The organism is Sulfitobacter sediminis, assembly GCF_040811725.1.
GTDB lineage: Bacteria > Pseudomonadota > Alphaproteobacteria > Rhodobacterales > Rhodobacteraceae > Sulfitobacter > Sulfitobacter sediminis.
Window position 1 is genome coordinate 1 of record NZ_JBFNXX010000016.1, and the last position, 54,710, is coordinate 54,710.

The window sequence follows — 54,710 nt, forward strand, 5'->3', positions numbered from 1 at the left end:
TCGCCAGATCTCCCTTGCCTCAGGGCAAGTGAATCAGCCGATCACGCTTCGCTCAAGCAGAGTTTTTCAACAACATCAGCTCAAAGCGGACCTCAGGACGGAACGTACTAAGGGCTAAGCTAAGCGTTTTTCTAGCAAATCAAGTAGGTTCAATAGTGTGTGGTGCGCTTCAAGAATCTGATGTTCTAAATATATCTCTTCGCCGTCATCAAACCTAACAATGACCTGGTCGACGCCGCCAAATCGGCCTTCTCCAAAGCGTCCAAGACCATAACCTTTTGATTGTGATACGATCTGATCTGTTCGTTCGACCATCGGCTTTCCCCGCGTCAAAACGGCGTGCTTATTAGCCTTTGCTACGTCTAGAATGATCCGGAAACCAGTGCAATTCTCGGCAATGCGATGCCTGAATATACTGTCATTTGGGTCCGACGGATCACCACATTTGTGCCATCCTAGCAAGTCGAATGGGTTGATGTTGTTCTCTACGGCCTGTGCATAGATTTGCGCCGAAAGGGCATCAACGACAGCCACAGCCAAGAAAGCACGCCGTAGACAGGAAAAATCTGTATCAAACTCAGCAAGTGTCGGTTCGACAATATTGTCGTTAAATTGTCTGGCGTCGATCATGGCTCCGGAAATATACTCTTCCCTCCGGAACCTCCAGAATAGTTTAGGTTTCTAGCTCCTTGCCGATTACGGTGAATGTAGGGAGGCAGCCCGAAGCGGACCAACGTGCCTTGCGGCAAGTGGCTTATGCTGCTGATACGAACGATATGTCTCGAATACCCCGGTACTGTCATTCGTCCACAGCGCAACATCGGGCAAACTGGGCTCAGAAAAGACATTAGCCTCCCCCGTCGCCGGTTCAAACAGTGAACCCACCTCGCCCATCTTGAGCCCCAAACCACTGCAACGGGGCCTGCATGACCGAGCAACGAGAGCCGTCCCCCGGACGTAGCCGCAACCGGCATCGCGGAAGGGTTTTTTCAGACCGCTGATCGAAGGGGCTTTGGGCACGGCGCTTCTGACGCTCGCGGATCGTCACGACCGACCGGCCACCGCCCCAATCCGAGCCCGGGCCCTCAACCGGGCACCAACGCCTCCAGTTCCGGCATCAGGACAACGCTTTCCTGTTCATTCGGATCGGTGCGCGCGATGACCGCGACCGCAGGGGTGTCACCGTCATTGAACGGGAGATGGGGGGTGTTGGGCGGGATGTAGATCAGGTCGCCCGCGTTGGTCTCCATGACGTTCTCCAGCCTGTCGCCCCAGTACATCTTGGCCGAGCCGGAGATCACGTAGATCGCGGTTTCGTGGGATTCGTGCTTGTGCGCCTTGGCACGACCACCGGGCGGCACCGTCAGAAGGTGCATGCAGACGCCCTGACTGCCGACGGTCTCTTTCGCGATCCCCTGGAAATAGTCGAAACCCTGTTTGCCCGAATAGGTGCCGCCGGGTCGCAGTTTCACGCAGTCCGCCATCGCGATGACCTTTCTTTTCCGTTGGAGACACCTCCCAGCGTACCCCTGAAGTAGCATTGACCGAAGCGGAAACGACGCGTCCCCGGCAAGACGGCAAGGGCCCTTCGCGTTTCTCGAAGGGGACGCTGGCAGCAGTAGGGGGTGTCTTCAACATTGACCCCGCCGCCCCCCTGCCCCATCTTGCGGCCCAAGCGACTGCCACGGGGACTGCATGACCGAGCAACGAGAGCTGATCCGCCCGGACGTACCGGAAACCGGCGTCGCGGACCTTGGGCTGTTTGGCAAGCCGCTGTTTCAGGACCCCTCGGCGCGGGCGCTGGCGCGGGTGGGCGTGGTGGACGTGGGCTCGAACTCCGTCCGGCTGGTGGTTTTTGACGGGGCGGCGCGGTCGCCTGCCTATTTCTACAACGAGAAGATCATGTGCGCGCTGGGCTCTGGCCTGTCGGAGACGGGGCATCTGTCGCCCGAAGGCCGCGTGCGGGCGCTTTCGGCGATGCGGCGGTTCAAGAAGCTCGCGGATGGCATGGGGCTGACGGAGCTGTCGGTGGTGGCCACGGCGGCGGTGCGCGATGCCAGCGACGGGCGCGAATTCTGCGACGAGGTCATGCGCGAGACGGGGCTGCGCATCTGGGTGATCGACGGCGAGGAAGAGGCGCGGCTGTCGGCACAGGGCGTGCTCTTGGGCTGGCCGGGGGCTTACGGCCTTGTCTGTGACATCGGTGGGTCTTCGATGGAGCTGGCCGAGATTTCGGGGGGTCGCGTCGGGCGGCGCGTGTCCTCGCAACTGGGGCCGCTGAAACTGCGCGACATGAAGGGCGGCGCCAAGGCGCGGCAGGCGCATATCAAAGAGGTCATGGGAGGCCTGCAGGAAAAGATGGGCGCACAGCGCGACCGGCTTTTCCTTGTGGGGGGATCATGGCGCGCGATTGCGCGGATCGACATGCTGCGCCGGGGCTATCCTCTGCACGTGCTGCACGAATACCGCATGACACCGCGCGCGGTGAGCGCCACGGTGAAATTCATCAAGAAGACCGACCCCGAGGAACTGCGCGCCCTGTCGGGCGTGTCATCCACCCGGATGGCGCTGGTGCCCTACGCGGCGGAGGTCCTGAGCCGGCTGGTCAAGACCTTCAAACCCAAGGATATCGCCATTTCCAGCTACGGCATCCGCGAAGGCATGCTCTACGAGCAGATGCCCCAGCGCCTGCGCGACCGCGATCCGCTGATTGAGGCCTGTCGCTTTGCCGAGGCCAAGGACGCGCGGATGCCCGGGTTCGGCAAGACGCTTTACAATTTCATCCTGCCGCTTTTCAAATCCGCCCCCGCCACGCGCAAGCGGCTGGTCAAGGCGGCGTGTCTCTTGCATGACGTCAGCTGGCGCGCGCATCCTGACTACCGCGCCGAGGTCTGTTTCGACAACGCCACGCGCGCGAACCTTGGCGGGCTGAAGCATTCGGAGCGTATCTTCCTGGGGCTGGCGCTGATGCACCGCTATTCGAACAAGCGCGAGAATTCGCGGTTCTCGGACCTGTTCGAGATGGTCGACGAAAAGACCCGTGCCGAGGCGGAGGTGTTGGGCAAGGCCATGCGCTTTGGCGCGATGCTGTGGATGAACCCCGAAGAGGACCGGGGCGAGCTGCGCTGGTATGCGAAGAAGAAGAAGCTTGAGCTGCGTTTGACGCAGGACATGCTGCCGCTTTTCGGTGAGGTTGCCGAGGCGCGGCTCAGTTCGCTGGCGGCCTCGCTGGGGGCCGAGGTGGAGATCAAGACCATCAGGGCGCGCAAGGGCGACTGACGGTGATGTCCCTTTGGGGAAAGGTGGGTTTTCCGCGTTTTTCGGAGGGGTTAAGGACTCTCTTCGCCTTTCGATGGCCTTTGACGAATTGGCCGGTCACCACACAGGCCGGAAAAGGGCGGTCGGACCAAAGGTCTACCAGATTGGCAAGCACGAAGCCCTCTTCCTTGAGCTTAAGGGAGGCCTTTCTCGGGCCGTTGAAGCAAGAGGTCAGGCACGGAGGCTGCGAGGTCGCAACTCATCGGCATCTGGGGCGATCACGTGTAGCTGAAACACCATGGCAATCAGCACCCAGAGCGAGCGGTTAGGCCCCGCTCAAACTACCGGCCAAAGCGCCTTTCCAATAGAAGGGACCGGCCAATGCATTTCCGCTTGCTTCGGAAACGCTACACGCCCGACTTGATAGGGGGCCTTACGGCATTCACGTCCGCGTCCTGGCACAAGGCGATCTTAGGACAAACGAAACGGACTAACCGAATGAAGAGCCGCATGTATCCGTGAACGTGGCAGTCACAAGCTTCCATGTCTTTCCTGTCGAGAGCTTTTTGTTCGAACTGATGCCCGGGAGTGCCCATTTTTCTGAGCGGAGCACTTGGGACGTCTCACAGAAGCACGCCTTCACTAAAGGGCTCCTCGCAAGCCAGTTGACCTAAGGTCAATGAATTTGATTGCCAAAATTTCTACCTTTGATAGAATTATTAGTGCGTATCGCTGATTTCTTCCACCAGAAGGGGAATTTTAGCACCTCGGCGGGGGGATCCAAAGCTCATAATTCAATGGGGGATCTAACCGATGAAACTGACCAAACCATGCGTCCTAGCAGTGTCTCTGGTTGCTTCGTTCTGCGGGGCATCGGCCATGGCGGGAACCCTGTCGCCATTTACCGGCTACACGGTATTCTCCGAGGATTGCTCGACCTGTGATTCAACAACGAACTTCTCCGTTTGGCACAACACTGACGGAGATTGGAGTGACGACCTCTTCTTTGGCAGTGCCTTCAGCAGCGCGGTCGGCTTCAACGGCAATGCGGTCGGTTCAATCGATACATCCGCTAATTTCGTCTACATGTACCAGGTGGTCAATTCAAATCCCCGCACCGAATCCGGCATCGACAACGCGCTCGCCAGTCTCGGGGTGACGGTCGAGTCCGACCTCATTACAAGTGGCGGTTACTTTGCCGGTCACGTGTTCCAGACCAATGAAGCGGTGCCTCAGCCGATCGACGGCACGCCGGAGAACATGGACGGCACAAGCACCGCCGTCGGCAGCTTGAATGCGCCAACGCCTCCTCTGGATGTGCCGGATGACGGCGCACCGGCTGTGAACGGCCTGACCACGGGTCTTGTCAGAGATGCCGGCGCCGTGCCTGCCAACAGTTTCTTCCTCAACCAGAACCTGGAAAACGACAACTTCTTCGCCGACATGCGAGACGTCGAAGGTGTGCTGTGGGGCTTCACCGGAATTCCCACAGGCGGATACACATCGGTACTGTTCATGACGTCGAATCACGGACCGCGCTACACTTGGGGCGAGACCGATACGGGGGGTATCGGAGCCCTTGGCGATGTCCCGACGCCTGTCCCACTACCCATGCCCGCCATGCTTCTGATCAGCGGCCTCGGCGGCTTCGCCTTCCTGCGCCGCCGCGGTCGCCGTAGGGCCTGACGCCAAATCAGGCCCGGTCTCTCGCCCGCGCCTCCTCTCACGGCGGTCGCATAGTGGTTCCGGATCGAGATCGACGCGGAGGCGGCCCCCTCAGATCTCCGCGTAGATCTCCAGAAGATTGCCGTCCGGGTCCCGGAAGAACAGCGTGCGGTGGCCAAACGGCCTGTCCGTCGGGGGCGAGACGATGGCGATACCCCGCTCGACCAGTTCCGCCGCGCAGGCATCCACCGCTGCGACCGGCACGCGGAAAGCCAGTTGCAGCGCCGCCGTCCCATCGGGAACGGGGGCGTCGTCCCTTGTCATGCCGGGCGCGGACAGGGCCAGGATCGTGCCGCCGACGCGATACTCCAGCCAGTTCTCCGACAATGCCCGTTCCAGCGCGAAGCCCAGCACATCCTCGTAGAAGGCGCGCATCGCGGCAAGGTCGCGGGTGATGATCACGGTGTAATCCACCGCCCGGATGGCATCGAAGGCGGACACGGGGCTCAAAGCTCGATCTGCGGGGCCGGTTCGGTGGGCGTTTCGGGCGGGGTCATCGGGTGGTTGGGCTTGCGGCGGATGATGATGTCGCCGTTGGGCAGCATCTCGGGTGCCTCGTAGGCGCTCCAGTCCTCGACCTCGTCCAGCAATTCGCCAAGCTTCGGCCCCATCTCCTGCGCGAACTGGCGCAGCGCCGGGCCGATGTCGTCGGCAAAGCCCTGAAATTCCTCGATGGCGGGCTCCATTTCTCTCAGGATGCCTTCCATGAAAAGCTGCGCGCCCCGCTCCATCAGGGACAGGCCGCGCTCGTCCTCTTCCTGCGCCCGTGCGACGGGCGCGGCGAGGGACAGGGCAAGGGCAAGGGCGGCGATACGTTTCATATGCCCAATATAAGCCTGCACCGCCCGAATTACGAGAGATCGTCGAAGTCGAGCGTCACCGGAAAGTGGTCGGAAGCGGTAACCAGCGCATCGCGCAATTCGGGGTTCTGCCAGCATTCCGGATCATCCAGCGGATGCCAGATGCGCCAGCGGGCGTTGCGCGCGTGAATGTCGTTGGTGACCATGATGTAATCGAGCAGCGCCTGCAGGAACCGCTTTTCGGGCCTGATCCAGAAGCGTGCCGTGGTCGGCTGCGCCCCCAGCTTGCGGCTGAGCGCCTGCCGCGCGTGCGGATCGAAGAGCCCCGCGCCATCGTCCATGCCCATCACGATCTCGACCGAGGACCGCCCGAAGAGGCTTTCGAATTCATCGAGCCCGGGGCCGTCGTTCAGATCACCCAGCACGATCAGCGGCGTGCCCTCGGCCAGATGCTCGTCGATGCGGGCGCGCAACCAGACCGCCTGCGCCAGTTGCTTGCGCCGGTTGGCGATGTTGATCGAGGCCATCTCGGCAGCACTGCCCGCCCCATGGGGGGCTTTGGATTTCAGATGCGCACCGATCATGCGGAAATCGAGCCCGCCTGCCGTCTGCACGGCAACCTCCAGCGGGGGTTTCGAGAAGACAACAAGGTCTTCGGTCGCGTCGATGTCGAGGTCAATGAGTAGCGCCCCGTCGAAACGCGGCGCACCGGCGGCCCCTTCGGTGCCCGAGTATTCGCCCTGCGGATCATGGGCCGCGATCATCACGTCCGGATCGTAGAGAAGCGCGATCTCCTGCTCGGTATCGTTCGGGAATCCCATGATAATCTCGCGGGTGCGCAGTTGGAAATGATCGACGAAATTGGTCAGCGCCCGGATGGTGGAGTTGGTCTTGCTCTGATCCGGTGCCTCGATCAGCATGACGGCATCGGCATCAATGGCGCGAAAGACCGTGCCAAGTGCGGCCGTCTGCTGGGCGCGGGTGACGTTGTAGCGCGCCGACCAGCCGCCGTCGTTCAAAAGCTCGTCCTTGCGGTTGAAGAGCGACGAGAACCACTCGACGTTATAGGTTGCGATCCGCATTGGTCCGTTTCCCCGAAAAGGTCTCCCAGGCGCGGTTGATATCGATCATGCGTTTCTCGGCCATGCGGATCGCCTCTTGCGGCAGGCCCCGCGCGGTCAGCGCGTCGGGATGATTGTCGCGCACAAGCTTGCGCCAGGCGGCGCGCGCCTCTTCCAGCGAGGCACTGGCGGGAATGCCCAGCACCGTATGCGGCAGCGGCGAGGTATCGGGGACAAAGCGCGCCTTCAGCGAAGCGAAATCATCCTCGGATATGCCGAAGATGCGCGCCACCTCCTCGAGAAAGGCATCCTCGTTGGGATGATAGCGCCCGTCGGCCATGGCGATGTGAAAAAGCCCCTCGATCAGGTCCTGCAGCGCGTCGGGCTGGTCGCGGAACATGGCCGCGATGCGCCGGGCGTAATCGTCGTAGCCCGCCACGTCCTGCCGCGCGAGGTTGAAGACCCGCGCCGCGCCCTCGGTATCGTCCTCGGCGATCTGGAAAACCTCGCGGAAGGCCGTCACCTCGTCACGCGTCACGAGCCCGTCGGCCTTGGCCATCTTGGCGCCCAGCGCGATCACCGCGATGGTGAAGGCGACCGAACGCTCCGGCGGGCTGCGCAGCCGGTCAAAGACCGCCGCGAGCCCCTCGCCCGAGGTGAGCGCCGAGAGCGCCTCTGTAATGCGGGTCCAGATCGACATGGGGCGACCTTAGCGAAGGCTGTGAGGGAAGTCAGGACGAAGGAAGGGTTTTCTGCATGAAAATCAGATCAAGCCACTGCCCCGACTTGCGCCCCACCTGGGGCAGTTTGCCGGTCTGCTCGAACCCGAGTGCCGCGTGAAAGGCCACCGCGCCGGGATTGGCCGCGCTGATGCCCGCGACCATCACGTGGATACCGTGGGCGGCAGCATGTTCCATCGCCTTGTGCATCAGCGCGCGCCCCAGCCCCCTGCCCCGCCCTTCGGGCGCAAGGATCAAGGTATGCTCGGCAGTCGTGGCGTATCCCGGGCCGGTCCGGAACGGCCCGTAGGTGACAAAGCCCAGTACCTTGCCCGCCTCTTCCGCCACCCAGAACGCACCCTGACGCTCCGAGATATGGGCGGCAAGCGTGGCCTCGGTCCTTTCCTTGGTGGTGAAGGTGATCAGCGTGTCACGGATGATCACGTTCCAGATGGCGGCGATGGCGGCGGCATCGGCCGGCCGCGCGGTGCGGATGTTCATGGCAAATGGCACTCCTGCCCGTTCACGGTAAAGGCGGCGGAAAGCCCCGCGGCGCCGGTTTCAAAGATCACGCGGTCGTCCGACAGATGCGGCGCGAGCAGCGCCTGCAGGTCGGCAGCCTCGGGATGGCGAACGCGCAACCGGTCAAGCCTGACGCCCCGCTGCGCAAGCCGGGATGCGGGGTGCGCCGCCCCTTCCCATTCGATCAGCGCGGGCGCGCAATTGTCGAAGGGCAGCACACCGCTTTCTGGCACCGCCATGCGCCAGCGCAGGTCGCCGCGCATGAGCGAGACCGGCGCGCCGAACCCCTCCGGCAGCGCCGCCAGCGTCGCGTCGAGATCGTCGCAGCGGCAAATCCAGTTGGTCAGGCGCGGCTGGCCTGTGAAACGGTCGAGATCGAACCAGCGCGGCCGGTCCGGCACTGGCGCATCGGGATTGATCGCGATGGCCTCAAGATAGAGCCCGTTCTCGAGCCCCAGCAGGCGGTTGTGCGTGTGAAAGACCGCGTGTTCCCCGCCCGGCTGCAACGGCACGCCCAGCGCCCCCTCGCACCAGTCCGAGGCCGCCTTCAACGTCTTACCCGCTACCGCAATATGATCCAGTTCCAACACACCCCCGCTCCTCTTTCTGGCCACATAAAGTCCTCGGAGGGGTCTGGGGAGGCAGAAAGCCTCCCCAGCGCTCTCACCCCCGCGCCTCGCGGATGAGCTTGAGAATATCCGCCGCCGCCGCCGGAATGTTCGTTCCGGGCCCAAAGATCGCCTTGACGCCGGCGTCATAGAGGAACTGGTAGTCCTGCTGGGGGATCACCCCGCCACAGATCACGAGGATATCCTCTGCGCCTGCCTCTTTCAGCGCCTTAACAAGCTGCGGGGCGAGCGTCTTGTGGCCCGCCGCCTGGGACGAGATGCCGATCACGTGCACGTCGTTGTCCACGGCGTCCTGCGCGGCTTCGGCGGGCGTCTGGAAGAGCGGGCCGACGTCGACATCGAAACCGATGTCGGCAAAAGCGGTCGCGATCACCTTGGCCCCCCGGTCGTGGCCGTCCTGGCCCATCTTGACGACCAGCATCCGGGGGCGGCGGCCTTCTTCCTCGGCGAAAGCTTCCACGTCCTTCTGGATCGCGGCGAACCCTTCGTCGCCCTCGTAGGCCGCCCCGTAGACACCCGCGAGCGTTTTCACCTCGGCGCGGTGGCGGCCGAATTCTTCTTCCATTGCCATGCTGATTTCTCCCACGGTGGCGCGTGCGCGTGCTGCTTCCACGGCCGCTTCCAACAGGTTGCCTCCCTCTTTTGCCCGGCGCGTCAGTTCGCTGAGCGCCGCTTTGCAAGCGGTCTCATCGCGGCTGGCGCGGATGCGTTCGAGACGCGCGATCTGCGCCTCGCGCACCGCGACGTTGTCCACATCAAGGATGTCGATCGGGTCTTCCTTGTCGCGGCGGTACTTGTTCACACCGACGATCACCTCGGTGCCCCGGTCGATATTGGCCTGACGCCGCGCGGCGGCCTCTTCGATGCGCAGCTTGGGCATGCCCGAGGCCACGGCCTTGGTCATGCCGCCCATCTCCTCGACCTCCTCGATCAGCTTCCACGCGGCTTCGGCGAGGTCCGCCGTCAGCTTCTCGACGTAGTAGGAGCCCGCCAGCGGGTCGACCACGTTGGTGACGCCGGTTTCTTCCTGCAAGATCAACTGGGTGTTCCGCGCGATGCGCGCCGAGAAGTCGGTGGGCAGTGCGATGGCCTCGTCGAGCGCGTTGGTGTGGAGCGACTGGGTGCCGCCGAGGACTGCCGCCATTGCCTCGTAGGCAGTGCGCACGACGTTGTTGTAAGGGTCCTGTTCCTGCAGGCTCACACCCGAGGTCTGGCAGTGGGTGCGCAGCATGGAGGACTTGGGGTTCTTGGGATTGAACTCGGACATGATGCGGTGCCAGAGCAGGCGCGCGGCGCGCAGCTTGGCGGCTTCCATGAAGAAATTCATGCCGATGGCGAAGAAGAAGCTGAGGCGGCCCGCGAATTTGTCCACGTCCATGCCACGCGCGATGGCGGCGCGCACGTATTCGCGCCCGTCGGCAAGGGTGAAAGCCAGCTCCTGCACCAGGTTCGCGCCTGCCTCCTGCATATGGTAGCCGGAGATCGAGATGGAGTTGAATTTCGGCATCTCGTTCGAGGTGTATTCGATGATATCCGCGATGATCCGCATCGAGGGTTCGGGAGGGTAGATGTAGGTGTTGCGGACCATGAACTCCTTGAGGATGTCGTTCTGGATGGTACCCGAGAGCACCGAACGCGCGTGCCCCTGCTCTTCGCCTGCGACGATGAAACTGGCGAGGATCGGGATCACCGCGCCGTTCATGGTCATGGAGACCGACACCTTGTCGAGCGGGATGCCGTCGAAGAGGATTTTCATGTCCTCCACCGAATCAATGGCCACGCCCGCCTTGCCTACATCCCCTTCCACGCGGGGGTGATCGCTGTCATAGCCCCGGTGCGTGGCCAGATCGAAGGCGACCGAGACGCCCTGCTGACCGGCGGCGAGGTTGCGGCGGTAGAAGGCGTTGGATTCCTCCGCCGTGGAAAAGCCCGCGTATTGCCGGATGGTCCAGGGGCGGCCCGCGTACATCGTGGCCTTTACCCCGCGCGTGAAAGGCGCCTGCCCCGGCATGGAGCCAAGGTGGTCGAGCCCCGCGATATCCGAGGCGTCATAGACCGGCTGGACGTCGATGCCTTCCAGCGTGTGCCAGGTCAGGTCGTCGGGGGTGCGGTTTCTGAGTTCGGCCTCAGCGGTTTTGCGCCAGATGTCCTTGGGACTGTCCTGTGTCATATCCTTGTCCTTTTGTCATGGCACCCGATGGCAGGATTATTCCCGCTCTTTCCAGGCGCGCGTCCTCTGTCAGTTTCGCCAGCCCGTCCGCCCCAGCAAAAAGCCAGTGCAGATCGTCGGCGTAGTCCTCGCGCAGCTTTGCTGCTTGTTCTTGTGAAAATGGCTGCCAGCGGCCCACATCATCGGGCAGCAAGTCGGGATCGCCCCCCTGTTCGGTGAGTGTCGCGCGCAGGGCGCGCAGGTCCTGCGACCGGTTGAGCCAGCGCAGCTTGCTGTCCCTCGGAACCTCACGCCCCAGCGCGGCGCGCAGGATTGTGTCGGGGCGGCCTGCGCTGGTCTCGAAGGGGATAACCTCGATCTCGGCCCCCGGTGCCGCGCATGCGATATCGGTGATCACGTCGCGCCATGTCCGGCGGCTTGTCGCAATGGCGTCGAGCCGCGCCTGCGAGGGTAACGGATGGCCGCGCGAGACGGTGAGTGCGCAGGCGGAGGCCCACCAGATTTCCTGGCTGCGGATCGACAGGACGATGCGGCGGACCTGACCGCCGAAGGCCGCCGAAACCCGCGCTGTCCGTTCCCCGGCGCCGGGATAGAGCCGCTTTGCGTGCAGGTTTTGAACGCAGGTGCCCAGAAGGTTTTCGTCGCTCACCAGAAGCTCCGAGACACCGGCCTTTTGCGCCTGACGCGCGAACATCCGCGCCCGCCCCTCGGCCCTGCGCGCGACATTGCGCCCCTTCTGCGCTGCGGTCGCGCGGAAGAGGCCGGGAAAGACCGACTTTCGCGTGCGCTGCGGTCCCCAGAAGCCCACGCCCTGCGCCGCGAGGTCGTCCACGTGGTCGCGCATGTAATGCTGAAACGTGGTCGTCGCGGTACGGTGCGCACCGAGATGCAGAATGACGTCCATGAGCCTTTGGACAAACCTCTTCCAAGGGGCCGCCCCGTTCGGCCATGATGCGAGGATGGCCCCCGTCATGGCGCAAAACCCCTTGCGGTGCGCTTAATGCCCACCTGAGACGATTTATCCATCGCATTTGGCCAAATCGGGCTTATATCTGAGGCAACAGGAGAAGACATGAAACGCCTCATCCCTATTGTAATCGCTGGATTAATTGCCACCGGCGCGCTGGCGCAGGAGACCGGTGCCATGGAACGCGAGACCCTCTTTGCGCCTGCCGATATGCCTGATTTGAGCGAATTCCGCTGGAAAAAGCGGCCCGTTCTGGTCTTTGCCGACAGCGACAACGACCCGGCGTATATCGAACAGCTCGAGCTTCTGGGCGAGCGGCCCGAGGAATTACTGGAGCGCGATGTGATCGTGCTGACCGATACGGACCCCGAGGCGCGGTCTGCCCTGCGGCTCAAGATGCGCCCGCGCGGGTTCATGCTGGTGCTGGTAGGCAAGGACGGCGGCGTGAAGCTGCGCAAGCCCTTCCCCTGGGACGTGCGCGAGATCACCCGCAGCATCGACAAGATGCCGATCCGCCAGCAGGAAATCCGCGACGCGAAGGAGGCCGCGCGCGAGCGGTGATCCTTGCGGGAAACGCCGTCTTCACCTATATTTAGCACGTGACAGCCTAAGAGGCAGGATATGGAAAAAGACCCTGACATTCCGTTCACGCCGATCCCCGTGACTTGGCGGACGGGTCCGCGTCCCGGTTATTGATGACGCGTTGGGCGGCAGCGACGCCGCCGTCCGAATAGGCCTTGATCAGGCGCAGGGCATATTTTCCGAACAGAAACGACTGTTTGCGCATTCCCACGTAATCCGAATACATCGCCACCCGCCGGTCCGTGGCAAGCGTCTTGAACGTGTCGCCGCGCATGTCCTCGGCCAATGCCGAGACTGACTTGATCAGGCTGTAATAGGCGACGATGGCGTCGATGGTCTGGCGCGGCAGCACGTCGATCTCGCGGATGACCGCATCATAGACGTGGTCGTGATGTTCGCGCGGGATGAAGGGGACATAGGTTTCGTCTTCTTCCATCCTGGCGATGATCTGGTTGACGTAAGTATCCGTTTCCCCCGATTCCCAGAGCGATTCCAGGGTGTTGCCGATCTCGGCGTAGATCGCCTTGTGATAATCCCTGAGCCGTTCGGCGCGCGACCGCGCCTTGGCCAGTTCCGCGAAAATCGCCGTCGTGAGCCAGCCCACGGCAATCACAAGCCCCGCGATCATCGCCTGCTGAATGCCGGTATCGAGGCCCCGGAGGAACGGCAAGGAAATCCAGGTGAGCCCGCCCAGCACCACGACGACCGGAAGGCCGATGGTCAGAAAGAACTGGGCGATGATCAGCCCCGCCGTCCGCGCCTCTTTCCAAAGCGCCAGCACGGCGGCGCAGACGAGCGCGCCGGCCAGCAGGAACCAGGGAAAGAGGGAAGCGGACTGGGTCACGGCCCTATTCGAACTCCATGATCACGTCGTCCACGGCAAGGCTGTCGCCCGCCTCGGCGTTCACCTTGGACACCACGCCCTTGCGTTCGGCGCGCAGGATGTTCTCCATCTTCATCGCTTCGATGGTGCAGAGCGCCTGGCCTTCCTGAACCTCGTCACCCACGGCGACGTTCATCTTCACGACAAGCCCCGGCATCGGGCAAAGCAGCATCTTGGAGGTGTCGGGCGGTACCTTTTCGGGCATCTTGCGGGCCAGTTCCGCCTGACGCGGCGTGCGCACATGAACCTTCAACTCCGCCCCACGGGTACGGATGCGGAAACCGCCCGAGATCTTGCCGACCTTCATCACCAGCGGCGCATCGTCCACCGTCATGGAGGCCAGCTGATCCCCCGGCGTCCAGTTGCCCGTGACGCGCATTTCGTGGCCGTCCTCGAAACGGACGGTGGCGCCCTTGGGGTCGGCCTCGATCACCACGTCGAAGGCGTGGCCCTGCAGGCGCACGTTCCAGTCGGAGCCGACCTTGCGCTCGTGGTTGTCCATCCGGCCCGAGACGCGGGCGCGGCGGATTTCGGCCACGCGGTGCATCGCGGCGGTGGCGGCGGCGATGCGGCGCAGATCGGTTTCGGTCAGTTCCACGCCTTCGAAACCGTCGGGATATTCCTCGGCGATGAAGGCAGTGGTCATGTCACCCGAGACGAATTTGGGGTGGTCCATCACGGCCGAGAGGAACGGCAGGTTGTGACCGATACCTTCGACCTCGAAGCTGTCGAGTGCCACGCGCATCCGCTCAATGGCCTCGGCCCGCGTGGGTGCCCAGGTGCAAAGCTTGGCGATCATCGGGTCGTAGTACATCGAAATCTCGCCGCCCTCGTAGACGCCGGTGTCGTTGCGCACGGCCATGTCGGCGGTGGGCGCGGCATCGGCCCATTTGCCGTTGTCGCTGAGCGGGCCTGCGGCCAGTTCCTGCGGCGGGCGGTAGCGGGTCAGACGGCCGATGGAGGGCAGGAAGCCGCGATAGGGGTCTTCTGCGTAAAGACGGTTCTCGATGGCCCAACCGGTGAGCGTGACGTCGTCCTGCGTGATCGACAGCTTCTCGCCATTGGCGACGCGGATCATCTGTTCGACAAGGTCGACGCCCGTGATCAGTTCCGTGACCGGGTGTTCCACCTGCAGGCGGGTGTTCATTTCGAGGAAGTAGAAGTTCTTGTCCCCGTCCACGATGAATTCCACCGTGCCCGCGCTGGCATAGCCCACGGCCTGCGCGAGGGCGACGGCCTGTTCGCCCATGGCCTTACGCGTCTCAGGGTCGAGGAAGGGCGACGGGGCCTCTTCGACGACTTTCTGGTTGCGGCGCTGGATCGAGCATTCCCGCTCACCGAGGTAGATGCCGTTGCCGTGGGTGTCGCAAAGCACCTGGATTTCGATGTGGCGCGGCTGGGTGACGAATTTCTCGATGAAGATGCGGTCGTCTCCAAAAGAGTTCGCCGCCTCGTTCTTGGAGGACTGGAAGCCCTCGCGCGCCTCTTCGTCGTTCCAGGCGATGCGCATGCCCTTGCCGCCGCCGCCTGCGGAAGCCTTGATCATCACCGGATAGCCGATGTCGTTGGAGATCTTGACCGCCTCGTCCGCGTCCTCGATCAGCCCCATGTAGCCCGGCACGGTCGAGACCTTGGCGTCCTGCGCGATCTTCTTCGAGGTGATCTTGTCGCCCATGGCCTCGATGGCGCCCTTGGGCGGGCCGATGAAGGCGACGCCCGCCTTTTCAAGCGCCTCGGCGAACTTGGGGTTCTCCGACAGGAAGCCGTAGCCGGGATGCACGGCCTCGGCGCCAGAGGACTTGATCGCCTCCATGATCTTGTCGATCACGATGTAGGACTGGTTCGCCGGGGGCGGGCCGATGTGCACGGCCTCATCCGCCATCTGGACGTGCAGCGCGTTGGCATCAGCGTCGGAATAGACGGCGACGGACTGGATGCCCATCTTGCGCGCGGTCTTGATGACGCGGCAGGCGATTTCGCCCCGGTTGGCGATCAGGATTTTCTTGAACATGGGATGTCCTTCTGGGTCTTGAGGAAAACGCAAAAACCCCGCGGCGGCAGCCGCCGCGCGGGGTGAGAGAAGCGGGGGCGGCGCGGATCAGACCCGTGCGCGCCGGATGAGGGGTTAGTTACATCTGCCGGGGTAAAGCTGGCAGTAGGCGACGTTGCCCGCGGCCCCGATGGCCGCACCCTGGGCAAGGCTGCCGCTGGTGATGGCAGCGGCACCGGCACCGATGGCAGCACCGCCAAGGGCCTGCTCGCCAAGCGTGTCGCCACAGGCCGCGAGGCCGGTACACAGGACAGCGATGAGGCCGAGAGATTTGATCGACATGTTCTTCTTCCTTGTCTGCTCTTGATCGCAGAGCCAACGCGGAAGCGCCTGCCGGGTTCCACGCCGGGTGCGATGGACATGATCGCGCCATCCCCCTGACAGAGCCCGAAAAAATGGGGCAGTACAAACGGTGCGGTGTTGTACTGCCCCTGAGGGGAAGGGGTATGGTTTAGGTGTGTCGAAGACGCGCCCTTGGAGGAAACGCACTCAACATCTGTGACGGTGGCGCAAGTTGCGCCCCGCGCCAAGCGCCCACACCAAATGCGAGAAAAATCGGCTGACACCCGCTTATCTCTTGATATCGCAAGCAAGATCACGCCGATCACTCTTCGAAGGCTTCGGGGAAAGAGGCGCGGGCGGCGGCCTCGTTGATGACCAGCAGCGCCTCGTAATGCGCGGGGTCGAAGGGATCGGTGGCGGGCAGCACCTCGCGCCCGAAGAGCCAGGACAGGCGGCCCGCGTCGAGATTGCCGCGTTCGAAGGGCTGGTCACCAAAATGCGCCCAGAGGGCCGCCATGAAGGCCGTGTCGGCGCGGCGGTCGGCGGGCTTGCGGTCAGAGCGGCGCTCGCGCCGGATGATCGGCGTGACGCCCTTGGGGTTCGGGCGGCGGATGGTGAACTGGAAATCGGTGCCGGGCAGACGGCCCGGAAACCCGCGATGTTTCAGCATGTAGGCTGGCATCAGGCGGCCCTCCGATCAGCGGACCGCGCGGGGGTCCGGACAGGCGCGGACGCCTGTCCGGCAACAAGCTTACTTGTACTTGCCGGTGTAAGTGGGCTCCACCGAGATGGGCTCGGGCTCAACCACGACGTATTCTTCTTCGGTCTGGCCGGATGTGCAGGCGGCGACAACGGCGACAAAGCCGATGGCTGCCAGGAATTTGATGCTCTTCGACATCTCTGTCTCCTGTTATTGTGAGTGGGGCGCGCATCATCAGACTGCCTCACACGCCCCGTTTCTGAGGTAAGGGATACTTGGGTATTCCTTGGCGCCAACATAGAGCATTCGATGCCAAAAAAATATCCAGGCTTCGCCAATCGGCGGACTTGTGACTCCAAAGCCTCAACTGAGAGGTGAGGTGAACTCTTCCGCGCAAGATATTGTGTCTGCATCACAAACCCTCCCAGATGCAGACGTCACCTTCGGCGCGGAAGGCTTCGAAGAACTGGGTCGCGTCGGGGTCGGCGGTGCCGAATTCGGTGGCCCGGTCGGCCAGAGAAATGACGATCCCATCGGCGGCAAGGTCGAAATCCGCGATGTAGGGCAGCGCGAAGCTGTCGCAGAGATGGGTGATGTCCTGCGCCGCCGTCTCGTAGTCCACCGCGCCGCCCGCGCGGGCGATGTCGGGGGCGATAAAGCGGAACCGCAGCCATGTCGCTTCGCCGACGGTGTCGATCAGCACTTCCTGCAATTCGACGGGCTGGCCGGATGGCACGTCGATGGCCAGCGCGGGGCTGGCGGCAATGAGGGTGGCGGCGAGGAGAGCTTTCACGGGGCCTCCTCCTCGGCGGTGGCGAAATCGGCGGGCGAGATGATCTCGATCAGTTCAAGATCGTCGGAATGGCGCACCTCGCGGTGCTTGATACCCGGAGGCTGAAGCACGCAGGAGCCCGTGCGCAGGACGTGTTCGCCCTGCCCTTCGTACTCGAAGACGACCCAGCCTTGGGTGACGTAGACCATCTGGAAATCGAGGTCATGGGAGTGCCATTTCGCGGGGCTTTCCATGCCAGGAACGGCGCGGATGACGTGGGCGCCGTATTTGCCTTTGGTGGCGTCACGGATGCCAAGGTCGCGGTATTCGAAGAAGGGCCGTAGGCCCGCGCCTTCGAACTTGCTGTCGTCGGCGTGGGCAATGGTGAAGGCCTGGTTTTTCCAGAGCTGGGTCATGGGGTGCCTCCTGCCAGAGGCACCCGGCGCATCAGTGGTTGCGCAGCGCCTCGATCAACTCGTCCTTGGTCATGTCCGAGCGCCCGTCGATGTCCAGTTCCTGTGCGCGCTCGTAGAGGTCTGCCTTGGTCCATTCCTCGTAGGGCGGCTGTTTCCCGCCCTTCTTGCCGGGGTTCTGGTCGTCCGAGGCCTGGGCGTTCGCAATGCGCGCGGCCTTCTCCTTGGACGCGCCATCCTCGCGCAGGCTTTCGTAGGTCTCGTCGTCCTTGATGCTGGGTCCGTGGTCCTTGGTCATGGCGTTCTCCTTTGCGGAAGAACGGCAGGACTGGCGCAATGGTTCCGTAAGGTGGGCGCATCGCCCACCCCCGGCGGGTGGACGGGGCGTCCACCTTACGCAGTCGCATCTTGGATCCAGACGACAACATCAGCCCCTCACAGCGGAATATTGTCGTGCTTCTTCCAGGGCATCTGCTTTTTCTTGTGCCGCAGCGAAGCAAACGCCCGCGCGATCCGCTTGCGCGTCGTGCGCGGCTGGATCACCTCGTCGATGAACCCACGCTCGGCGGCGACGAAGGGGTTCGCGAAACGGTCTTCGTAGTGCTTGGTGTGCGCGGCGATCTTCTCGGCGTCGCCCCGGTCGGCCCGGTGGATGATCTCAACCGCCCCTTTCGCACCCATCACGGCCACTTCCGCCGTAGGCCAGGCATAGTTGAAATCGGCATGCAGGTGCTTGGAGGCCATCACCACATAGGCCCCGCCATAGGTCTTGCGGGTGGCCACCGTCACCATGGGCACCGTCGCCTCGCCATAGGCAAAGAGCAGCTTTGCGCCGTGCTTGATCACCCCGCCGTATTCCTGCGACGTGCCGGGCAGGAAGCCGGGGACGTCGACCAGCGTAAGGATCGGAATCTCGAAGGCATCGCAGAAGCGCACGAAGCGCGCGGCCTTGCGGGAGCTGTCGATGTCCAGAACGCCCGCCAGCACCATCGGCTGGTTGGCGACGACACCCACGGTGCGGCCCTCGATGCGGATGAAGCCGGTGATGATGTTCTTGGCGAAATCCTCCTGGATTTCGTAGAAATCGCCTTCGTCCGCCAGCTTCAGGATCAATTCCTTCATGTCGTAGGGGGTGTTGGGGTTCTCGGGCACCAGCGTGTCGAGCGAGGGCTCGATGCGCTCGGGGTCGTCGAAGAAGGGGCGCACGGGCGGCTTTTCGCGGTTGTTCGAGGGTAGGAAGTCCACGAGGCGGCGCACCTCGGCCAGTGCTTCCACGTCGTTCTCGAAGGCGGCATCGGCCACGGAGGACTTGCGCGTATGGGTCGAGGCCCCGCCCAGTTCCTCTGCCGTCACCTGTTCGTTGGTCACGGTTTTCACGACCTCGGGGCCGGTCACGAACATGTAGGAGCTGTCCTTGACCATGAAGATGAAGTCGGTCATCGCCGGGGAATAGACCGCGCCGCCCGCGCAGGGCCCCATGATGACGCTGATCTGCGGGACGACGCCCGAGGCCTCGATGTTGCGCTGGAAGACCTCGCCGTAGCCTGCGAGCGAGTCGACGCCTTCCTGGATGCGCGCACCGCCCGAGTCGTTGAGGCCGATCACGGGCGCGCCATTCTGCACGGCCATATCCATGATCTTGCAGATTTTCTTGGCATGGGTCTCAGAGACCGAACCGCCGAGCACGGTGAAATCCTGAGAAAACACGTAGACCAGCCGTCCGTTGATCGTGCCCCAGCCGGTCACGACGCCGTCGCCCGCAGGCTTCTGGTTCTCCATGCCGAAATCGGTGCAGCGGTGAGTGACGAACATGTCGAATTCCTCGAACGAGCCTTCGTCGAGCAAGAGATCGACGCGTTCGCGCGCGGTCAGCTTGCCGCGGGCATGCTGCGCATCGATCCGCGCCTGCCCGCCGCCCATGCGGGCGGTTTCGCGGCGCTGTTCAAGCTGTTCGAGAATATCTTTCATGGCAAACCCCTGCTTAGCATTTGCCGCATACTACAGAAGCTGAAGGCGGCGAGGAAAGGCCGTTTGTGAATATTTGCAAAGTATATGCAAGAAGTCCTTGGCAAAGTGAAAAGTTGCAAATCTGAAGAAGATCGCTCGACAAGGCTGAGGGACCGGATTACTTGCATTTGCATGAATACCACCGCGCCCGCCGCACCGGTCATCCATTTCCTCGACCGCGCGACGCCCCCACATGTCTCGACGCTGATCCTGCTGGCCGGGCTGTCGGCGCTTGTCATGAACATTTTCCTGCCAAGCCTGCCCCAGATGGCGGAATATTTCGGCACGTCCTACGCGGTCATGCAGCTTACCGTGCCGCTTTACCTGCTGACCTCGGCAGTGTTGCAGCTGTTCATCGGACCGCTGTCGGACAACATCGGGCGCAGGCCGGTGATGATCGGCTCGCTGTTGCTGTTCATTCTCGCCACGCTCGGCTGCATCTTTGCCCCGAATACCGGGGTATTCCTGTTCTTCCGTGTCGCGCAGGCGATCATCGCCACCGCCATGGTGCTGAGCCGCGCGGTGCTGCGCGATCTCTATACGCAGGATCAGGCGGCCTCCAAAATCGGCTATGTCACCATGGGCATGGCGCTGGTGCCGATGATCGCCCCCGCCGTCGGCGGCGCGATCGAACAATTCGGCGACTGGCATCTGACCTTCTGGCTGATGATCGTGATTGCCACCGGCATCCTGCTGCTGGTGATCTTCGACATGGGAGAGACCGCGCGGGAGAGCAAGACATCCGTGCTTGGCCAGTTTGCGCAGTACCCCGAGCTTCTCCGCGCACCACGCTTCTGGGGCTATGCCCTTGCCGCCGCCTTCTGCTCGGGTGCGTTCTTTGCCTACCTCGGCGGCGCGCCCTTCGTCGGGTCGGTGGTCTTCGGCCTCGACCCCTTCTGGCTCGGCATCTACTTCGGTGCGCCCGCCGTGGGGTATTTCTGCGGCAACTGGCTGACGGGGCTGTTTGCCCAGCGCTTTGGCGTCAACAACATGGTGATGTGGGGTTGTTTCGCCAATGCCACGGGGGGAACGGTGTCGCTCCTAATCTTCCTTGCGGGCTACGGCAGCCCAGAGACCTTCTTTGGCATGATGACGCTGATCGGTCTCGGCAACGGGTTGTGCATCCCCAATGCCACCGCGGGCATGCTGTCGGTGCGTCCGCATCTCGCGGGCACCGCGTCGGGGCTTGGAGGGGCGATCATGATCGGGGGCGGCTCAGGCCTTGCGGTCCTTGCGGGTGTTCTGCTGACGACCGATACGGGCGCCTATCCGCTGATCCTGATCATGCAGCTGACGGCCATCGCCGGTGTTTTCTCGATCCTCGCAGTAATCAGGCGCGAACGCACCTTGCAGCTGCGCCAGCGGTGATCCAATCCGTCTTGCGAGCGCGGGTTTGCAAAGGTAATCTGCCGCCACGTGCAAAGTTGCAAAGGGCGCGCGGATGGCCAGCCAGAAACTCTATGCCGGGGCCAAGCTGCGCGAGCTGCGCACGCGGCTCGACCTGACGCAAAAGGACTTCGCCGCGCGGCTGGGCGTTTCCCTGCCCTACCTCAACCAGATGGAGAACAACAATCGCCCGGTGTCGACCACCGTGGTGCTGGCACTGGCCTCGGAATTCGGGCTCGACGTGACGGAGCTGTCGGCGGGTGATGGCGAGCGGCTGGTCAGCGACATGCGCGAGGCGCTGGCGGACCCGGTGTTCCAGGGCAAGATGCCGCCCCTCGCCGATATCCGCCTTGCCGCATCGAATGCCCCTGGACTCGCGCGCGCCTTTCTCGATCTGCACGCCAGCTACCGACAGACCCATGAGCGCCTCGCCTCTCTCGACGAGGCATTGGGCCGCGAGGATGCCCGCGCGGCACCTTCGCCCTGGGAAGAGGTGCGCGATTTCTTTCACTACTGCGACAATTACATCGATGCCGTGGACCGCGCGGCAGAGCATTTCGCACGCGACGCTGAAACGCCCTCAGCTACGAGGGCTGCCGCCCTTTCGGCACTGGCGGAAAACGGGGTCGCGGTGCATTTCGACGCCACCGATACCCTGCGCCGTTATGATGCCGAGGCAAAGGTGCTGCACCTTTCAGCACGCGCCACGCCCGAGACACAGACCTTCCAGCTGCTGTTGCAGGTGGCGCTGATGAGCCAGAACAAGCTGCTCGAGGTCACACTCGATCTTGCGCGCTTCACCTCGGACGCGGCCCGCGACATCGCCAAGATCGGACTTGCAAATTACTTCGCCGGGGCCGCGCTGATGCCCTACAGGCGTTTTCACCGGGCTGCACAGGACTGCCGCCACGATCTCGAAGTCCTCGCCGGCACCTTCGGCGCCTCCATTGAACAGGTGGCGCACCGCCTCTCAACCCTGCAGCGACCCGGTGCCAAGGGTGTGCCCTTCTTCTTTGTCCGCGTCGACAGGGCAGGCACGATCACCAAGCGGCATTCCACGACACGCCTGCAATTCGCCCGTTTCGGCGGGGCCTGCCCCCTGTGGAACGTGCACCGCGCCTTCGAGACGCCGGGCCGTTTCCTGCGGCAGCTGGCCGAGACGCCGGACGGGGTACGATACATCTCGCTCGCCCGCGACATCTCGAAACCGGCGGGCCGTTTCGGCGCGCCCGTGCGCCGCTACGCCATCGCTCTGGGATGCGAGGTGCGGCACGCGGATCAGCTGGTCTATGCCGACGGGCTGGATCTTGGCCGGGACGGGGCGTTTGAACCCATCGGCATTTCCTGCCGCATCTGCGAGCGCAAGGGCTGTCACCAGCGCGCGGTGCCGCCGCTGGAGCGGCAATTGAAGGTGGACCCGGACAGGCGGGACGTGTTGCCCTACCGGGTCGAGTGATCAGCGCCGCGCGGGCCGCCAGCCCGCCGCCCGCGCCTCCGCCTCTGAACAGAACCAGCGTTCGCCCTTGTCGGGCCGGATGCTTGTCCGTTCGTAATCGTGTTGTCCCGGCATGTGGTAAATCCTGCCGTTGGCCGAAATATTGCCCTTGATCCGGCAGCCCCCGGTGTCCGTCGCTGGTATCCGCCTGACGACCGGCGGCTTGCTCTGCGCCCGCTTTTCCTGCCGGTAGTCCACCGGACGCTGAACATCATGAGCATGCAGCCCGCGTCCGTTCACGGCGGCCGATTTTTCCTCAAGATCGAACATCATCGAATACTTGCGAAACGCGAAGGCCCAGCCTTCCTCGACCAGCCAGGCATTCAGGTTGCGCCCGCCCAGATGGCAGATCGCCAAATCGCGGTCCCAATCGTCCTTGCCGCGCAGATCGCAAGTCACCGTCTCGCCTTCCAGCGCCTCCCTGACCAGACGGGTCACTTCGGCACCGCAGTCCCAGCGCAGCCCGCCACGGGTGACGCAGGTCTGGTCGTTCTCCGGCGCATCGATCCCGAAAAGCCGGATGTTGTGGCCCGCGAGGCGCAGGCTGTCGCCGTCGATCACCCGGACCTTGCCGGTCACCTCTGCGGCGGAGAGGGCCAGGGGCATGATCAAGAGAAAGGCCAGGAGAGGCATGAAAACGCGCATGCCTCAACCATGCCGTGTGCCATGCGGATGCGGCAACGAAAACCGCTAACGAAAGTTAACAAAGCGTGAAGATGTGGCGCGCGGGCCGCGCCCTATCGCTGGGCTGTCTGCCAGTCGGGATGAACCCACGGCGCATCATTCGCCCTCGGCAGCGGATCGCGGCCCAGCAGGTGATCCGACACCTTTTCGCCTACCATGATCGAGGGCGCGTTGAGGTTGCCGTTGGTGATGCGCGGAAAGATCGAGCTGTCTGCGACCCGCAGGCCCTCTACCCCGATCACCCGTGCCTCGGGGTCCACGACGGCCCCCGGGTCATCCGCCGCGCCCATCCTGCAGGTGCCGCAGGGATGATAGGCGCTCTCAGCATGTTCGCGGATCGCCTCGTCCAGTTCCGCATCGGTCTGGTAGGCCACACCGGGCTGGATCTCGTGCTTGACGAAGGGCTTGAAAGCCTCCTGCGCGAAGATTTCCCGGGTCAGCCGGATGCAGGTGCGGAACTCGTCCCAGTCATCGGGGTGCGACATGTAGTTGAACCGGATCACCGGGTCATCTGCCGGATCGGCCGACCGAAGGGTCACGGTGCCGCGCGACTTCGACCGCATCGGCCCGGTATGCGCCTGAAACCCGTGCCCCTCCGCCGCCGCCTGCCCGTCGTATCGCACGGCGAGCGGCAGGAAGTGAAACTGGATGTCCGGGTACGGAATACCCGCGCGCGAACGGATGAACCCCGCGCTTTCAAACTGGTTTGAAGCCCCCATACCCTTTTTGAAGAACAGCCACTGCGCCCCGATCAGCGCCTTGGAGACAAGGTTCCAGTGCTTGTAGAGCGTTATCGGCTGGGAGGACGCCATCTGGATATACATCTCCAGGTGATCCTGCAGGTTCGCCCCCACGCCGGGGCGGTCCGCGACCACCTCGATCCCGTGTTCGGCCAGATGCCCGGCGGGACCGATCCCCGACAGCATCAGGAGCTTGGGCGAATTGATCGATGAGGCGGCGAGCACCACCTCGCGTTCGGCCCTGATCACCTCACGCTGCCCCTTGCGCAGGACTTCGACACCCGTCGCGCGACCGTTCTCGATCACCACCCGCTGCGCCAAGGCGCGCACCAACTGCACGTTCCCCGTCGCCTGTGCAGGCCGCAGATAGGCATTGGCCGCCGACCAGCGTCGGCCCTGCCAGACGGTCTGCTCCATCGGGCCGAAGCCTTCCTGCTTTTCGCCGTTGTAGTCGTCGGTGATCTCGTAGCCCGCCTGTCGTCCCGCCTCGACAAAGGCGCGGTAGAGCGGGTTGGCCCGCGGGCCCCGGCTCACATGCAGGGGACCATCCGTGCCGCGCCAGGCGGGATCGCCGCCGTGGCCCCCGTCGTGCCAGCTTTCCATGCGCCTGAAGTAGGGCAGGACGTCCGCATAGGCCCAGCCGCGCGCGCCGGCTTCGTCCCAATGGTCGAAATCCATGGCGTGACCACGGACATAGACCATGCCGTTGATCGAGGACGATCCGCCGATGACCTTGCCGCGCGGACAAGCGAGTCTGCGGTTGTTCAGATGCGGCTCGGGCTCCGACCGGTAGCCCCAGTCGTACAGCTTCATGTTCATCGGGTAGCTGAGCGCCGCCGGCATCTGGATGAAGGGTCCCGCGTCCGTGCCCCCATGCTCGATGACGATCACCTTCCGCCCCGCCTGCGCCAGCCGGTAGGCCATGGCACAGCCCGCGCTGCCCGCCCCCACGATCACGAATTCCGCCTGCATCTCTCTTTTTCCCTTCGTGATTCTGCGCGGGGTCAAGGATGCGAAGCACCGGGCTTTGCCCGGCTTGTCCTTGACCCCGCGGAGAAGCGCATCGTCACACTCAAAGAGGTGTCTTGAGCCACAGATTGTGGCCTCAAGCGCCTCTCAGCACATTTCATCGACCCCGCCACCCGCGCCACACCGGGCCCCCGGGGCTCACGCCTCAGCCGCCGCCAAGCATGGCGTGCGCGTCAGCGCTCATTCGGATCAACCCCCGCTCAGAAAGGCGCCTCCAGATCGTCCATCCGCACGAACACCGACTTGAGCTGGCTGTAATGGGCAATGGCGGCCTTGGAATTCTCGCGGCCCACGCCGGACATCTTGGAGCCGCCGAAGGGCGCCTCGACCGGCGCGTCGTTATAGGTGTTGATATAGCAGGTGCCCGCCTCGAACCCCGCCGCGACACGGTGCGCGCGGGCGAGGTCCTTCGTAAACACACCCGCCGCCAGACCGAACTCCGTATCATTGGCGCGCGCCATGACGTCGGCTTCATCTTCGAAATCCAACACAGCCATGACAGGCCCGAAGATTTCCTCGCGCGCGATCACCATGTCGTCGGTGACGTCGGCAAAAACCGTGGGTTCGACAAAGAAGCCCGGCTTGTCCAGCCGCGCCCCCCCGGTGACAAGCCGCGCGCCCTCGGCCTTGCCCTTGTCGATATAGCCCAGCACGATGTTCATCTGCCGCTCGGAGACCATGGGGCCGAAGCTGGTTTGCGGATCGAGCGGGCCGCCGATCACCGCGTTGCCCAGCCGCTCGGTCAGACGCTCGAGGAAAATCTCCTTGATGTCGCGGTGCACGAAGACCCGCGTGCCGTTCGAACAGACCTGCCCGGAGCTGTAGAAGTTCCCGAGGATCGCCCCCGAGACCGCGTTGTCGATATCCGCGTCCTCGAAGACGATGAGCGGCGACTTGCCCCCCAGTTCCATCGTCACATGCTTGATCCCGTCGGCAGCGGCGGCATAGACCTTGCGGCCCGTGGGGACCGAGCCGGTGAGCGAGACCTTGTCGACGCGTGGGTCGGAGACCAACGCACTGCCCACCTCTCCCATGCCCTGTACCACGTTGTAGAGCCCCGCAGGCAGTCCGGCCTCGTGCAGGATTTCCGCCACTTTCAGCGCGCAGAGCGGGGTCGTCTCGGAGGGTTTGAAGATCATCGCATTCCCGCAGGCCAGCGCCGGGGCACCCTTCCAGCAGGCGATCTGCGTGGGGTAGTTCCAGGCCCCGATGCCGACGCAGAGGCCCAGCGGTTCGCGGCGGGTATAGACCCAGTTCTCACCACCAAGCGGGATATGCTCGCCTGTGAGCGTTGCCGCCATGCCGCCGAAATACTCCAGCGCGTCGGCGCCGGAGGTCGCATCGACAACGGAGGTTTCCTGGTAGGGTTTACCGGTGTCGTAGGTCTCCAGCACCGAAAGATCGTGGTTGCGCTCGCGCATCATGTCCGCAGCACGGCGCAGGATGCGCCCGCGCTCCGTGCCGCTCATCGCTGCCCAGGTTTTCTGGGCGCTCTTCGCTGCCGTGATGGCGCGGTCGATGATCGCCGGGGTGGCGGCGTGAACGGTGGCGATCTTTTCGCCCGTCGCGGGGTAGACCACGTCGATGGGCGTGCCGTTTTCATCCTCGACGTATTGGCCGTCGATGAAATGGCTGGCGGTGGGTTGGGTTGCGTAGGTCATTTGATTTTTATGCCTCCGGCGGGGACTTTATGTGGCCAGAAAGAGGGAAGATCATTCGCCTCGGGGGAAACGTTTGCTTTCTTCGAGGATGTTGAGGTCCATGTGGTTGCGCATGTATTGCTCGGACGCGCGGCGCAGCGGCTGGTAGTCCCAGGGGTAGTAGCCGCCCTCGCGCAGGGCTTCGTAGACCACCCAACGGCGGGCCTGGGACTTGCGCACCTCGGCGTCGAATGTTTCGAGATCCCAGCGGGCGGCGGCCTCAAGGCGGAAGCCTTCGAGCGTGTCGGCGTGGGCGGGGTCGTCAAAGAGATTGTTGAGTTCGTGCGGATCGGCGTCGAGGTCAAAAAGCTGTTCGGGGTCGAGCGCGCAATTGGTGTATTTCCAGCGGCCCTGCCGGAGCGCGATCATCGGGGAATAGCTGGCCTCGGCCGCGTATTCCATGGCGACGGGTTCGCTGCGGCTGCCGCCCTGCCCCAGCGGTTTCAGCGATTGCCCGGTTGTCCAGGGCATGACCTCTTCCATGCTCACGCCCGCGAGGTCGCAGAGCGTGGGGCAGAGGTCGATGGTGCTGACCGGCACCTCCTGAAGGCCCGGCGTCATCTCCGGCGCGGCAATCATCAGCGGCACGCGGGACGATCCTTCGAAGAAGGACATCTTGAACCACAACCCCCGCTCGCCCAGCATATCGCCGTGGTCGGAGACGAAGACGACGATCGCCTCCTGCCGCGTGTCTTCCAGCACCTGCAGGATCTCGCCGATCTTGTCGTCGATGTAGGAGATATTGGCGAAATAGGCGCGGCGGGAACGGCGGATGTCATCTTCTGAAATGTCGAACTCGCGCCAGTTGTTGGCGTCGAAGATGCGCTTGGAATGCGGGTCGTGATCCGCGTAGTCCATCGCCGGGACCTCGGGCATGAGGTGGGCGCAATCCTCGTAGAGGTCCCAGTACCTGCGCCGTGCGACATAAGGGTCATGGGGATGGGTGAAGCTGACGGTCAGGCACCAGGGCCGCGCGTCGCCACCGCGTGCGAGGTCATAGAGTTTGCGGGTGGCGTTGTAGGCGACCTCGTCGTCGTATTCGAGCTGGTTGGTGGTCTCGGCCACGCCCGCTCCGGTCACCGACCCCATGTTGTGATACCACCAGTCGATCCGCTCGCCCGGTTTGCGGTAGTCCGGGGTCCAGCCGAAATCGGCCGGATAGATGTCGGTGGTCAGCCGTTCCTCGAAGCCGTGCAACTGGTCGGGGCCCACGAAGTGCATCTTGCCCGACAGGCACGTGTGATAGCCGGCGCGGCGCAAATGGTGCGCGTAGGTGGGAATGCTCGAGCAGAACTCGGCGGCGTTGTCGTAGACCCCCGTGGCCGAGGGCAGCTGGCCGGACATGAAGGCCGCCCGGCCCGGCGCGCAGAGGGGCGAGGCGGTATAGGCGTTGCGGAACCTTGTCGAACGGGCGGCCAGCGCCTTGAGCTGCGGCGCGTGCAGCCAGTCGGCGGGGCCGTCCGGGAACAGCGTGCCGTTCAGCTGGTCGACCATAAGGATCAGGATGTTGGGCTTGGTCATCGCGGGGCGTCCAGCAGAAGGGTCAGGGTGGAAAGCGCCCGGTCGCGGGCGGTTTCGGGGTCGCTGTCGCCCGAAAGGGCGGCGCGCAGGTAAAGACCGTCGATCAGCGCGGCAAGCGTCTCGGCATCGGCCTCGGGTGTCGGGCTGACCGGGCGCAGGGCGTGGATGAGGTTCGAGCGCAGGCGGTGATGGTAGAGGCGCAGCAAGCGGCGGGTTTCGGCATTGGTCGGGGCGGCGGCATAGAGCGTCATCCAGGCGTTGACGGTCGCGGGGGCAAAGCAGGTCTCGTCGAAGCTGGCCGCGATGATGGCGGCGGCGCGGTCGCGCGGGGTTCGGGCCCTGGTCAGCCGCGCGCGCACCTCCGCGCCGAAATCGGACAGGATATGGCGCATGGCGGCGAGGAATATCTGGTCCTTGCCGCCGAAATAGTGGTGCGCCAGTGCCGTGGACATGCCCGCGCGCCTCGCGATTTGCCCGACCGTCACGTCGAGCGAATGCGCGGCACCGATCTCGGCGATGGTCGCCTCGACGAGGGCGGAGCGGCGAATGGGTTCCATACCGACTTTGGGCATCGGGATTCGGTCCTTGGCAGGGGGTCGCCCGACCGTAGCGGGTTTTTTATTGATCCGTCAATCAACAAACCTTCAGAGCTTGGTGGCGTTTGACACCGGCGTGATCTGACGCTTCAGCACCGCCTCGCGCCAGGTGATGAATGTGACCGAGGCGAGGATCACGAAGCCGCCGATGATCACCCAGATATCCACCGGCTCGGCAAAGGCCACGGCCCCGAGCGCCGTGGCCCAGACAAGCTGAAGGAAGGTCACCGGTTGCGTCACCGTCACGGGGGCGGCGGCAAAGGCCAGGGTCATCGTATAGTGCCCCGAGGTGGCAAAGATCGCGACCGCCGAGAGGATCGCCAGTTCCTCCCATGTCGGGGTGATCCAGACGGGGATGGCCAGCGGGGCAAGGCCGATGGTCACGAAGACCGAAAGCATGCCGACGATGACGCCCGGCTTGGCCTCGTCCGCCAGCACCTTGGCGATGAGGTAGGAGCCTGCAAAAACGAAACCGGCCATGAGCATCGCGAGATGCCCAAGGCTAACCTCGCGAAAACCCGGACGCAGGATGATCGCGGCTCCCGCCAGCCCCATGACCACCGCGAAAATGCGGCGCATGGCGAGCTTTTCGCCAAGGAAGATCGCCGCGCCCACGGTCACGTAGATGGGGGCGAGGTAGTTCATCGCCGTCACTTCGGCGATGGGGATGCGCGTCATGGCGAAGAACCACAGTGCCACACCGCCAGCATGGAACAGCCCCCGCATCCCGAAAAGCGACCATTGCCGCGTGGTGATCTGCGCGCTGCGGATCGTGCCCAGCGAGGGGATCAGGAACACAAGCCCCAGACCGTAGCGGATAAAGGCCGCCTCGGGTGCCGGCAGGCGCGGCCCCATGTATTTCACCAATGCGGTGACCATGATGAAGAACACGCCCGTCACGAACATCCAGAAGATGCCCACGAGGGGGCGTGAAGCTGCGGTACTGCTCATGGCCAAGTAGTGAGCGCGGCACCGGCAAAGGGCAAGATCACATGAGCAAAAGTTTTGCCGCGATCCCCCACATGGTCAGCGCGATGACCGCGTCGAGGACCTGCCAGCTCGTTGGCCGCGCGAAAAGCGGGCTCAGCACCCGCGCACCGTAGCCGAGCGAGAAGAAAAAGACGAAACTGGCCAGCGTCGCCCCGATGCCGAAGGCCAGCCGGTCGGGATACTGGGCCGAGATCGAGCCGATGAGCACCACGGTATCGAGGTAAACATGCGGGTTCAGCCAGGTGAGTGCGAGCAGCGTGAGAATCGCGCGGCGCAGGCTGGTGGTGGCGGTGCCCGAGGTGTCCAGTACCTGTCCGCCTTGCCGGGCAGAGAGCGCATTGCGCCAGCCGTACCAGATAAGGAAAGCCGCCCCGCCGTAGCGCATTGCCGTCTCGAACCACGGCAGGGCTTGGGCAAGCGCGCCGAAGCCCGCCACCCCGGCGGCGATCAGGATCGCATCGGACGTACCGCAGGTTAGGCAGACCCAGAAGAGATGCTCGCGCCGCAGCCCCTGCCGCAGGACAAAGGCGTTCTGTGCCCCGATGGCGAGGATCAGGGTCAGGCTGAGGGTGAAACCCGAAAGGAAAGAGGTGAGCATGATGCACTCCGCTGGATCGGCGGTTTGACTATGCGGGGCCAAGGCATTAGGCAAATTAAATCAGATAATTTTGGATTAGCGTTGCTAATGCCTATCGACCCCACCCAGCTTGCTGCCCTCTCCGCCATCCTTCGCCTTGGCAGTTTCGAGGCCGCCGCAGGCGCGCTCCATGTCACCCCCTCGGCGATCTCCCAGCGCTTGAAGGCGCTTGAGGAACAGGTCGGCGCGACGCTGGTCCTGCGCAGCCAGCCTTGCCAGCCCACGGAACTGGGTGCGCGACTTGCCAAACATGCCGAGGACATCGCGTTGCTGGAAGCGCAGGCGCTTGGCGACATGGCGCAGGCGGGGGCCACCCCTGCCCGCCTGACGCTCGCTGTGCCCGCCGATAGCCTCGCCACCTGGCTCATTCCCGCTTTCGCCGAAGCGCCCCAGATGCTTTATGACCTGCGCATCGACGATCAGGACACCGCGGATGACTGGCTGCGGCGCGGGGCTGTCAGCGCCGCCGTCACGGGCCACGACCGGGCTGTGCCCGGTTGCGACCTGCACCCCTTGGGCGCACTGCGTTACGTGGCGACGGCCAGCCCGGAATTCATGCGCAGGTATTTCGCCAAAGGCGTCACGGCGACCACACTGGCGAAGGCCCCGATGCTGACCTTCACGCCCAAGGACCGTTTGCAACACCGCTGGATCACCCAGAAGACCGGCAAGCATCTCCATCCGCCTAGCCACCAGATGCCCTCGACCCATGCCTTTGTAGACGCGACACTCTTGGGTCTGGCCTGGGGCATGAACCCTGAGAGCCTTGTCACAGAACATCTCGCCAAAGGCCGCCTCGTGGCACTCGATCCAGCGCAGCCCATGGATGTGCCGCTATACTGGCAGGTCACGCGGGTCATGGCCAAGGCGCTCACCCCGTTAACCCGCGCGATTTTCCGCAGTTCCACCAAGCATTTGCGGCAAACCGGCGAAACTTCACCCACGGAAGCACACAACTGAGTGATCCGTCCCGCGAGGACTGGCGTAATCCGATTGGCTTCCTATCTACGGAAGGTGATTAAGGATAAGACAATGCGCGATACACGCCACACGCTTGCAGTTACCAAGGATGAACTCGCAGTCATCGAGGCCGCGCTGCACACGCAGTCCAAGATTCTGCACGTGCAGGCAGGCGCGGGCGGCGATGACGCACGTGCGCGGCTGAATGAGGTCAAGCGCGTGATCTCCTCGGTGGCGGGCCAGAAGCCCGCCGACAGCCCCTCCCGGCCCCGGCGTAGCGGTGGCAGAGGTTGGTTCGGCATGTCTCGAATTTTTGGCTGAAAATCCTGGTAGGTCGAAAAGAAAAAGCCGCCCTCATGCAGGGGCGGCTTTTTCGTTCCCGGTGTTCCGGCGGCTTACAGCTGCGCCATCACATCGTCCGGTGCCTCGAAGTTTGTCGTCACGCGCTGCACGTCATCGTCGTCCTCCAGCGCGTCCACGAGCTTCATCAGCTTCTGCATGCTGTCGAGGTCCATCTCGGTCGTCGTGGTGGGCCGCCAGACCAGCTTGGTGGACTCCGATTCCCCCAGTTCCGCCTCGAGTGCCGTCGCCACCTCGTTCAGGTCGGTATCCGCACACCAGATGATGTGACCATCTTCGGAGCTTTCGACGTCCTCGGCGCCTGCCTCAATTGCGGCCATCATCACGGTATCCGCGTCGCCCGCATCCGCCAGATAGGTGATCTCGCCCTTGCGGTCGAACATGAAGCCGACGCTGCCCGTCTCGCCCAGATTGCCACCGTTCTTGGTAAAGGTGGAGCGCACGTTCGACGCGGTGCGGTTGCGGTTGTCGGTCATCGCCTCGACGATCACGGCGACACCGTTGGGGCCGTAGCCCTCATAGCGGATTTCCTCGTAATCCTCCGCGTCACCCCCGGTGGCCTTCTTGATCGCGCGGTCGATGTTGTCCTTGGGCATCGACTGCGACTTGGCTTCCTTCACGGCCAGACGCAGGCGCGGGTTCTTGTCGGGGTCCGGATCGCCCATCTTGGCCGCGACGGTGATTTCCTTCGACAGCTTTGAAAACAGTTTGGAGCGGGCCGCATCCTGACGCCCCTTGCGGTGCTGGATGTTTGCCCATTTGGAATGGCCTGCCATGACGGTCCTCACGATTGATCAGTTGGGGGGCCATTTATAGGCGCGCGCGCGATCACTCAAGCCCCGCGTCGCGCGGACCGGGACGTCGGCCCGTCAATAGGGTCTTGTTTTGTCCAGAGCGTCGCGCAGCATCTCCGTTGAGAAGGGCGGGTCGAGAAATACCCAGTCAGAGATTGCGGGATCCTCGATGCGCTGTGAAAGCACAACCGGCAGGGCCTCATTGCGGACAAGCGCCTCGCGGAGGTCAGCGCGCTCCAGCTCTTCGGGCTCGGCATCGAGCACCGCCCAGGCCCAGCCCCGATGTTCGGAAAGGGTCTTGCATACCGCATCGATGTTCTCGACAAGCTTGACCTCGGCGCCCTTGTGCACCTCCCGGACAGTGGCGACGACGTCGTCCTCGATCAGGCCATTCGGCACGTAGACAAGCACGTTCTTTTTCATTTTGCCCATCCTTCCGTTCAACCTCGGGGCGACAAGATATCAATGCATTCATGCGTTGAAAAGATCTGTCGCTGCCGCAAACTGTCACATCAGGCAGAGAGATTGCGATTGCCTTGCCCTGCCCCAGATGCATGATCGGCCCTGTGAGCAGCGATCAGATCATTCTATTCACCCTCTTCGGCGCGGTCTTTGGCCTGCTGCTCTGGGGGCGTTTTCGCTACGATATCGTGGCTTTCGCCGCGCTGATGATCGGCGTGGTGCTGGGCGTTGTCCCGACCAAGGACGCCTTTTCCGGCTTTGGCCACCCCGCGACGCTGGTGGTGGCACTGGTGCTGGTGGTCTCGGCCGGGCTGGTGCGTTCGGGCGCGGTGTTGCTGATCACCCGCACGCTGGTCGATGCCTCGCGCAGCCTTGGTGCGCATATCGCGCTGATGGGAGCCGTGGGTGGCGTGCTCTCGGCATTTATGAACAACGTGGCCGCCCTGGCCCTGCTCATGCCCGTCGACATACAGACCGCGCGCAAGGCGGGGCGACAGCCGGGGCTGAGCCTGATGCCGCTCAGCTTTGCCACGATCCTTGGCGGCATGGTCACGCTTATCGGCACGCCCCCCAACATCATCATCGCCTCGATCCGGCAGGAATCGCTGGGCGCGCCGTTCCGCATGTTCGACTTTGCGCCGGTGGGCGGGCTGGCGGCCATCGCGGGGCTGGCCTTTGTCGCACTGATCGGCTGGCGGCTGATCCCAGCGCGCGAGGATCCGATCATCAGCAGCGAGGACATCGCCCAGTATATCGCCGAACTGGTGGTGCCCAAGGACAGCAAGCACATCGGCAAACGTCTTGCCGAGCTGATCCCGGTGGCGGAAGGCGCAGATGTGGCAATCCTCGGTCTCATCCGCGACGGCAAACGCCGCTATGGCCAGGCGCGCAACGTGGTGCTCGCCGCAGGCGACGCGCTGGTGCTCGAGGCGACGCCCGATGCCCTCGATGAATTCCGCAGCGCTCTTGACCTCGCGGTCGCCGACAGCGTGCGCGAGGAGCGGCTCAAGGCGGGCGGCGAAGGGGTCGAGATCATCGAAGTAGTGGTGCCAGAGGAATCGCGGCTGAACGGGCGCACGACGCAGGCCGTGGGGCTGATCTGGCGGCACCGCACCGTGTTGCTGGGCATCTCGCGCCGGGGGCGGAAGATCACCGATCATTTGCGCACCACGCCGCTCGAGGCGGGCGATATCCTGCTGCTGCTCGTACCGCGCGACACCGCACAGGACGTGACCGACTGGCTGGGGGTACTGCCACTGGCGGACCGTGGCCTGGCCGTGACCGAGAACACCAAGGTGTGGCTTGCCATCGGGCTGTTCGGTGCCGCGGTGCTGGCTGCGAGCGTCGGGCTGGTCTACCTGCCCGTGGCCCTCGGCCTCGTGGTGACGGCCTACGTGCTGGCGAAAATCGTCCCCCTGTCCGAGCTCTACACCCATATCGAATGGCCTGTGGTGGTGCTTCTGGGCTCGATGATCCCGCTGGGTGCCGCACTTGAAACCTCGGGCGGCACCGAACTCATCGCCGGCGCGCTCGTCTCCCTGACCGAAGGGATGGCGCCTTGGCTGGTCCTTACTGTGCTGATGGTAGTGACGATGACCCTGTCGGACGTGCTGAACAACACAGCAACCACCATCGTCGCGGCCCCCGTCGGCATCCAGATGGCCCAGACACTGGGCGTCTCACCCGACCCGTTCCTCATGGCGGTGGCCGTGGCCGCCTCCTCTGCCTTCCTCACGCCAATCGGGCACAAGAACAACACGCTGATCCTTGGCCCCGGCGGTTACGGGTTCGGAGACTACTGGCGCATGGGACTGCCGCTCGAGATCATCGTGGTGGCGGTGTCGATCCCGGCGATCCTGCTGTTCTGGCCGCTCTAGCGAACAGGTGACAAGCGCTGTTGCTATCGTATTGCCGGGGGCCAGCGTTGTGATTGAGTTGTATTGGAAAGATGCAGAGATTGTCCGCCTTCATCTTTCCAATACAACTCATACATGGCCCGCCACCGGCACCGACGCCCGACGCGAATGTGCCCCTGCTCCCTAACCCCAGATCAGGGGGATGGTCAGACTGGCGAGGATTGACATCGACAGGTTCAGCGGAATGCCGATGCGCATGAAATCGGTGAACTTGTAGCCGCCGGGACCGTAGACCAGCGTGTTCGTCTGGTACCCGATGGGTGTCGCGAAAGCGCAGGAGGCGGCGATCATCACCGCCACCACCAGCGGGCGCGGGTCCATGCCGAGTGCAGCGGCGAGGCTGATGGCGATGGGCGTCATGATCACCGCAACGGCGTTGTTCGAGACGATCTCGGTGAAGATCGTGGTCAGCAAGAACACGCAGAAGATCACGATCGTCGGCGGCAGCGTGGCCAGCGTGGGCGAGATGCCGTCCACGATCAGAGCCACGGCGCCGGAGTGCTGCAGCGCCGCGCCGACGGCCAGCATGGAAAAGATCAGCGCCAGCAGACGGCCATCGACGAAGGAGAACGCCTCTTCCGCGTCGATGCAGCCGGTCAGCAGAACCACGGCGACGGCGATCACCGCCAGCATCAGGATGGGTGCCACGTTGAGCGCCGCAAGCACGACGATACCGACCAGGGCCGCAATCGCAATGGGCGCATGCCCCCGGCGATAGGCGCGGGCGGTGGGTTGGCTCACATCGCCGAGGTCCATGTCGGCGGCCAGTCGCTGGATGTCCTCCGCCGCGCCCTCCAGCAGCAGCGTGTCGCCCACCTTGACGATCAGGTCATCGAGCTGCCGTCCGATGTTCTGGTTCCGCCGGTGCACCGCCAGCGGATAGACACCGTAGCGCCGCCGCAGCCGCATCGAGCCCAGCGAACGCCCCACCATGCGGCAGCCGGGGGTGATCAGCACTTCCACCGTCGTGGTCTCGACCGAAGACAGCTGGTCGACGCGCTTGTCGCCGCTTCTGTCCGTATCTTCCTCTTTCTTGGCCTGGATATCCTTGCTGTTCTGCAGGCTCAGAAGCTCGGTCATCTCGGTGCGCAGGACCACGCGGTCACCGGTCTGCAGCACGACCCCCTGCAGATTGCGCCGCAGCGACGTGTCGCCCCGCACCACGTCCACCAGCCGCACGCCTTCGCGCTTGAACAAGCCCACATCCTTCACCTCTTCGCCGATCAGACCGGAATCCTCCGGGATCACCACTTCGGTGAAGAATTTCTTCCGCGACCGGTCCGACAGCATCGCCGCCATGCTGTCGCGCTCGGGCAGCAGTTTACGCCCCACAAGCAGCATGTAGGTGAGCCCCCAGGCACAAACGACAAGACCGATGGGCAGGATCTCGAAAATGCCGAAGGGCTCCAGGCCCTGGGCACGGGCCACGCCATCGACCAGCAGGTTCGTCGAAGTGCCAATCAGTGTCAGCGAGCCGCCCATGATCGCCGCATAGCTCAGGGGGATCAGAAGCTTGGACGCCTTGGTGCCGAGCGTCCGGCTCAGCTGCACGACAACCGGGATCATCACGACCACCACGGGCGTGTTGTTCATGATGGCGCTGGCCCCCATGACCGACAGGATCACGCCCACCACCGCCAGCCGCGGGTTGGTGCGGGCATAACTTTCCGCCATGCGCGTCAGCACCTCCAGCGCGCCGGTGCGCACCAGCGCTCCCATGACGATGAACATCGCCGCAATGGTCCAGGGCGCCGAGTTCGACAGCACCATCCGCGCGTCCTCGTAAGGAAGGATGCCGGTGGCCAGCAGGAAAGCCGCACCGCCCAGCGCCACCACTTCGGTCGGGAAGTATTCGCGCAAAAAAAGGATGAACATCACCACGACCACCGCAAGCGTCAGGATCGCGCTGCCGGTCTGGGAAAGGGGGAGGAAATCCATGTAAGCAGCTCTGGCGCAGGATCGTGAATGCGGTGCTTAACTCTGGCCTATCGCTTCTGGTTCCGCAAGCGCGGGCCGGGGCTGGACCAGGTACATGCCCGCGAACATCGCCGCGAGCGCCACCCAGATCGTCGCGGCATAGCCCTCGCCCAGCATGACCCAGGCCCAGAGCAATCCGAAGCCCGTCACAAGATAGCTCACCTGCACCGTGAAGACCGCCCCCGCGCGGCCCGCCAGCCAGACGTAGGTGGCATAGACAAAGACATGCACGACCGAAGCGGCGATCAGCGCCAGCTGCGGCAGAGGCAGCGGCCACAGGGGGGCGATATACTGGCCCGATGCCAGCGTGACGGGCACCATGATCACCGCCCCCACCAGCGAGGCGCCGCACATGACCTGCAAGGGGCCCAGCCCCTCGGTCCCCCATTTGGCGATGTAGTTGCTTTCAAAAGCATAAAAGAGCGCCGTGATCAGGTACACCCCCGCCCAAAAGACCGGGATCGGCTGGCCAAGATCGACCGAGGGCGCGACGATCATGAGCGTCCCCACCAGGCCAAAGCCGAGGCCCACCACCCGTCGCCAGGCCAGCGTGTCATTGCCCAGCGGCAGCGCGATCACGAAGGCGAACATGGGGATCATGCTCAGCAGCAGGGACATGATGCCCGCGGGCAGATGGACCGCCGCCTGGTAGGAAAGCGAGTTGGGCAGGATCGTCCCGATCATGGCGAGGATCACGTAGAGCCGCAGCGCGCGGCCATGAAACGGCAGCGCCAGCCGCCTCACCGCGCAGATCGCGCCCATGAGTACGGCACCGATGAAGAGTTGCCAGAAAACAAGGCCGTAGTGCCCATAGCCGGTGCTGACAGCGATCTTGCTCATCGGTTGGGTCGCGCCCCAGCCTGCGCCCATCAGCACTAGGCAAAGACTGAAAAAGGCGATCTCCCGCCGTGTCACGGCGCGCTTTGCGCCAAAAGACCGCCCTGGCGTATCGGGACGATACGCGTGGCCCGTCCGGTCTTGTCGTCGGTCTCGACATAGACCCCCGATACCGTCGCATCCCCGTTGGCGGGGGTGAAACGTTCCTTGGGCATGCCGGTGATGAACCGGCGCAGCGGCTCGGTCTTCTCCATGCCGATGATGGAATGATAATCCCCGCACATACCCGCATCACTAAGATAGGCCGTACCGCCCGGCAGGATCATCGCATCCGCCGTGGGCACATGGGTATGGGTGCCCACGACCAGCGACGCCCGGCCATCGCACCAATGGCCCACGGCCATTTTCTCGGACGTGGCCTCGCAGTGGATGTCAACGATGATCGCCTGCGCCAGACCACCCAGCGGATGCGCCTTGAGCACCGTCTCCAGCGCCGAGAAAGGATCGTCGAAGGGCCGCTTCATGAAAACCTGCCCCAGCGCCTGCGTCACAAGCACCTTGCGCCCGCCTTTCGCCTTGAAAAGCTGGGCGCCCTTTCCGGGTGCGGCCTTGGAGAAATTCAGCGGCCGCAGGATGCGCGGCTCCTGCGCGATGTAGGCCAGCATGTCCTTCTGGTCGAATGCGTGATCGCCCAGCGTCAGGCAATCGGCCCCGGCTTCGAGCAGCAGCTTGGCATGCGCGCCCGAAAGCCCCATCCCGCCTGTGGCGTTCTCGCCGTTGACCACGACGAAGTCGAGCGCCCAATCGGCGCGCAAACGGGGCAGGTTCTCGGTAATGGCGCGCCTGCCCGCGCGGCCCATGACGTCGCCAAGAAAGAGTATCTTCATAGCCGCGACACGTAGGCCCAATCGCCGCGCTCGGCAAGGGATGCATCCTCCACCAACTGGCGACAATGCCATGGAAAAAGCGGAATTAGTTCAAATTTATCGCAACTTCAGCCGGTATGAACAGGCCGTGGTTGAGGAGCAGGCCCCTGGCAGACCGTTTGGACGGCCTCATAATAAGCGAAATACTGGCCGATAACGCGGGCGCGTCCGCGATCGACACCGATGGGGATGGCTGGTCCAACAAGGCCGACGAATTCATCGAGATCCAGAACACGACTAACAGCACGATAAGCCTCGATGGCTACGAAATCTGGTCCCAGAAAGGCGGACTGCTTTATTCCTTCGGATCGGGCGACACGATCGCGGCGGGCGGCACCGCCACAGTGGTTGGTGAATACACGGGCACACCGCCTGCGGGCTATTACGAGTCCACAACCAACAACAACATCAACTGGTTGCCGGATGGCGAAGGCCAGAAATTCGACTCAATCTTTCTCGTCAACTCAAACACCGGCGAATATGTCGTTCTGTCCTACGGCGCCCCGCCGCGGACGCCGGTGCTGCCTGCCGGATTTCCCGGCACAACGCGGATCGGCGCGGGCGAAACGATCGACAGCAGCGCGCCGAATGGCACGGCCTTCGTGCGCGACATCAACGGCGACATGGTCGAAGGCACGCCCAGCCCCGGCACCCCAGGCGTCCCCTGCTTTTGCGCGGGCACCCTGATCGACACGGACCTCGGCGCCGTCCCCGTGCAGTTCCTGCGCCCCGGTGCCCGCCTGCTTACCCTCGACGACGGTGTCTCTACCCTGCTGGGCATCCGTCGCTTCGAGATCAGCCCGGCGGCACAGGCGCATGATCCCTCGCTCCTTCCGCTGCGCTTGCCGCGCGGGCTGTGCGGTGCATCGATGCCGCTTGAGCTGTCCCCGAACCACCGCGTTCTGGTGCGGAGCTTTCAGGCGAACCTGCTCTTTGAAAGTGCAGAGGTTCTGATCGCCGCCAAACTTCTTGCCGGTTTCGGTGCCATGCAACTTGACCCCACGAGCAGACCGCTTGTCTATTTTCACCTTCTGCTTGGGCGTCACGCGGTCCTCCGGGCACACGGTATCTGGGCCGAAAGCCTGTTTCTCGGAGACATGGTGCGGGCGCATTACAAAAACATGGTAGCCTGGGACCTGCTGCCGGGCGTGTCCCTGGCCGATCTGGGCCACGCCGAAACCGCGCGCCTGGTGCTCCGTGCCTACGAGGCGCGGCTGCTCCTGGGCCTGATTGCCCCGCCCGATGCGCGACGGGTTTGGCATCTGGCGGCCTGAACCAGCCCGGTCAGGGATGCGCGATCTCGATCACCCCCGCCTCCGTCACGATCAGATCGAGCGGTTGATCCGTTCCCTCCAAAGGCAGGTCCGCCACTTCCTGCCCGGCAAAGGCAAAGCCGATGGCCAGCGTCGGTCGTTTGGCGCGCAGCATCTCAAGGGTCCGGTCATAGAAGCCGCCGCCGTAACCCAGCCGCCCGCCGCGCCGGTCGAAAGCCAGTAGCGGCACGATCAGGATTTCGGGCTCGAAGAATGCCGGATCATCGGGGATGGCCGCGCCGAAGGCGCCGGGCACCATGACCGTCTCCGGTGTCCACAGGGCGAATTTCAGAGGGCTGTCCGCCGCTTCGATCACCGGCACTCCGACGGGGCCATGCGCGCAGGCCTCGGCCATGGCGGGGCGCGGGTCGATCTCGGTCCGGATCGGCATGTAGCCCGACAGAGGCACGCCGCGATAGCCTGCCAAGACTTCGCTGAGGTATCCCGCCTGCGCGGCCGTCGCAGCCTCAAAGAGCGGCTTGCGGCGGGCAAACGCCGCCTTGCGCGCCGCTGCCTTGACCTCGGCCAGGTCGGTCACAACAGAACGGCGGCGGCAAGGCCGAGGAAGGCGAAGAAGCCCACCACGTCCGTCACCGTCGTCACGAAAGCGCCGGAGGCCAGCGCCGGGTCGACGCCGATCCGTTCGAGAATGATCGGGATGCCCGTGCCCGCAAGGCCCGCCACCACCATGTTGACCACCATGGCCACCGCGATGACGTAGCCCAGCGCGGGCGAGCCGAACCAGATGATGCCGACGATCCCCATCACCACGGCAAAGACCGCCCCGTTGATCAGCCCCACAAGACATTCGCGTCGTATGACCCGCCAGACGTTCGAGCCGGTGAGGTCCTTCGTCGCGATCGCGCGCACCGCCACCGTCAGGCTTTGCGTGCCCGCGTTGCCGCCCATCGACGCCACGATCGGCATCAGGACGGCCAGCGCCACCACCTGCGCGATGGCATCCTCGAAAAGCGAGATCACGATGGATGCGGCAATAGCGGTGCCAAGGTTCACCGCCAGCCACGGCAGGCGCCGCCGGGTCGTGGCCCGCACCGAATCCGACAGGGTCGATTCCCCGTCCACACCGGCGAGGCGCAGGATGTCCTCCTCATGCTCCTCGTCCAGCACCGCCATGGCGTCGTCGATGGTGATCACCCCAATGAGCCGCCCCTCGTCATCGACCACCGGGGCCGAGATCAGGTGGTACTGGTTGAAGGCATAGGCGACATCGCCCTCATCCTGGCTGGCCGGGATAATGCGGAAGGTGTCTTCCAGCAGGTCCTTCAGCGGCGTCGCCCGCTTCGAGCGCATCAGCTTGCCCAGCGTGATGTTCCCCACCGGATGAAAACGCGGGTCGACCATGACCAGATGATAGAACTGCGCGGGAAGATCGTCCTCGGGCGTGGCGCGCAGATAGTCGATGGCCTGTCCGACATTCCAGTGCTCTGGCGCCGCGACCACCTCGCGCTGCATCAGGCGACCGGCGGAATACTCCGGCCAGCTCAATGCCTGCTGCACCGCTGCCCGGTCCGATTCCTCAAGCGCCTTGAGGATGGTTTCCTGCTGATCTTCCTCGAGGTCCTCGATCAGGTCGACCACATCGTCGCTGTCCAGCTCGCGCACCGCCTCGCTCAGCACCTGGGGCGTCAGGACCGCGATCACTTCTTCGCGGATCGACTCGTCGAGTTCGGACAGGATCTCGCCGTCGAACTCCCGGTCGTAGAGGCGCACGAGGCGCATGCGCTCGAAACTGCTGATCTGTTCGAGAAGGTCGGCGATATCGGCCGCGTGCAGCGGCTCCATCAGTTCGACCAGCTGCTCCCGATCGTCTATCTCGACCGCGTAGAGGATCGCGGCGACGGTCTTCTGGTCAAGGAGATAGGACTGGTCTTTCTCGTCCTCCGGAGAGGCAGTTTCAGTGGCTTCAACCTGATCCAGCATGGCTGCTCTCCCCGATTTTCTGCGACCATAGGCAAGCGCCTTGCAAGAGACAATGGCGGCTGGCGCCTGTCTTGCGTGGCGGTTTCGACTGCTTTCGTACCTAGGTCAATGGCCCGCTTTGTCAGCGTCCCCGCTGTACTTCCGCACCGGAATCTGCGCTAGGATCGCCCCATGACACGGCAGACACTTCTTCTGGGCCCGACCCTGACCTTTGACGGCGATCCGATGGCAGAACCCTGGCAGGAGGCCGTGCGGATCGACAGCCGCGGCGGGGTGCTGCTGGAGGACGGCCGGATTACCGCCGTTGGCGATGGCGACACCCTCAGCGCGGCCCACCCGATGGCAGAGGCGGTGCGCTACGGCGAAAATCACCTGATCTGCCCTGGTTTCGTGGACGCCCACGTGCACTACCCGCAGACGGCCATCATCGCCTCATGGGGTAAGCGGCTGATCGACTGGCTGAACGACTACACCTTCCCCGAGGAAATGCGGCTGGAAGACCCGGCCTATGCCCGCGCCATCGCCGCGCGGCATCTCGATCTGACCCGTGCAAACGGCACCACCACCGTGGCTTCCTACTGCACGATCCACCCCCACAGCGCCGACGCGATCTTCGAAGAAGCCGCCGCACGGGGCCAGCGCGTTGTCGCGGGCAAGACCTGCATGGACCGCAACGCACCCGAAGCACTGCGCGACACGGCGCAAAGCGCGTATGACGACAGCAAGGCGCTCATTGCGCGCTGGCACGGGCAGGGCCGCGCGACCTATGCGATCACGCCCCGTTTCTCGCCCACCTCGACGCCCGAGCAACTCTCCGCGCTCGGCGCGCTCTGGGCCGAACACCCCGACTGCCTGATGCAGACGCACCTCAGCGAACAGACCGATGAGATCGCCTGGGTCAGGGGCCTCTACCCCGAGGCGCGCGATTATCTGGATACTTACGAGGCCCATGGGCTTCTGGGTGCGCGTGGGCTCTACGGCCACGCCATCCATCTTGAGGCGCGCGAGATCGACCGGCTGGCCGAGGTCGGTGCGGCGGTGGTGCATTGCCCGACCTCGAACACCTTCATCGGCTCCGGGCTGTTCGATCTCTCCGGCCTGCGCGCGCGGGGCATTCGCATCGGGTTGGCAACGGATACCGGCGGCGGCTCCTCCTTCTCCATGCTGCGGACGATGGCGGCGGCCTACGAAATCGGCCAGTTGCGCGGCACGCCGCTCCACGCCGCCGAACTGATGTGGCTGGCCACGGCCGGCTCGGCGCGCAGCCTGCATCTGAGCGACCGGATCGGCAGGCTCGCTCCGGGGATGGAGGGCGATATCAGCGTTCTCAACCTCGCCTCGACGCCTGCGATTGCACAGCGCGTCGCGCAGGCAAAGGATATCTGGGAGGCCGTCTTTGCCACCATCATGATGGGCGACGACCGCGCCATCGCCGAGGTCTTCATCGGCGGCACGCGCGCCTGAGCGCTTCAGCCGGGCCCGGCCAGCACCATCACCCAGTATTCATCCCCCACACGGCCCAGCCCGAACTCCCGCGCCTTGCGGTTGACCATGTTGCGGCGATGACCGGGGGATGCCGCCCAGGCGTTCAGCACCTTCTGCAATGACCGGTGCCCCTTGGCGACATTCTCGGACACGTGACACCAGCGATACCCCGCCCGGCGCACGCGCTGCCCGATCTTCGATCCGTCGCTGCCGATGTGGCTCATCCTGCCCTGCCGCGCCATGTCCTGCGCATGGGCCTGCGCCACCTGGGCCAGCGTCTTGGAATATGCGACAGGCGCGCGCCCTTCCGCCGCGCGCAGGCCATTGAGCGCCCGTGTCAGCGGCTCATTGGCATCGGCGGGCACGGCGAGGACCAGACAGAGGATCAAGCAGGCCAGCACTCTCATGTTATTCTCCCAGCGCGCGCGCCATCCGGTTCTGCCGCGCGATCAGCGTTTGCAGGTCGATCGTCGTGATCTGTCCATCGCGCACGATCTGGCGGCCTTCAACGAAAAGGTCGCGCACCGTGGTCGGACCGGCAAGAAGCAGCGCGGCAGGCTCCCAGCTACCGGCGGATGCTGGCCCGCTGACATCCCAGATTGCCAGGTCCGCCCGCTTTCCCACCTCCAGCCTGCCGCAATCCGGCCGCCCCAGCATGTCCGCCCCGCCCCGCGTGGCGATCTCCAACGCCTCCCGCGCGCTCATCGCGTCCGCCCCCCGCGCCACCCGCTGCAGAAGCATCGCCTGCCGCGCCTCGGCCACGAGGTTGCCCGCATCGTTGCTGGCCGAGCCATCAACCCCCAGCCCGACGCGCACGCCAGCGTCCAGCATCGCCCGAACGGGGGCGATGCCCGATCCAAGGCGGCAGTTGGAACAGGGACAATGGGCCACCCCTGTGCCGGTCTGGGCAAAAAGCGCGATCTCCGAAGGATCGAGCTTGACGCAATGGGCGTGCCAGACGTCCGGGCCCACCCAGCCCAGGTCCTGCGCATATTGCCCCGGTCGGCAGCCGAAGGTGGCAAGGCTGTAGGCCACGTCTTCGTCGTTCTCGGCGAGGTGGGTATGCATCATCACACCCTTGGCACGCGCCAGATGCGCCGTTTCGCGCATGAGGTCGGTGCTGACCGAGAAGGGCGAACAGGGGGCGAGGCCCACGCGGCACATCGCGCCCTCGGCCGGATCGCTGAAAAGATCGATCACCCGTTGGCAATCCTCAAGGATCGCCGCCTCGTCCTCGACCAGCGCATCGGGAGGCAATCCGCCCGCGCTTTGACCGATGCTCATCGAGCCTCGTGTAGGATGAAACCGCAGCCCCAGCTCAGCCGCCGCGTGGATCGTATCGTCAAGCCGCGCCCCGTTGGGATAGAGGTAGAGGTGATCGCTGCTGAGCGTGCAGCCGGACAGGGCCAGTTCCGCCAGCCCCACCTGCGCGGAGACAAAGAAATGCTCAGGCGTCATGCGCCCCCAGATCGGATAGAGCGCCTGCAGCCAGCCGAACAGCAGCGCATCCTGTCCGGCTGGCACAGCGCGCGTCAGCGACTGGTAAAGGTGGTGGTGGGTGTTCACCAACCCTGGTGTCACGACGCAGCCCCCGGCAAGGATCACCTCGCCTGCTGTCTCAAGGCCCTGGCCGATTTCGGCGATCACGCCATTCACCAGCCTCAGGTCTGCCCCGGCCAGTTCCCGCCGCGCGTCGTCCATCGTCACGACGACGTCGGCGTTCTTAATCAAAATTTCCGTCAAAGCACCGCACCGCCCTTGAACCAATTCCGCCACGCTAGCGGTCGCGCCGGGCTGGGGCAATAACCTATGCGGGAATTTCTGGCGGAACGCCGGCGCGCAACCACTAGTAATTGCGCAGTATTTCCAGCGCCTGGCCGTGCACCCGTTCATTCGCGGCCGCGATGGCACGGCCCCCCTGATGCGCAGGCCGCCCCTGCCAATCGGTCACGATACCGCCCGCGGCCTCAATCACAGCGATGGGGGCCTGGATGTCGTAGGGGGCCAAACCCGCCTCGATCACGAGGTCGATCTGCCCTGCCGCCAGCATCGCGTAGGCATAGCAATCCATGCCGTAGCGCGTCAGTCGCACCCGGGCCGCGACGGCGTGAAAGCCTTCGCGCTCCGCGGCGTCGCCGACCTCGGGAAAGGTGGTGAAGGCGATAGCTTCCGCCAGATCGCGCGGCGCCACCGTTGCTAGGGCGGCACGCGCATGTGGCCCCTGCATGACCGCCCCGTCGGGCGCCCCTTCGAACCGCTCACCGATATAGGGCTGGTCGATGATGCCGTAGAAGGGCCCCTTCTCATCCGCGACTGCAATCAGCACCCCCCAGGTGGGCGTGCCGCTGATGAAGCCGCGCGTGCCGTCGATGGGGTCAAGCACCCAGGTCAGACCGCTGGTGCCGTCCTTGATGCCGTATTCCTCGCCCAGCACCCCGTCATCGGGACGCTCGCGGGCGAGGATCTCGCGCATGGCGCGCTCGCCCGCGCGGTCGGCCTCGGTGACCGGGTCGAAGCCCGTGGCAAGCTTGTTGTCGGTACCCAGGGCTCTGCTGCGGAAATAGGGCAGGATCGCCGCGCGCGCGGCATCGGCGATCAAATGCGCAACGCGCCGGATTTCCGGGTCGAAGTTTCGCTCAGACATGTGCAGGAATGCTCCGCCCTCTGGCAGGCTTTCAGGCGACGTCGCTCAGGACCCTGGCCAATTCGAACAGGCGGCGACGCTGGTCTTCGGGGATCGAGTAGTAGGAGCGGATGAGATCCATGGCCTCCTTGTCGCCCATCACGTCGACCGGGACGTTCTTGGCCGCATCCTTCTTTTCGACATTGGCTGCTTCGAGACCCTCGAAGAAGAACGCCACGTTGACGCCCAGCGCTTCGGCGATGTCCCACAGGCGCGACGCGCTCACTCGGTTCGCTCCGGTCTCGTACTTCTGGATTTGCTGGAACTTGATTCCGACCAACTCGGCGAGTCGCTGCTGCGTCATGCCTGTCAACCAGCGACGTTGTCTGATCCTCTGTCCGACGTGGACATCTACCCTATGCGGCATTCTTTTTCTTTTCCTAACTTCGATCAACGGTGATCGACACTGAGTTACTATGGCCCCCGAGCGCTGCGCAACCAGGACCGAAGTTGACGTAGGAACAGTCTACAAGAACCGCCCGTAACTGCAAAATTTTTTTGACTTCAGCCCGGGCGGTATCGGAACAAAACACTGTCAACTTATGGTTATTTACCCAAGTTTTTGATGACCCTTGCGGCAATTCATTGTCCCGGGGGGCGAAATTCACTGTTCGAAGTCCTCTGAAAAAGGGCAATCTTGCATTGTTTACAAGAAGGTAGATTCCCCAAAAAGTAGAATTCTTCCAGAAAGGTCTTCCCGAAGCGTAGTTTACCTAGCCAAAGCCTGCGTCATTGGCCCTATCTAGGCGGAAATCCGCCTATTCCCCTGCTTCCGGATGCAATCCGGACCGCCCTGCCCCTCAAACGACCTTGAGTCGTTGTGCGGCGGAGTTCGCAAAGGCACTGCGCAACATGTTCACCAGCGTATTGCGCACCTCGTCCCCGCTCTCGGTTGCGCCGTAAAGGTTGATCTTCTGCACCGGCAAGGCGGGCAGCGCACCGCCGTGATCGATAGGCTCCAGATAGGGGGGCTGGGTCCCCTCGATCAAGGCGTGCACCGCCAGATCGGCGCTGACCGCCGCTTCGATCGCGCGGTCGCTTTCGGTGTCGACGCTCATCTCCCAATCGATGTCCATGGCGTCAAGTGCCGCCACGATGTGGGGACGGAAGACGCAGTATCGGCAGAAGGCCAGTTGCAGCGGCCGCTGCCGCCAGGCGGTGCCGCCGGGTGCCCCGACCCAGACCAGCGGCTTGGTGGTCAGCGTCTCTCCCCCCTGATCTACCCCAGTTTCGGTGGTCACGATGACGTCGCAGTCGCCTTTGGCAAATTGCTCCTTCAGGGTACGCGTGAATGACGCCTCAAGCTGCACTTTGACCCGTGGATAGGCCGCGTGGAATTGCTTGAGCACCTGCGGCACCGCCGGATAGACCACGTCATGCGGCACGCCCAGCAGGATTTCGCCCTCGTAAGCGTGATCGGTGAGCCGCGTGATCACCTCGTCGTTCAGTGCGATCATCCGGCGCGCATAAACCAGCAATTGCTCGCCCGAGGCCGTCAGCGCGATGGTGCGCCCGGTCCGATCGAAAAGCGGCAGGCCCAGCATCTCTTCGAGCCGCTTGAGCTGCATGGAGACCGCCGATTGCGTCAGGTGCAGGAAACCGGCGGCCCGCGTCACCCCGCCTGAATCCGCCACCGCCACGAAAGAGCGCAGGGTCGTCACGTCAAGATTTCTCATATATCAGAATCCGTGATGCATTACCGAACAAACATTCGTTTTCATTATTCCCGGTGAGCACCGATATATCAAGCATCAAAATGCATCATCAGGAAACATCACGAAATTTGAAGGTGACCTATGACCGACTTTTCGCTTCACAAGACCCGCTCCCTCGCCCCTCGCTTGTCCATCTTCGGATGGCTTGTGGCCGCGCTTGACGTCTGGCGTAGCCGCCGCCAGCTGGCCAGCCTCGATCACGACCGTCTCGAAGATATCGGCCTGACCCGCAAGTCCGCTGAAAAAGAGGCAAATCGCCCGATTTGGGACGTTCCGGCCCATTGGCTGAAATAATCCGACAATCCGCGGCATCCGGACGCAGGCGACTTCTTGAAAAGCTGGGGAATAATTCCGATATTTGCCACAATCACGTGCGAACAAAGCGTGGTGAGGAACCCTTTAGCCAATTGGAGGTCAATGAATGGCTGACGTGAATACAATCCGGAGCGTAGCCGGAGCCCGCGCCGCCGAAATAGATGCGGGCCTGCGCGCCCATATGAATAAGGTCTACGGCACGATGTCCGTGGGTATGCTGATCACCTTTGCCGCCGCCTGGGCGATCTCGGGCCTTGCGGTGACGACCGATCCCGCCGGTGCCGCCGCGCAGATCGGACCCGATCAGTACCTGACCGATCTCGGTTACGCGCTTTATGCGTCGCCGCTCAAGTGGGTGATCATGTTCGCCCCGCTGGCCTTCGTCTTCGGCCTGGGTGCCGCGATCAATCGCATGTCGGCTGCGACCGCGCAGACCGTGTTCTACATCTTCGCCGCCGTCATGGGCCTGTCGATCAGCTCCATCTTCCTGGTCTTCACCGGGTATTCCATCGCGCAGATCTTCCTGATCACCTCGATCGCCTTCGCGGGCCTGTCGCTTTGGGGCTACACCACCAAGAAGGACATCTCGGGTTGGGGTACTTTCCTGATCATGGGTGTGATCGGCCTGATCGTGGCGTCCATCGTCAACATCTTCCTGCAGTCCGGCGCGCTGATGTTCGCGATCTCCTCGATTGGTGTGCTGATCTTCGCGGGCCTGACCGCCTATGACACACAGCGTATCAAGTCCGAGTATGTCGCACACGCCCGCCACGGCGATGCGGAATGGATCGGCAAATCGGCCATCATGGGCGCGCTGAGCCTGTATCTGAACTTCATCAACATGTTCATGATGCTGCTCCAGCTCTTCGGCCAGCGCGAGTAATCGCGGCAGCTTTCCAAACGATCCGGGGCCGGTCCATGATGGACCGGCCCTTTTTTCTTTGGAGGAACCATGCTCGAGCTTAGACCGAACTGCGAAATGTGCGACCGCGACCTGCCCCCCGAAGCGACCGAGGCGCGCATCTGCACCTACGAATGCACCTTCTGCGCCGATTGCGTCGACACCGTGCTGTACAACGTCTGCCCCAATTGCGCGGGCGGCTTCGTTCCCCGCCCCATCCGCCCCGCTGTTGACCGCCGCACGGGCGTCAGCCGGGTGCATCAGCCGCCCGGCACAAAGCGGCGCAAGCTGAAGTACGACCTCGACGACATCCGGGCCCTCGTCGCGGTCACGAAGGATATACCTCCCGAGACGCGCTGAATGATTCAGCCGCCTTCGCGTGAGGACAACAAGCGAACCATCCGCAGCGCCGGAAAGGTGATGCCTGCGTCCAGCGGCACGTCCACCTCGCCCAAGACTTCGAAACCCGCGCTGCGATAGAACGGCACCGCCGTCCGGGTCGACATGCACTCAAGCCGACGAACCCCGGCCTCTGCCGCCGTCGCCAGCACACGTTCCATGAGCGCCCGCCCCACACCTTGCCGCACCGCCTCCACGTCGGTGGCAAAATGCCGGATATGCCCCACTGACGCCGCGCCCCGCCTGCCGCTTCCCGGTGCCGCGCGGGTCCATCCTCCGCCGCCCAGCAGCCTGCCGTCCCGCAGCGCCACGAAATAGGTGCCACAGGTCACCAGCGCAGGCTGTGCCTTGCTGATCCGGGGAATCGCCGTCACCAGCACCGAAGGCGGGTAATCCGCCGCCAGCAGTCGCGGATAACTCCGCGCGAGCAGCGCGTCGAGCGGGGCGATATCGTCCCGCGTGCCCGGTCTGATGATCAGCGATGCCATCGCCACTTCCTCGAAACGAAAAAGGCCGCGCTTTCCAGCGCGGCCCCGAAAACTGCAAGTCTGGCGATCTTACTTGATCTTGCCTTCCTTGTATTCCACGTGCTTGCGCGCGACGGGATCGTACTTCCGTACCACCATCTTCTCGGTCATGGTGCGCGCGTTCTTCTTGGTCACGTAGAAGTGGCCGGTCCCGGCGGAGGAATTCAGCCTGATCTTGATCGTGGTTGGCTTTGCCATGGGTCGTCTCCTGCTGCAGACCGGCTGGGGCCCGCGTGAATTCTGAACCCCGGCTTCTAAATGATCGCGCGCGCGAGTCAACAGCAAAAGACTGCAACGATCCGCGATCGAAAAATTCGAATTTTCCGGCCCGATTTCTTCGAAGAAATCGAGGCCCCGAGGCGCGCGAAAGGCCTGTAAGCCGGATTCTGTCCCCCGGGGTCGCCCCCGGATGGATGACCATTCCTCTGACCGCCGCATTACTGCGACGGCTACAGCTGCCAACCCGGACCTGCTCGGGCAAAAGCGGCCCTGCCTTGCGGCGCGCGGTCCCTATTTGGCATTGCTCCCGGTGGGGCTTGCCGTGCCGCCCCTGTTGCCGGGGGCGCGGTGGGCTCTTACCCCACCCTTTCATCCTTACCGCCGCCCGGTTTCGGTTGCCCGACCTGTGCGGTGGCGGTTTGCTTTCTGTGGCGCTTTCCGTCAGGTTTCCCTGCCCGGGCATTACCCGGCACCGTCGCTTTTCGGAGTCCGGACTTTCCTCGACGTCCCGAAGGCCGCCGCGGCCATCCAGCCTTCCGCGCAAGGGGTGAGGTAATGCCTCACTGCCGTGCGGGTCAATGGGTGTGCCTGTTATGTCGGTCGATTTCTGGGGAAAAACAGCCTCAAGCCAGCCTCTTCGGCACCGCCAGCGCGTAATCCGCCGCACATAGCGGCCCCCGCCGCCAGGGCGCGAAACGCAAGCGGGTCGCCGCAAGAAGGTCGTCAAACCCGACGTCAGCCGTAAACCCCGCCTCCCCCGCGGCCCGGCGAAAGCTGTCTTCGGTGATTTCGTTCGGATGTGCCTTGGCCGGACGCGCGGCCAGCCCCTGCCGCGCCAGCCGCGCCCAATCGAAACGCGGGCCCGGATCGTGTTTTCGCCCCGGCGCCATGTCGGAATGGCCGATCACGCCGTCGGGGCCGATGTCCCATCGCCCCATGATCTCGGCCAGAAGCCGCTCCAGCGCTGCCATCTGCCGCTCGGGAAAGGGATGATCCCCCGCGTTGTCGAGCTCGATCCCGATGGAGCGCGAGTTGATGTCATCCTGCCCGCACCATTCCCCCGCCCCCGCATGCCAGGCGCGCTCCTCTTCCTTGACCAGTTGTGTCACGCCGCCGCCCATGTCGATCACGTAATGCGACGAGACCTCCGCCTCCGGGTCGCACAGGCGCGCGATGGCGGCATCGGCCCCTTGCATGGCGGTGTAATGGATGACGACCAGATGCGGTCTCAGCCCGTCCCGGCGCGGCCCGCAGTTGGGCGAGGGATGCCAGCGAACATCACCCGCCCCCACGCCTCAGCCTTGCTGCGCCGCGCGGCGGAAGGGGCTCGGATCCCAGGTGCAGGCGTAGCCGTCACCGTCGGGGTCCACGCCCAAACGGTCACGGTCCGGCCCGCCGCGGGAAAGAAAGTCGATCTGCGCCTGATCCGGCGTCGAATAGCCCGCACAGGCACGCTGGTACTTGGCCTCGCGGTTGAACCCGCCACGGCGATAGACCTGTGTGCCACGCGGATGGCTGGTCTGGAGCGCGAAGGCCACGATGTTCGGCCCCGTATCTGTCCGGTCCGGCAGCGCCTCGGGCTGAACCACCTGGTACTGCTGGCGGTTCGCGGCGATCCGCGCGGCGTCAGCGTCGATGCTGCGCTGGCCCGATACCGCGTCGAAATTGTTCTCCTGCGAGATGCCCGCACTGTTCAGAACCGGCGGCGGCGGATTGGACGGGCTGGCCTGCACCGGTTCGACCCCGGAATTCGTGGCCGCGCTGTTGCCGAGACCCGCGCTGGCACCGGGCCGGGTTGCGGCCAGGATGCGCGCCGTTTCCGCTGCCGTGGCCTCGGCCGATCCTTCTGCGGGCGCGGCACCCAGCGGTGCTGCACTGACCGGAGCGGGCGCGGCCACATAGCTTTCCGCCAGCGCCGCCTCGCGGGCGCGCTGCTCGGCAGTGAACTGGTCCCCGAAACCTACGCCACGACCGGAATCGGGAACGGCGGGCTGACAGCCCGCCAGCGCCGCACCGGCGGCAATTACTGCGAGAGCGCGAAAAATCATGGGTCCTGCTTCGTCTTTTTCGACTGCCTTGTTGGGGCTGGGTTTACCACCATTTGTCCGGCTTGGCCACAAATCCCGCCGCGCGTTCCAACGCATAGGCGGAGGACAGCAGATCGGCCTCTTCCCAGGGCCGCCCGATAAGTTGCAGCCCCAAGGGCAGCCCCTGCCGGTCCACACCCGCAGGCACGGCAATGCCCGGCAGACCCGCAAGGTTCACGGTCACCGTGAAGACATCGTTGAGATACATCTGCACTGGGTCCGCATCCGCCATCTCACCCAGACCGAAGGCCGCCGAAGGCGTCGCGGGCGTCAGGATGCTGTCGATACCTTGCGCAAAGACGTCCTCGAAGTCCTTTTTGATCAACGTCCGCACCTTGCGCGCGCGGTTGTAATAGGCGTCATAGAAGCCTGCCGACAGAACGTAAGTCCCGATCATCACCCGCCGCTGCACTTCCGCCCCGAACCCTTCGGCGCGGGTCTTTTCGTACATCTCGGTGATCCCGTCGCCCTGATCCAGCTTCGCCCGGTGCCCATAGCGCACCCCGTCATACCGCGCGAGGTTCGAGGACGCCTCGGCAGGCGCGATCACATAGTAGGCAGGCAAAGCATACTTCGTATGGGGCAGCGAAATATCGACGATCTCGGCGCCCGCATCCTTCATCATCGCGATGCCGTCCTGCCAGAGCGCCTCGATTTCTTCGGGCATCCCGTCCATGCGGTATTCCTTGGGGATACCGATCTTCTTGCCGCGTACGTCACCGGTCAAAGCCGCCTCGAAATCCGGCACCGGCAGGTCGGCAGAGGTGGAATCCTTCGGATCATGCCCGCACATCGCTTCCAGCATGATCGCCGCGTCGCGCACCGATTTGGTCATCGGCCCCGCCTGATCCAGCGAGGAGGCAAACGCCACGATCCCCCAGCGCGAACAGCGCCCATAGGTCGGCTTGATCCCCACGGTGCCGGTGAAAGCCGCCGGCTGCCGGATCGACCCGCCGGTATCCGTGCCGGTTGCCGCAAGGCAGAGGTCGGCAGCCACAGCGGCAGCAGAGCCACCCGAAGAGCCGCCCGGTGTCAGCTGCGCATCATCGTTCCCGCGCCGCCAGGGGTTCACCGCGTTGCCGTAGACCGAGGTCTCGTTCGACGACCCCATGGCAAATTCGTCCATGTTGAGCTTGCCCAGCATCACCGCGCCCGCGTCAAAGAGGTTCTGGCTGACAGTACTTTCGTACTCCGGCAAAAAACCTTCCAGAATGCGCGAGCCCGCCTGCGACGGGACACCCTTGGTGCAGAAAAGGTCCTTGATCCCGATGGGCAACCCGCACATCGCAGGCGCCTCACCGGCTTCCAGACGCGCGTCGGCCTTGCCAGCCTGCTCCATCGCGATCTCGGGCGTATGATGCACGAAGGCATTCAGCGCCCCCGCCCCCTCGATGGCCTTCAGGCACGCCTCGGTCAGCTCCTTCGACGTGGTCTCTCCGCTGCGCAGCGCATCACGGGCCTCTGCCAGCCCCAGCTTGTTCAGGTCACTCATCACTCAACCACCTTCGGCACCGCAAAGAACCCTTCCCGCGCATCCGGCGCGTTCTTCAGGATCGCTTCCTGCTGGTTCCCGTCCGTCACCACATCCGCGCGCCGCTTCAGCCGCATCGGCGTCACCGAAGTCATCGGTTCTACCCCGTCGACATCCACCTCGTTCAGCTCTTCGATGAACCCCAGAATGCCGTTGAATTCCTGCGCCAGCCCCGGCAGCGCCTCGGGCTCGACCTTGATCCGGGCCAGTTTCGCCACCCGCGCGGCGGTCGTCTCGTCGATGGACATGGGAAAGCTCCCCTTGCGGTGATCTCTTTGCCCTGCCCAATACCGCCCCGGGCGGAGCCTCGCAAGGGCGGGCGGGCAAATCTTGGTATGAGCGAAGCAAGGCGCATGAGCCGCTGCTCAGAGCGGCGGCATTTGTTGCCCAAAAGAAGTCCCGTCCACATGTAAGACGGCTTCATAAAGGAACGCTTTCGGCCTGAACCGAGGGCTATTCGCGATGTCAGAGCGACGAGAAACGTACGCCGAAATAAACTCCGCGAACGGCGTTCACCCCGGTTTCCGGGTCTGCCCTCCCGGATACCGTCAGCTGGCTGACCCGGCCACTTCCGGCTTGATCTCCTCGAAGATCAGATGCGTGCCCGCCCCCACGACGCAACTGACCCCGTTCGGATTGGTGATCAGTACCGTGAAGGTGCCCGTATCCGGCGATCCGAAAAGCTCCATCAGTGCCGTCTTGGATTGCAGCCCGCGCGCGATCAGCTTCTCGGAGTATTTCGTCTCAAGCCGTTTGACGACCGCATCCCGCTGGGCGCAATTTGCCGCCTGCGCGGCGTTGGCGGCAAGGGTCGACCCCAGCGCCATGGCCAATATGGGTAAGAGTTTCATTGCTCATGCTCCTGCTCAGGTGTCTGTGCCTTTCAGGAAGCATGCAAAGAGAGGCCATCGCACGCCCCCCTTGGCAACTTGCCGGTGATGTCGTCCCAATTCCGGGCGCAGAGCCCGTCTGCGGGGCGGCGAAACGCCGACCCGGACAGGCTCCGCCCGAATTGTGTCAGGAATGAGGCAGTAGAGATCGGTC

The 54,710-nt window shown here is 64.0% G+C and carries 58 protein-coding genes and 1 other RNA gene; 13 read left to right on the forward strand and 46 right to left on the reverse strand.

Annotated features, from left to right (window positions below):
* Positions 1-114: 114 nt before the first annotated feature.
* Together AB2B41_RS17700 and AB2B41_RS17705 are read right to left on the reverse strand one after the other, a co-directional pair.
* The gene (locus AB2B41_RS17700) at positions 115-630 is read right to left on the reverse strand and encodes a hypothetical protein (RefSeq protein WP_367879151.1); all 516 of its coding nucleotides are present in this window, start codon (positions 628-630) and stop codon (positions 115-117) included.
* A 455-nt stretch (positions 631-1,085) separates the two neighbouring features.
* Complete coding sequence (locus AB2B41_RS17705; protein WP_367879152.1) at positions 1,086-1,484, reverse strand: cupin domain-containing protein; 399 nt, start codon at positions 1,482-1,484, stop codon at positions 1,086-1,088.
* Between the two features lie 211 nt (positions 1,485-1,695).
* Between AB2B41_RS17705 and ppx the strand changes: the two genes are divergently transcribed.
* On the forward strand, positions 1,696-3,279 hold the full coding sequence (gene ppx / locus AB2B41_RS17710; protein ID WP_367879153.1) for an exopolyphosphatase: 1,584 nt from the start codon (positions 1,696-1,698) through the stop codon (positions 3,277-3,279).
* Positions 3,280-4,071: 792 nt separating this feature from the next.
* A complete protein-coding gene (locus tag AB2B41_RS17715; protein ID WP_367879154.1) occupies positions 4,072-4,944 on the forward strand; it encodes a hypothetical protein in 873 nt (290 codons plus the stop codon).
* 90 nt (positions 4,945-5,034) lie between these two features.
* Here AB2B41_RS17715 and AB2B41_RS17720 read toward each other — a convergent pair whose 3' ends face one another.
* From AB2B41_RS17720 to AB2B41_RS17755, 8 genes are all read right to left on the reverse strand, one after another.
* Positions 5,035-5,424, reverse strand: coding sequence for a VOC family protein (locus AB2B41_RS17720; RefSeq protein WP_367879155.1), 390 nt, complete (start codon positions 5,422-5,424; stop codon positions 5,035-5,037).
* Between the two features lie 5 nt (positions 5,425-5,429).
* Positions 5,430-5,804 carry a hypothetical protein gene (locus AB2B41_RS17725; protein ID WP_367879156.1) on the reverse strand — a complete coding sequence of 125 codons (375 nt, stop codon included), beginning with the start codon at positions 5,802-5,804 and terminating at the stop codon, positions 5,430-5,432.
* A gap of 29 nt (positions 5,805-5,833) precedes the next feature.
* Positions 5,834-6,865 (reverse strand): endonuclease/exonuclease/phosphatase family protein, encoded by a 1,032-nt coding sequence (locus AB2B41_RS17730; RefSeq protein WP_367879157.1) that lies wholly within the window; start codon positions 6,863-6,865, stop codon positions 5,834-5,836.
* Complete coding sequence (locus tag AB2B41_RS17735) at positions 6,846-7,544, reverse strand: TerB family tellurite resistance protein (RefSeq protein ID WP_367879158.1); 699 nt, start codon at positions 7,542-7,544, stop codon at positions 6,846-6,848. Before AB2B41_RS17735 ends, AB2B41_RS17730 begins: the two co-directional genes overlap by 20 nt.
* A gap of 31 nt (positions 7,545-7,575) precedes the next feature.
* Positions 7,576-8,064, reverse strand: a complete 489-nt coding sequence (locus AB2B41_RS17740; protein ID WP_367879159.1) for a GNAT family N-acetyltransferase — start codon at positions 8,062-8,064, stop codon at positions 7,576-7,578.
* Positions 8,061-8,675 (reverse strand): VOC family protein, encoded by a 615-nt coding sequence (locus tag AB2B41_RS17745; RefSeq protein WP_367879160.1) that lies wholly within the window; start codon positions 8,673-8,675, stop codon positions 8,061-8,063. The genes AB2B41_RS17740 and AB2B41_RS17745 overlap by 4 nt, the downstream gene beginning before the upstream one ends.
* A gap of 73 nt (positions 8,676-8,748) precedes the next feature.
* Positions 8,749-10,884 carry a methylmalonyl-CoA mutase gene (gene scpA / locus AB2B41_RS17750; RefSeq protein WP_367879161.1) on the reverse strand — a complete coding sequence of 712 codons (2,136 nt, stop codon included), beginning with the start codon at positions 10,882-10,884 and terminating at the stop codon, positions 8,749-8,751.
* Positions 10,841-11,788, reverse strand: a complete 948-nt coding sequence (locus tag AB2B41_RS17755; RefSeq protein WP_367879162.1) for a hypothetical protein — start codon at positions 11,786-11,788, stop codon at positions 10,841-10,843. Before AB2B41_RS17755 ends, scpA begins: the two co-directional genes overlap by 44 nt.
* A gap of 168 nt (positions 11,789-11,956) precedes the next feature.
* Between AB2B41_RS17755 and AB2B41_RS17760 the strand changes: the two genes are divergently transcribed.
* Positions 11,957-12,412, forward strand: a complete 456-nt coding sequence (locus tag AB2B41_RS17760) for a DUF4174 domain-containing protein (protein ID WP_367879163.1) — start codon at positions 11,957-11,959, stop codon at positions 12,410-12,412.
* A gap of 85 nt (positions 12,413-12,497) precedes the next feature.
* Here AB2B41_RS17760 and AB2B41_RS17765 read toward each other — a convergent pair whose 3' ends face one another.
* The 9 genes from AB2B41_RS17765 to AB2B41_RS17805 form a co-directional block, all read right to left on the reverse strand.
* The gene (locus tag AB2B41_RS17765; protein WP_367879164.1) at positions 12,498-13,277 is read right to left on the reverse strand and encodes a hypothetical protein; all 780 of its coding nucleotides are present in this window, start codon (positions 13,275-13,277) and stop codon (positions 12,498-12,500) included.
* 4 nt (positions 13,278-13,281) lie between these two features.
* Positions 13,282-15,327 carry an acetyl-CoA carboxylase biotin carboxylase subunit gene (locus AB2B41_RS17770; protein WP_367879165.1) on the reverse strand — a complete coding sequence of 682 codons (2,046 nt, stop codon included), beginning with the start codon at positions 15,325-15,327 and terminating at the stop codon, positions 13,282-13,284.
* 114 nt (positions 15,328-15,441) lie between these two features.
* Positions 15,442-15,648 carry a hypothetical protein gene (locus AB2B41_RS17775; protein WP_367879166.1) on the reverse strand — a complete coding sequence of 69 codons (207 nt, stop codon included), beginning with the start codon at positions 15,646-15,648 and terminating at the stop codon, positions 15,442-15,444.
* A gap of 322 nt (positions 15,649-15,970) precedes the next feature.
* On the reverse strand, positions 15,971-16,318 hold the full coding sequence (locus AB2B41_RS17780; RefSeq protein ID WP_367879238.1) for a hypothetical protein: 348 nt from the start codon (positions 16,316-16,318) through the stop codon (positions 15,971-15,973).
* Positions 16,319-16,399: 81 nt separating this feature from the next.
* On the reverse strand, positions 16,400-16,546 hold the full coding sequence (locus AB2B41_RS17785; RefSeq protein WP_367879167.1) for a hypothetical protein: 147 nt from the start codon (positions 16,544-16,546) through the stop codon (positions 16,400-16,402).
* A gap of 214 nt (positions 16,547-16,760) precedes the next feature.
* Positions 16,761-17,141: a DUF6497 family protein gene (locus AB2B41_RS17790; protein WP_367879168.1), complete on the reverse strand. Its 381-nt coding sequence runs from the start codon at positions 17,139-17,141 to the stop codon at positions 16,761-16,763.
* Positions 17,138-17,536, reverse strand: coding sequence for a cupin domain-containing protein (locus AB2B41_RS17795; RefSeq protein WP_367879169.1), 399 nt, complete (start codon positions 17,534-17,536; stop codon positions 17,138-17,140). The genes AB2B41_RS17790 and AB2B41_RS17795 overlap by 4 nt, the downstream gene beginning before the upstream one ends.
* Before the next feature lie 31 nt (positions 17,537-17,567).
* Positions 17,568-17,831: a DUF7218 family protein gene (locus AB2B41_RS17800; protein WP_367879170.1), complete on the reverse strand. Its 264-nt coding sequence runs from the start codon at positions 17,829-17,831 to the stop codon at positions 17,568-17,570.
* A gap of 137 nt (positions 17,832-17,968) precedes the next feature.
* The gene (locus AB2B41_RS17805) at positions 17,969-19,501 is read right to left on the reverse strand and encodes an acyl-CoA carboxylase subunit beta (RefSeq protein ID WP_367879171.1); all 1,533 of its coding nucleotides are present in this window, start codon (positions 19,499-19,501) and stop codon (positions 17,969-17,971) included.
* A 171-nt stretch (positions 19,502-19,672) separates the two neighbouring features.
* On the opposite strand from AB2B41_RS17805, the gene AB2B41_RS17810 reads away from it, so the two are divergent.
* Together AB2B41_RS17810 and AB2B41_RS17815 are read left to right on the forward strand one after the other, a co-directional pair.
* The gene (locus AB2B41_RS17810; protein WP_367879172.1) at positions 19,673-20,908 is read left to right on the forward strand and encodes a multidrug effflux MFS transporter; all 1,236 of its coding nucleotides are present in this window, start codon (positions 19,673-19,675) and stop codon (positions 20,906-20,908) included.
* Between the two features lie 73 nt (positions 20,909-20,981).
* Positions 20,982-22,382, forward strand: a complete 1,401-nt coding sequence (locus AB2B41_RS17815; protein WP_367879173.1) for a helix-turn-helix domain-containing protein — start codon at positions 20,982-20,984, stop codon at positions 22,380-22,382.
* Here AB2B41_RS17815 and AB2B41_RS17820 read toward each other — a convergent pair whose 3' ends face one another.
* From AB2B41_RS17820 to AB2B41_RS17850, 7 genes are all read right to left on the reverse strand, one after another.
* On the reverse strand, positions 22,383-23,066 hold the full coding sequence (locus tag AB2B41_RS17820) for a thermonuclease family protein (RefSeq protein ID WP_367879174.1): 684 nt from the start codon (positions 23,064-23,066) through the stop codon (positions 22,383-22,385).
* Positions 23,067-23,158: 92 nt separating this feature from the next.
* Positions 23,159-24,817, reverse strand: coding sequence for a choline dehydrogenase (gene betA / locus AB2B41_RS17825; protein WP_367879175.1), 1,659 nt, complete (start codon positions 24,815-24,817; stop codon positions 23,159-23,161).
* 257 nt (positions 24,818-25,074) lie between these two features.
* Positions 25,075-26,535 carry a betaine-aldehyde dehydrogenase gene (gene betB / locus AB2B41_RS17830; RefSeq protein WP_367879176.1) on the reverse strand — a complete coding sequence of 487 codons (1,461 nt, stop codon included), beginning with the start codon at positions 26,533-26,535 and terminating at the stop codon, positions 25,075-25,077.
* Positions 26,536-26,586: 51 nt separating this feature from the next.
* Positions 26,587-28,095, reverse strand: a complete 1,509-nt coding sequence (gene betC, locus AB2B41_RS17835) for a choline-sulfatase (RefSeq protein ID WP_367879177.1) — start codon at positions 28,093-28,095, stop codon at positions 26,587-26,589.
* Entirely contained in the window at positions 28,092-28,667 is a 576-nt protein-coding gene (gene betI / locus AB2B41_RS17840; RefSeq protein WP_367879178.1) for a choline-binding transcriptional repressor BetI, read from the reverse strand. The genes betC and betI overlap by 4 nt, the downstream gene beginning before the upstream one ends.
* A 72-nt stretch (positions 28,668-28,739) precedes the next feature.
* Entirely contained in the window at positions 28,740-29,642 is a 903-nt protein-coding gene (locus AB2B41_RS17845) for a DMT family transporter (RefSeq protein ID WP_367879179.1), read from the reverse strand.
* 37 nt (positions 29,643-29,679) lie between these two features.
* Entirely contained in the window at positions 29,680-30,279 is a 600-nt protein-coding gene (locus AB2B41_RS17850; RefSeq protein ID WP_367879180.1) for a LysE/ArgO family amino acid transporter, read from the reverse strand.
* An 87-nt stretch (positions 30,280-30,366) separates the two neighbouring features.
* Here AB2B41_RS17850 and AB2B41_RS17855 point away from each other — a divergent pair, with 87 nt between their 5' ends.
* Both AB2B41_RS17855 and AB2B41_RS17860 read left to right on the forward strand, forming a co-directional pair.
* Positions 30,367-31,278, forward strand: coding sequence for a LysR family transcriptional regulator ArgP (locus AB2B41_RS17855; RefSeq protein WP_367879181.1), 912 nt, complete (start codon positions 30,367-30,369; stop codon positions 31,276-31,278).
* Between the two features lie 72 nt (positions 31,279-31,350).
* Positions 31,351-31,599, forward strand: a complete 249-nt coding sequence (locus AB2B41_RS17860) for a hypothetical protein (RefSeq protein WP_367879182.1) — start codon at positions 31,351-31,353, stop codon at positions 31,597-31,599.
* Between the two features lie 74 nt (positions 31,600-31,673).
* Here the strand turns inward: AB2B41_RS17860 and AB2B41_RS17865 are convergent, their stop codons facing one another.
* Positions 31,674-32,414, reverse strand: a complete 741-nt coding sequence (locus AB2B41_RS17865) for a YebC/PmpR family DNA-binding transcriptional regulator (protein WP_367879183.1) — start codon at positions 32,412-32,414, stop codon at positions 31,674-31,676.
* 93 nt (positions 32,415-32,507) lie between these two features.
* Positions 32,508-32,855 carry a class I SAM-dependent methyltransferase gene (locus tag AB2B41_RS17870; RefSeq protein WP_367879184.1) on the reverse strand — a complete coding sequence of 116 codons (348 nt, stop codon included), beginning with the start codon at positions 32,853-32,855 and terminating at the stop codon, positions 32,508-32,510.
* 143 nt (positions 32,856-32,998) lie between these two features.
* Between AB2B41_RS17870 and AB2B41_RS17875 the strand changes: the two genes are divergently transcribed.
* A complete protein-coding gene (locus AB2B41_RS17875; protein ID WP_367879185.1) occupies positions 32,999-34,771 on the forward strand; it encodes an SLC13 family permease in 1,773 nt (590 codons plus the stop codon).
* A gap of 162 nt (positions 34,772-34,933) precedes the next feature.
* Here AB2B41_RS17875 and AB2B41_RS17880 read toward each other — a convergent pair whose 3' ends face one another.
* From AB2B41_RS17880 to AB2B41_RS17890, 3 genes are read right to left on the reverse strand one after another with little or no spacing between them, the layout of a single operon-like run.
* Positions 34,934-36,748, reverse strand: coding sequence for an SLC13 family permease (locus tag AB2B41_RS17880; protein WP_367879186.1), 1,815 nt, complete (start codon positions 36,746-36,748; stop codon positions 34,934-34,936).
* Between the two features lie 36 nt (positions 36,749-36,784).
* Entirely contained in the window at positions 36,785-37,702 is a 918-nt protein-coding gene (locus AB2B41_RS17885) for a DMT family transporter (RefSeq protein WP_367879187.1), read from the reverse strand.
* Positions 37,699-38,511, reverse strand: coding sequence for a TIGR00282 family metallophosphoesterase (locus tag AB2B41_RS17890; RefSeq protein WP_367879188.1), 813 nt, complete (start codon positions 38,509-38,511; stop codon positions 37,699-37,701). The genes AB2B41_RS17885 and AB2B41_RS17890 overlap by 4 nt, the downstream gene beginning before the upstream one ends.
* 158 nt (positions 38,512-38,669) lie before the next feature.
* Here AB2B41_RS17890 and AB2B41_RS17895 point away from each other — a divergent pair, with 158 nt between their 5' ends.
* On the forward strand, positions 38,670-39,824 hold the full coding sequence (locus AB2B41_RS17895) for a Hint domain-containing protein (protein ID WP_367879189.1): 1,155 nt from the start codon (positions 38,670-38,672) through the stop codon (positions 39,822-39,824).
* Positions 39,825-39,834: 10 nt separating this feature from the next.
* Here AB2B41_RS17895 and AB2B41_RS17900 read toward each other — a convergent pair whose 3' ends face one another.
* Together AB2B41_RS17900 and mgtE are read right to left on the reverse strand one after the other, a co-directional pair.
* Positions 39,835-40,401 carry a 5-formyltetrahydrofolate cyclo-ligase gene (locus AB2B41_RS17900; RefSeq protein ID WP_367879190.1) on the reverse strand — a complete coding sequence of 189 codons (567 nt, stop codon included), beginning with the start codon at positions 40,399-40,401 and terminating at the stop codon, positions 39,835-39,837.
* Positions 40,398-41,804 carry a magnesium transporter gene (gene mgtE, locus AB2B41_RS17905; RefSeq protein WP_367879191.1) on the reverse strand — a complete coding sequence of 469 codons (1,407 nt, stop codon included), beginning with the start codon at positions 41,802-41,804 and terminating at the stop codon, positions 40,398-40,400. The genes AB2B41_RS17900 and mgtE overlap by 4 nt, the downstream gene beginning before the upstream one ends.
* Before the next feature lie 171 nt (positions 41,805-41,975).
* Here mgtE and guaD point away from each other — a divergent pair, with 171 nt between their 5' ends.
* Entirely contained in the window at positions 41,976-43,268 is a 1,293-nt protein-coding gene (gene guaD, locus AB2B41_RS17910; RefSeq protein WP_367879192.1) for a guanine deaminase, read from the forward strand.
* Between the two features lie 5 nt (positions 43,269-43,273).
* Here guaD and AB2B41_RS17915 read toward each other — a convergent pair whose 3' ends face one another.
* The 5 genes from AB2B41_RS17915 to AB2B41_RS17935 all read right to left on the reverse strand — a co-directional run bounded on the left by AB2B41_RS17915 (position 43,274) and on the right by AB2B41_RS17935 (position 47,648).
* Positions 43,274-43,696 (reverse strand): CAP domain-containing protein, encoded by a 423-nt coding sequence (locus AB2B41_RS17915; RefSeq protein WP_367879193.1) that lies wholly within the window; start codon positions 43,694-43,696, stop codon positions 43,274-43,276.
* A gap of 1 nt (position 43,697) precedes the next feature.
* The gene (locus AB2B41_RS17920; protein WP_367879194.1) at positions 43,698-45,032 is read right to left on the reverse strand and encodes an 8-oxoguanine deaminase; all 1,335 of its coding nucleotides are present in this window, start codon (positions 45,030-45,032) and stop codon (positions 43,698-43,700) included.
* Positions 45,033-45,135: 103 nt separating this feature from the next.
* Entirely contained in the window at positions 45,136-45,933 is a 798-nt protein-coding gene (gene hisN, locus AB2B41_RS17925; protein WP_367879195.1) for a histidinol-phosphatase, read from the reverse strand.
* Positions 45,934-45,964: 31 nt separating this feature from the next.
* Positions 45,965-46,339, reverse strand: coding sequence for a helix-turn-helix domain-containing protein (locus tag AB2B41_RS17930; protein WP_367879196.1), 375 nt, complete (start codon positions 46,337-46,339; stop codon positions 45,965-45,967).
* 433 nt (positions 46,340-46,772) lie between these two features.
* Entirely contained in the window at positions 46,773-47,648 is an 876-nt protein-coding gene (locus AB2B41_RS17935; RefSeq protein ID WP_367879197.1) for a LysR family transcriptional regulator, read from the reverse strand.
* A gap of 120 nt (positions 47,649-47,768) precedes the next feature.
* Between AB2B41_RS17935 and AB2B41_RS17940 the strand changes: the two genes are divergently transcribed.
* The 3 genes from AB2B41_RS17940 (at position 47,769) to AB2B41_RS17950 (ending at position 49,263) form a co-directional block, all read left to right on the forward strand.
* Complete coding sequence (locus AB2B41_RS17940) at positions 47,769-47,981, forward strand: DUF1127 domain-containing protein (RefSeq protein WP_367879198.1); 213 nt, start codon at positions 47,769-47,771, stop codon at positions 47,979-47,981.
* 127 nt (positions 47,982-48,108) lie between these two features.
* Positions 48,109-48,885, forward strand: a complete 777-nt coding sequence (locus AB2B41_RS17945) for a Bax inhibitor-1/YccA family protein (RefSeq protein ID WP_367879199.1) — start codon at positions 48,109-48,111, stop codon at positions 48,883-48,885.
* A gap of 69 nt (positions 48,886-48,954) precedes the next feature.
* A complete protein-coding gene (locus AB2B41_RS17950) occupies positions 48,955-49,263 on the forward strand; it encodes a DUF1272 domain-containing protein (protein WP_367879200.1) in 309 nt (102 codons plus the stop codon).
* A gap of 5 nt (positions 49,264-49,268) precedes the next feature.
* Here the strand turns inward: AB2B41_RS17950 and AB2B41_RS17955 are convergent, their stop codons facing one another.
* The 8 genes from AB2B41_RS17955 to AB2B41_RS17990 form a co-directional block, all read right to left on the reverse strand.
* The gene (locus AB2B41_RS17955) at positions 49,269-49,790 is read right to left on the reverse strand and encodes a GNAT family N-acetyltransferase (RefSeq protein ID WP_367879201.1); all 522 of its coding nucleotides are present in this window, start codon (positions 49,788-49,790) and stop codon (positions 49,269-49,271) included.
* A gap of 69 nt (positions 49,791-49,859) precedes the next feature.
* Positions 49,860-50,027, reverse strand: a complete 168-nt coding sequence (gene rpmG / locus AB2B41_RS17960) for a 50S ribosomal protein L33 (protein ID WP_011454349.1) — start codon at positions 50,025-50,027, stop codon at positions 49,860-49,862.
* 161 nt (positions 50,028-50,188) lie between these two features.
* An RNA gene (rnpB, locus tag AB2B41_RS17965) (RNase P RNA component class A) lies at positions 50,189-50,588 on the reverse strand.
* Positions 50,589-50,671: 83 nt separating this feature from the next.
* Complete coding sequence (locus tag AB2B41_RS17970; protein WP_367879202.1) at positions 50,672-51,340, reverse strand: N-acetylmuramoyl-L-alanine amidase; 669 nt, start codon at positions 51,338-51,340, stop codon at positions 50,672-50,674.
* Positions 51,341-51,343: 3 nt separating this feature from the next.
* The gene (locus AB2B41_RS17975) at positions 51,344-52,096 is read right to left on the reverse strand and encodes a hypothetical protein (protein WP_367879203.1); all 753 of its coding nucleotides are present in this window, start codon (positions 52,094-52,096) and stop codon (positions 51,344-51,346) included.
* A 43-nt stretch (positions 52,097-52,139) separates the two neighbouring features.
* Positions 52,140-53,627, reverse strand: a complete 1,488-nt coding sequence (gene gatA / locus AB2B41_RS17980; RefSeq protein WP_367879204.1) for an Asp-tRNA(Asn)/Glu-tRNA(Gln) amidotransferase subunit GatA — start codon at positions 53,625-53,627, stop codon at positions 52,140-52,142.
* Positions 53,627-53,914, reverse strand: a complete 288-nt coding sequence (gene gatC, locus AB2B41_RS17985; RefSeq protein WP_367879205.1) for an Asp-tRNA(Asn)/Glu-tRNA(Gln) amidotransferase subunit GatC — start codon at positions 53,912-53,914, stop codon at positions 53,627-53,629. Before gatC ends, gatA begins: the two co-directional genes overlap by 1 nt.
* Positions 53,915-54,214: 300 nt before the next feature.
* Positions 54,215-54,517 carry a hypothetical protein gene (locus tag AB2B41_RS17990; protein ID WP_367879206.1) on the reverse strand — a complete coding sequence of 101 codons (303 nt, stop codon included), beginning with the start codon at positions 54,515-54,517 and terminating at the stop codon, positions 54,215-54,217.
* Between the last annotated feature and the right edge of the window lie 193 nt (positions 54,518-54,710).

What these genes read in the sequence shown, in the direction of transcription:
- AB2B41_RS17865 (WP_367879183.1), bottom strand. Translation starts at nt 32,414, where the DNA reads ATGGCAGGCCATTCCAAATGGGCAAACATCCAGCACCGCAAGGGGCGT.
- AB2B41_RS17760 (WP_367879163.1), top strand. Translation starts at nt 11,957, where the DNA reads ATGAAACGCCTCATCCCTATTGTAATCGCTGGATTAATTGCCACCGGC.
- AB2B41_RS17780 (WP_367879238.1), bottom strand. Translation starts at nt 16,318, where the DNA reads ATGCTGAAACATCGCGGGTTTCCGGGCCGTCTGCCCGGCACCGATTTC.
- AB2B41_RS17795 (WP_367879169.1), bottom strand. Translation starts at nt 17,536, where the DNA reads ATGACCCAGCTCTGGAAAAACCAGGCCTTCACCATTGCCCACGCCGAC.
- AB2B41_RS17950 (WP_367879200.1), top strand. Translation starts at nt 48,955, where the DNA reads ATGCTCGAGCTTAGACCGAACTGCGAAATGTGCGACCGCGACCTGCCC.
- AB2B41_RS17815 (WP_367879173.1), top strand. Translation starts at nt 20,982, where the DNA reads ATGGCCAGCCAGAAACTCTATGCCGGGGCCAAGCTGCGCGAGCTGCGC.
- AB2B41_RS17855 (WP_367879181.1), top strand. Translation starts at nt 30,367, where the DNA reads ATGCCTATCGACCCCACCCAGCTTGCTGCCCTCTCCGCCATCCTTCGC.
- scpA (WP_367879161.1), bottom strand. Translation starts at nt 10,884, where the DNA reads ATGACACAGGACAGTCCCAAGGACATCTGGCGCAAAACCGCTGAGGCC.
- AB2B41_RS17880 (WP_367879186.1), bottom strand. Translation starts at nt 36,748, where the DNA reads ATGGATTTCCTCCCCCTTTCCCAGACCGGCAGCGCGATCCTGACGCTT.
- betI (WP_367879178.1), bottom strand. Translation starts at nt 28,667, where the DNA reads ATGCCCAAAGTCGGTATGGAACCCATTCGCCGCTCCGCCCTCGTCGAG.
- AB2B41_RS17870 (WP_367879184.1), bottom strand. Translation starts at nt 32,855, where the DNA reads ATGAAAAAGAACGTGCTTGTCTACGTGCCGAATGGCCTGATCGAGGAC.
- AB2B41_RS17890 (WP_367879188.1), bottom strand. Translation starts at nt 38,511, where the DNA reads ATGAAGATACTCTTTCTTGGCGACGTCATGGGCCGCGCGGGCAGGCGC.
- betC (WP_367879177.1), bottom strand. Translation starts at nt 28,095, where the DNA reads ATGACCAAGCCCAACATCCTGATCCTTATGGTCGACCAGCTGAACGGC.
- AB2B41_RS17975 (WP_367879203.1), bottom strand. Translation starts at nt 52,096, where the DNA reads ATGATTTTTCGCGCTCTCGCAGTAATTGCCGCCGGTGCGGCGCTGGCG.
- hisN (WP_367879195.1), bottom strand. Translation starts at nt 45,933, where the DNA reads ATGTCTGAGCGAAACTTCGACCCGGAAATCCGGCGCGTTGCGCATTTG.
- AB2B41_RS17850 (WP_367879180.1), bottom strand. Translation starts at nt 30,279, where the DNA reads ATGCTCACCTCTTTCCTTTCGGGTTTCACCCTCAGCCTGACCCTGATC.
- AB2B41_RS17705 (WP_367879152.1), bottom strand. Translation starts at nt 1,484, where the DNA reads ATGGCGGACTGCGTGAAACTGCGACCCGGCGGCACCTATTCGGGCAAA.
- AB2B41_RS17955 (WP_367879201.1), bottom strand. Translation starts at nt 49,790, where the DNA reads ATGGCATCGCTGATCATCAGACCGGGCACGCGGGACGATATCGCCCCG.
- betA (WP_367879175.1), bottom strand. Translation starts at nt 24,817, where the DNA reads ATGCAGGCGGAATTCGTGATCGTGGGGGCGGGCAGCGCGGGCTGTGCC.
- gatA (WP_367879204.1), bottom strand. Translation starts at nt 53,627, where the DNA reads ATGAGTGACCTGAACAAGCTGGGGCTGGCAGAGGCCCGTGATGCGCTG.
- AB2B41_RS17730 (WP_367879157.1), bottom strand. Translation starts at nt 6,865, where the DNA reads ATGCGGATCGCAACCTATAACGTCGAGTGGTTCTCGTCGCTCTTCAAC.
- AB2B41_RS17945 (WP_367879199.1), top strand. Translation starts at nt 48,109, where the DNA reads ATGGCTGACGTGAATACAATCCGGAGCGTAGCCGGAGCCCGCGCCGCC.
- AB2B41_RS17725 (WP_367879156.1), bottom strand. Translation starts at nt 5,804, where the DNA reads ATGAAACGTATCGCCGCCCTTGCCCTTGCCCTGTCCCTCGCCGCGCCC.
- AB2B41_RS17820 (WP_367879174.1), bottom strand. Translation starts at nt 23,066, where the DNA reads ATGCGCGTTTTCATGCCTCTCCTGGCCTTTCTCTTGATCATGCCCCTG.
- AB2B41_RS17700 (WP_367879151.1), bottom strand. Translation starts at nt 630, where the DNA reads ATGATCGACGCCAGACAATTTAACGACAATATTGTCGAACCGACACTT.
- AB2B41_RS17735 (WP_367879158.1), bottom strand. Translation starts at nt 7,544, where the DNA reads ATGTCGATCTGGACCCGCATTACAGAGGCGCTCTCGGCGCTCACCTCG.
- AB2B41_RS17915 (WP_367879193.1), bottom strand. Translation starts at nt 43,696, where the DNA reads ATGAGAGTGCTGGCCTGCTTGATCCTCTGTCTGGTCCTCGCCGTGCCC.
- betB (WP_367879176.1), bottom strand. Translation starts at nt 26,535, where the DNA reads ATGACCTACGCAACCCAACCCACCGCCAGCCATTTCATCGACGGCCAA.
- AB2B41_RS17770 (WP_367879165.1), bottom strand. Translation starts at nt 15,327, where the DNA reads ATGTTCAAGAAAATCCTGATCGCCAACCGGGGCGAAATCGCCTGCCGC.
- ppx (WP_367879153.1), top strand. Translation starts at nt 1,696, where the DNA reads ATGACCGAGCAACGAGAGCTGATCCGCCCGGACGTACCGGAAACCGGC.
- AB2B41_RS17805 (WP_367879171.1), bottom strand. Translation starts at nt 19,501, where the DNA reads ATGAAAGATATTCTCGAACAGCTTGAACAGCGCCGCGAAACCGCCCGC.
- guaD (WP_367879192.1), top strand. Translation starts at nt 41,976, where the DNA reads ATGACACGGCAGACACTTCTTCTGGGCCCGACCCTGACCTTTGACGGC.
- AB2B41_RS17755 (WP_367879162.1), bottom strand. Translation starts at nt 11,788, where the DNA reads ATGGACGTCATTCTGCATCTCGGTGCGCACCGTACCGCGACGACCACG.
- AB2B41_RS17845 (WP_367879179.1), bottom strand. Translation starts at nt 29,642, where the DNA reads ATGAGCAGTACCGCAGCTTCACGCCCCCTCGTGGGCATCTTCTGGATG.
- AB2B41_RS17785 (WP_367879167.1), bottom strand. Translation starts at nt 16,546, where the DNA reads ATGTCGAAGAGCATCAAATTCCTGGCAGCCATCGGCTTTGTCGCCGTT.
- mgtE (WP_367879191.1), bottom strand. Translation starts at nt 41,804, where the DNA reads ATGCTGGATCAGGTTGAAGCCACTGAAACTGCCTCTCCGGAGGACGAG.
- gatC (WP_367879205.1), bottom strand. Translation starts at nt 53,914, where the DNA reads ATGTCCATCGACGAGACGACCGCCGCGCGGGTGGCGAAACTGGCCCGG.
- rpmG (WP_011454349.1), bottom strand. Translation starts at nt 50,027, where the DNA reads ATGGCAAAGCCAACCACGATCAAGATCAGGCTGAATTCCTCCGCCGGG.
- AB2B41_RS17935 (WP_367879197.1), bottom strand. Translation starts at nt 47,648, where the DNA reads ATGAGAAATCTTGACGTGACGACCCTGCGCTCTTTCGTGGCGGTGGCG.
- AB2B41_RS17860 (WP_367879182.1), top strand. Translation starts at nt 31,351, where the DNA reads ATGCGCGATACACGCCACACGCTTGCAGTTACCAAGGATGAACTCGCA.
- AB2B41_RS17740 (WP_367879159.1), bottom strand. Translation starts at nt 8,064, where the DNA reads ATGAACATCCGCACCGCGCGGCCGGCCGATGCCGCCGCCATCGCCGCC.
- AB2B41_RS17930 (WP_367879196.1), bottom strand. Translation starts at nt 46,339, where the DNA reads ATGCCGCATAGGGTAGATGTCCACGTCGGACAGAGGATCAGACAACGT.
- AB2B41_RS17800 (WP_367879170.1), bottom strand. Translation starts at nt 17,831, where the DNA reads ATGACCAAGGACCACGGACCCAGCATCAAGGACGACGAGACCTACGAA.
- AB2B41_RS17715 (WP_367879154.1), top strand. Translation starts at nt 4,072, where the DNA reads ATGAAACTGACCAAACCATGCGTCCTAGCAGTGTCTCTGGTTGCTTCG.
- AB2B41_RS17775 (WP_367879166.1), bottom strand. Translation starts at nt 15,648, where the DNA reads ATGTCGATCAAATCTCTCGGCCTCATCGCTGTCCTGTGTACCGGCCTC.
- AB2B41_RS17810 (WP_367879172.1), top strand. Translation starts at nt 19,673, where the DNA reads ATGAATACCACCGCGCCCGCCGCACCGGTCATCCATTTCCTCGACCGC.
- AB2B41_RS17940 (WP_367879198.1), top strand. Translation starts at nt 47,769, where the DNA reads ATGACCGACTTTTCGCTTCACAAGACCCGCTCCCTCGCCCCTCGCTTG.
- AB2B41_RS17990 (WP_367879206.1), bottom strand. Translation starts at nt 54,517, where the DNA reads ATGAAACTCTTACCCATATTGGCCATGGCGCTGGGGTCGACCCTTGCC.